Annotated in this window: 35 protein-coding genes (1 of these 35 cut by a window edge); 18 read left to right on the forward strand and 17 right to left on the reverse strand. The window is 43.2% G+C overall.

Going from position 1 to position 46,636, the window contains the following annotated elements:
* Positions 1-1,549, forward strand: the 3' portion of a protein-coding gene (locus B9N89_RS15785; protein ID WP_132320006.1) for a hypothetical protein. 965 nt of this gene lie to the left of the window's left edge; 1,549 of the gene's 2,514 nt are visible here — the last part of the coding sequence; the start codon falls outside the window, past its left edge; it ends in the stop codon at positions 1,547-1,549.
* Positions 1,550-1,552: 3 nt separating this feature from the next.
* On the opposite strand, the gene B9N89_RS15790 is transcribed toward B9N89_RS15785, so the two are convergent.
* From B9N89_RS15790 to B9N89_RS15815, 6 genes are all read right to left on the reverse strand, one after another.
* Positions 1,553-3,031, reverse strand: coding sequence for a PDZ domain-containing protein (locus B9N89_RS15790; protein WP_132320004.1), 1,479 nt, complete (start codon positions 3,029-3,031; stop codon positions 1,553-1,555).
* Entirely contained in the window at positions 3,028-4,536 is a 1,509-nt protein-coding gene (locus tag B9N89_RS15795) for a S1C family serine protease (RefSeq protein ID WP_132320002.1), read from the reverse strand. Before B9N89_RS15795 ends, B9N89_RS15790 begins: the two co-directional genes overlap by 4 nt.
* 38 nt (positions 4,537-4,574) lie before the next feature.
* On the reverse strand, positions 4,575-5,789 hold the full coding sequence (locus B9N89_RS15800) for a hypothetical protein (protein WP_132319999.1): 1,215 nt from the start codon (positions 5,787-5,789) through the stop codon (positions 4,575-4,577).
* Entirely contained in the window at positions 5,752-6,189 is a 438-nt protein-coding gene (locus B9N89_RS15805; protein ID WP_132319997.1) for a response regulator, read from the reverse strand. The genes B9N89_RS15800 and B9N89_RS15805 overlap by 38 nt, the downstream gene beginning before the upstream one ends.
* 70 nt (positions 6,190-6,259) lie before the next feature.
* Positions 6,260-7,000: a 3'(2'),5'-bisphosphate nucleotidase CysQ gene (gene cysQ, locus B9N89_RS15810; protein ID WP_132319995.1), complete on the reverse strand. Its 741-nt coding sequence runs from the start codon at positions 6,998-7,000 to the stop codon at positions 6,260-6,262.
* On the reverse strand, positions 6,997-7,416 hold the full coding sequence (locus tag B9N89_RS15815) for a GatB/YqeY domain-containing protein (protein ID WP_132319993.1): 420 nt from the start codon (positions 7,414-7,416) through the stop codon (positions 6,997-6,999). Before B9N89_RS15815 ends, cysQ begins: the two co-directional genes overlap by 4 nt.
* A gap of 239 nt (positions 7,417-7,655) precedes the next feature.
* Between B9N89_RS15815 and rpmG the strand changes: the two genes are divergently transcribed.
* Positions 7,656-7,823, forward strand: coding sequence for a 50S ribosomal protein L33 (gene rpmG / locus B9N89_RS15820; protein ID WP_132319991.1), 168 nt, complete (start codon positions 7,656-7,658; stop codon positions 7,821-7,823).
* Positions 7,824-7,901: 78 nt separating this feature from the next.
* Complete coding sequence (locus B9N89_RS15825; protein ID WP_132319989.1) at positions 7,902-8,507, forward strand: DUF924 family protein; 606 nt, start codon at positions 7,902-7,904, stop codon at positions 8,505-8,507.
* A 15-nt stretch (positions 8,508-8,522) separates the two neighbouring features.
* Here B9N89_RS15825 and B9N89_RS15830 read toward each other — a convergent pair whose 3' ends face one another.
* The 3 genes from B9N89_RS15830 to B9N89_RS15840 form a co-directional block, all read right to left on the reverse strand.
* Positions 8,523-9,446: a CE1 family esterase gene (locus B9N89_RS15830; RefSeq protein WP_159455411.1), complete on the reverse strand. Its 924-nt coding sequence runs from the start codon at positions 9,444-9,446 to the stop codon at positions 8,523-8,525.
* Between the two features lie 141 nt (positions 9,447-9,587).
* Positions 9,588-12,668 (reverse strand): FG-GAP-like repeat-containing protein, encoded by a 3,081-nt coding sequence (locus B9N89_RS15835; RefSeq protein ID WP_132319985.1) that lies wholly within the window; start codon positions 12,666-12,668, stop codon positions 9,588-9,590.
* A gap of 486 nt (positions 12,669-13,154) precedes the next feature.
* Positions 13,155-14,498, reverse strand: a complete 1,344-nt coding sequence (locus tag B9N89_RS15840; RefSeq protein WP_200820729.1) for a collagen-like protein — start codon at positions 14,496-14,498, stop codon at positions 13,155-13,157.
* A gap of 133 nt (positions 14,499-14,631) precedes the next feature.
* Between B9N89_RS15840 and B9N89_RS31380 the strand changes: the two genes are divergently transcribed.
* Positions 14,632-14,808 carry a hypothetical protein gene (locus B9N89_RS31380; protein WP_159455412.1) on the forward strand — a complete coding sequence of 59 codons (177 nt, stop codon included), beginning with the start codon at positions 14,632-14,634 and terminating at the stop codon, positions 14,806-14,808.
* Positions 14,809-15,369: 561 nt separating this feature from the next.
* Here the strand turns inward: B9N89_RS31380 and B9N89_RS15845 are convergent.
* The gene (locus B9N89_RS15845) at positions 15,370-15,723 is read right to left on the reverse strand and encodes a hypothetical protein (protein WP_132319983.1); all 354 of its coding nucleotides are present in this window, start codon (positions 15,721-15,723) and stop codon (positions 15,370-15,372) included.
* 239 nt (positions 15,724-15,962) lie between these two features.
* On the opposite strand from B9N89_RS15845, the gene B9N89_RS15850 reads away from it, so the two are divergent.
* Both B9N89_RS15850 and B9N89_RS15855 read left to right on the forward strand, forming a co-directional pair.
* A complete protein-coding gene (locus B9N89_RS15850) occupies positions 15,963-17,390 on the forward strand; it encodes a hypothetical protein (protein WP_132319981.1) in 1,428 nt (475 codons plus the stop codon).
* Between the two features lie 12 nt (positions 17,391-17,402).
* Complete coding sequence (locus B9N89_RS15855) at positions 17,403-18,104, forward strand: hypothetical protein (protein WP_132319979.1); 702 nt, start codon at positions 17,403-17,405, stop codon at positions 18,102-18,104.
* 212 nt (positions 18,105-18,316) lie between these two features.
* Here B9N89_RS15855 and B9N89_RS15860 read toward each other — a convergent pair whose 3' ends face one another.
* Positions 18,317-19,114, reverse strand: coding sequence for a hypothetical protein (locus B9N89_RS15860; RefSeq protein ID WP_132319977.1), 798 nt, complete (start codon positions 19,112-19,114; stop codon positions 18,317-18,319).
* A gap of 491 nt (positions 19,115-19,605) precedes the next feature.
* Here B9N89_RS15860 and B9N89_RS15865 point away from each other — a divergent pair, with 491 nt between their 5' ends.
* The 8 genes from B9N89_RS15865 to B9N89_RS15900 all read left to right on the forward strand — a co-directional run bounded on the left by B9N89_RS15865 (position 19,606) and on the right by B9N89_RS15900 (position 36,161).
* Positions 19,606-20,355: a hypothetical protein gene (locus B9N89_RS15865; RefSeq protein WP_132319975.1), complete on the forward strand. Its 750-nt coding sequence runs from the start codon at positions 19,606-19,608 to the stop codon at positions 20,353-20,355.
* 160 nt (positions 20,356-20,515) lie between these two features.
* Entirely contained in the window at positions 20,516-21,340 is an 825-nt protein-coding gene (locus B9N89_RS15870) for a hypothetical protein (protein WP_132319973.1), read from the forward strand.
* 1 nt (position 21,341) lies between these two features.
* Positions 21,342-23,399 carry a hypothetical protein gene (locus B9N89_RS15875; RefSeq protein WP_132319971.1) on the forward strand — a complete coding sequence of 686 codons (2,058 nt, stop codon included), beginning with the start codon at positions 21,342-21,344 and terminating at the stop codon, positions 23,397-23,399.
* 44 nt (positions 23,400-23,443) lie between these two features.
* Complete coding sequence (locus tag B9N89_RS15880) at positions 23,444-27,244, forward strand: hypothetical protein (RefSeq protein ID WP_132319969.1); 3,801 nt, start codon at positions 23,444-23,446, stop codon at positions 27,242-27,244.
* 156 nt (positions 27,245-27,400) lie between these two features.
* Complete coding sequence (locus tag B9N89_RS15885) at positions 27,401-33,211, forward strand: FG-GAP-like repeat-containing protein (RefSeq protein WP_159455413.1); 5,811 nt, start codon at positions 27,401-27,403, stop codon at positions 33,209-33,211.
* Positions 33,211-33,735, forward strand: a complete 525-nt coding sequence (locus B9N89_RS15890) for a hypothetical protein (protein WP_132319965.1) — start codon at positions 33,211-33,213, stop codon at positions 33,733-33,735. Before B9N89_RS15885 ends, B9N89_RS15890 begins: the two co-directional genes overlap by 1 nt.
* 1,021 nt (positions 33,736-34,756) lie before the next feature.
* Positions 34,757-35,503 (forward strand): hypothetical protein, encoded by a 747-nt coding sequence (locus B9N89_RS15895; RefSeq protein WP_159455414.1) that lies wholly within the window; start codon positions 34,757-34,759, stop codon positions 35,501-35,503.
* A gap of 136 nt (positions 35,504-35,639) precedes the next feature.
* Entirely contained in the window at positions 35,640-36,161 is a 522-nt protein-coding gene (locus B9N89_RS15900; protein ID WP_132319961.1) for a hypothetical protein, read from the forward strand.
* Between the two features lie 137 nt (positions 36,162-36,298).
* Here the strand turns inward: B9N89_RS15900 and B9N89_RS15905 are convergent, their stop codons facing one another.
* A complete protein-coding gene (locus tag B9N89_RS15905; RefSeq protein WP_132319959.1) occupies positions 36,299-37,951 on the reverse strand; it encodes a spermine/spermidine synthase domain-containing protein in 1,653 nt (550 codons plus the stop codon).
* Complete coding sequence (locus B9N89_RS15910; RefSeq protein WP_132319957.1) at positions 37,948-38,637, reverse strand: spermidine synthase family protein; 690 nt, start codon at positions 38,635-38,637, stop codon at positions 37,948-37,950. The genes B9N89_RS15905 and B9N89_RS15910 overlap by 4 nt, the downstream gene beginning before the upstream one ends.
* Positions 38,638-38,838: 201 nt before the next feature.
* Between B9N89_RS15910 and B9N89_RS15915 the strand changes: the two genes are divergently transcribed.
* Together B9N89_RS15915 and B9N89_RS15920 are read left to right on the forward strand one after the other, a co-directional pair.
* Positions 38,839-39,912: a hypothetical protein gene (locus B9N89_RS15915; protein ID WP_132319955.1), complete on the forward strand. Its 1,074-nt coding sequence runs from the start codon at positions 38,839-38,841 to the stop codon at positions 39,910-39,912.
* Positions 39,913-39,938: 26 nt separating this feature from the next.
* The gene (locus B9N89_RS15920; protein ID WP_159455415.1) at positions 39,939-40,538 is read left to right on the forward strand and encodes a hypothetical protein; all 600 of its coding nucleotides are present in this window, start codon (positions 39,939-39,941) and stop codon (positions 40,536-40,538) included.
* A gap of 34 nt (positions 40,539-40,572) precedes the next feature.
* Here the strand turns inward: B9N89_RS15920 and B9N89_RS15925 are convergent, their stop codons facing one another.
* Both B9N89_RS15925 and B9N89_RS15930 read right to left on the reverse strand, forming a co-directional pair.
* Positions 40,573-41,268: a hypothetical protein gene (locus B9N89_RS15925; protein ID WP_132319951.1), complete on the reverse strand. Its 696-nt coding sequence runs from the start codon at positions 41,266-41,268 to the stop codon at positions 40,573-40,575.
* Positions 41,269-41,282: 14 nt separating this feature from the next.
* The gene (locus tag B9N89_RS15930; RefSeq protein WP_132319949.1) at positions 41,283-42,149 is read right to left on the reverse strand and encodes a LamG-like jellyroll fold domain-containing protein; all 867 of its coding nucleotides are present in this window, start codon (positions 42,147-42,149) and stop codon (positions 41,283-41,285) included.
* 795 nt (positions 42,150-42,944) lie between these two features.
* On the opposite strand from B9N89_RS15930, the gene B9N89_RS15935 reads away from it, so the two are divergent.
* Positions 42,945-44,579, forward strand: a complete 1,635-nt coding sequence (locus tag B9N89_RS15935; protein ID WP_132319947.1) for a CgeB family protein — start codon at positions 42,945-42,947, stop codon at positions 44,577-44,579.
* An 8-nt stretch (positions 44,580-44,587) separates the two neighbouring features.
* On the forward strand, positions 44,588-45,568 hold the full coding sequence (locus tag B9N89_RS15940) for a glycosyltransferase family 2 protein (protein WP_132319945.1): 981 nt from the start codon (positions 44,588-44,590) through the stop codon (positions 45,566-45,568).
* A 94-nt stretch (positions 45,569-45,662) separates the two neighbouring features.
* On the opposite strand, the gene B9N89_RS15945 is transcribed toward B9N89_RS15940, so the two are convergent.
* Both B9N89_RS15945 and B9N89_RS32440 read right to left on the reverse strand, forming a co-directional pair.
* The gene (locus B9N89_RS15945; RefSeq protein WP_132319943.1) at positions 45,663-46,418 is read right to left on the reverse strand and encodes a hypothetical protein; all 756 of its coding nucleotides are present in this window, start codon (positions 46,416-46,418) and stop codon (positions 45,663-45,665) included.
* A gap of 104 nt (positions 46,419-46,522) precedes the next feature.
* Positions 46,523-46,636 (reverse strand): integrase core domain-containing protein (locus B9N89_RS32440; RefSeq protein WP_132317675.1); only part of this gene is annotated, 114 nt, incomplete at its 5' end.

Here is a 46,636-nt window from a genome sequence, read left to right on the forward strand (position 1 = left end):
TGTCGGTATGAGAACGGCAAACTTTATGGTAGACCATGATCCCAATGAAGATGCTAAGAGTATTCTGCCCTCATACATGGTGCGTATTCGCCAGAATCAGATCCATACAATCGTCCGTGACATTCTCAATGACCGCATGATCGACGATCGCGTAGTATCGAACCAAATCTATGGAGCTATCGATCCAGAGAACTCGATTCGCGCTTGTACCGATGTTCTTCTTATGTTTACCGCTATATATATTGACGGCATCCCCATGATTGAGAGCCGTTTGAAGAATCTTGTTCGCCTGCTACCGATTCTCGATCCAGACCTCGCACAGAAAATTACCGTTGCAACGATTGAGAAGAACTTCGGCAAGATTCAGTGGTTCTTCCATTTGGATTTCGACTGGATCGATCAGCACATGACCACCAGTGCCTACCGCACCGATTATGAAGTTAACGTTGATAATCTCCGACTTCGCGATCGCCAGAAGGTGCTTTCAGTGCTTGAAAAGCACAATCTCATGGGCAACTTTATCTGGGTAGGAGAAAAAGCTCGTGAGCGGATCATTCTCGAAGCTCCCTATCTGGCAAACATCATTGAAGCTTGGCCCATCAATCTTGCAAAAGATGAATACGATAACAGTGGCGAATCCGTCATCTTCCTGATCAAATTCGAGCAGCTGATTCCACGGATGCAAAAGTATTACAATCTAGAAGAGATTCGCAAGAAGCTTAGGTACTATGATCCGTCCTTGGAAAGCCGCCGGATGATCAATATTATCGATCTGGAGATCCAGCAGTCTTTGGGAACCAAAAATCTTCTGGATATCATATCTCTGGTAAACAACTACCCATGGAGTGGTTTTAAAGAGAAGGATCTCGCCCTCGACTTGGTCCTGAAGGCCTTTGAAAAGCACCAAGCAACACTCTCGGAAGAATCGGAAAAAACGAGTCAGAAAGTGATCAAGGAGTTCGTTAAAACCGTTAAGAACATTGGCTATCCTAGCCAGGAAATACATGCTGCCCATCAAGAAAAGATGCGCATCCGAGAGTCTAGCGTGATTTGTGAAACACTTCTCAATACGAATCACGAACGTTTCAACGAAGCATGGCTATTAATTGCAACAACTCCTGCCAAGAACTATAAGCACGAAGAAATCATTAGTCTCCTTGAAGGGATCAACCAGGCGGCTCTTCTAAGAACTCATCGTAAGATACCCATTGTAACCAATAAAATCACAGAATCCTTCTTCAACATCGCCCAAGAACTGACGGATCAAGACATTGAGCCTATTACCACCACCTGCAACAGTATCGCCCGCTTTCTAGTAGAATCCGAAGCCTCGCCAGATGTCTTCTGCTTTTTTATCGATGCCAAGATATTTCTTGAAGGGAACCTCAAAACAGACATCATCTTAGAGAGAGAGGTCTTGGATCAAATGCAAGCCTATTTCAGCCGTATGTATGACAAGCACGGTTCAGAATCTTCAACTGTGTTATCTCTTTCTATGCGTTGGCGGATTCTCATGAATCAGGCTAGCAGCGTCCATACTGCGAGCTAAGCCCTAATTTGCCTCAGGCTCAGCACCTTGATCGGAGCTTCCTTGTTGAGATTTCCAAAATGCTGATACCGGCACAGCATAGACTTTGGCAATACGATCATGTATGGCCGAAATATCTTTATGAACCAATACCAGCTCTTGGGGGCGTGGCCCTAAGTTGATTTTAGTAAACTGCTGGTCGTTTTTAGTAAGAGGTTTATCCAGAGCATCTCGGATAGAGGATAGGTTTGCAACCTTCTTGTCATTGATACTAATAATTTCCTGGTTCTTAAGATCTTCGTACCCCTTATTCCAATCATCAACTAAGACTTTACTCAGGATGATAATCCGCTGATCAAGATTGTTTGGCTCCAGCTGATTGCCATAGAAGTAACGATTCAATAAGGGAAGTGGCGCGCGACGCATCCAGCTCTTGCCCCAAGACTGCAAGTAGTTGCGTGTTAACTCCTGAAAAACCAGGCCGCCATAGATCAAGAACTTGCGTTCATAGTTGCCATAGAAAGGAATGAGATCTTCCGAGCCCTCGTAAGGCTTCATCTCCATACTGACTTTGATTAGTTCACCGTCGCGCAACAACTCCAAGGGGACCTTTTTCCCTACTTGAAAGCGATAAACGATTCCTGAAAGTGGAATCCGCCCCCAGCGAGCTTCTCTGATCGTACCCTTATCACTAATGGCATATCCCCCTAGCTTCAACAAGACATCGGACTCCTTCACTTGCCCAAAAAATGGTGACAATGCCGAGACCTCCGAAACCCAAACCCCTTGCCCTTCCCGATCCAGTTTGATTTTCTTGCGAAGCAAGGTAGACGTCAGTCGGTTGAATCGAATCCCAAGGCGACCGAACGATGTAGACTCACTCTCAGCAGCAAGAAACCGCTTAATCACGCTTATAGGCAGTGCAAAAATCTGATTTTTTTCTTTGCGCACAGATAAGCCCACCAGCTTATTTTTGCGCACGATAGGCTCTGACCATCCCACAGACTGCTGCTTCACTTCAAAGGCCATGTGGGGCAGATTATAGTTTGCTAGGAGTGAGCTACGAATCTTAAGCTCGCGAAAGGTTGAGCGAAGGGGAACGATGCGCTTTTGTTTGACTGTAAGCACCTGCACACGATCATTAAGGCCTAAGTCATCACCAAAAGGGATCGGCGCTAACTTATCGAGAGTCTGGTCAATCTTTAAAATCGCGAGCTGGGCATTGGAATCCACCCTGTAGACTCTAGCCTTTATGGGTTTCGAGGAAAAGAACGTTTCCACTTCTAGATACCGAGCAGCCTGCACGGTATAGGCTGGCACCATGATTTCTTGTGGCTTCACCACCACACCCACATGGGACGATTCTTTGATCGGGAGTTGAGACCAGGGAGATTGTTCATCGATAGGCTGGCTGAAGACTCGAACCTTCACAAGGTGCTTTGTCATACCTTGGGCGGTCCCGGCCAACATCATTGCAACGACGATAAGACTTAAATATTTCATGGTAGGTCCCCTCCTGCAACGGCACCGTCTTGACGCTCATCTCCCAGCCACCTGTCGGGCTCCACACGATAGCGTCGAATGAGTTTCTCGTGAGCATCACGAAGCTTTTTTGGCTCGACTACCAGAGGTAAACCCTCTCTCCAGAACTTGATGGTAAGATCATCACCATCAGCTTTTTGTAATGCCTGATCCAGCTCCTCAAGAGACGAAATAGGACGATTACCGACCCTATCAAGGATTTCCTCCTTGAACCCATTGGCATCAATATTGACTTCATCGGGCAAGATATCCGCTAAGACAATAATCTCCTTTGCTGATTTGAAGCGCTCTTCAAGGTAGAAATAGCGATGGAGATAACGTAGTTTTAAGGGAGCATTGAAGTACCATCGATCGCCCCAGGCCTTCAAGTAATCGCGGCTCAAGGCTGTAAACACCAAGCCACCGTAAACAATGTAACGAGGTCTTAAGGTGTAAGTATTTGATGGATTGTAGTGAGCTGAATTAGCCTGCACCACCACCGCAATAGAAATTTCCTTATCATTCCGAAGTACCTTAAACGTAATGGTATCTCCGAGCTGCGCCAAATCATAAACAACCCGGAAGTCAACTCGCTCGTCAAAAAAATTGATTTTCCCATCAACACCGATCTCATAGCCGTTGATCTCAAGAATGACATCCCCTTGTTGAAGGTCTTTGGAAATTGGTGAATAGGGGGCTAAAAAAGCAAGCTTGATTCCCCTTGGCTCGTCTAGACCATGATAGGCTCTAGTGCCGTGGTTCTCTAGCGCCCCTTCGATTTCTGCCATCACATCCTCGGGATGACCATCATAGCGACCATCTTCAATGTCTTTTAGAAAGCGTTTTACCACTGGAGTAGGAATGATATAGCCGGTATTTTCGGCATTGGTATGAGCCTGAAAAGCGACTCCTACCACACGATCACCTTTGAACACAGGCCCCCCGCTATTGCCTGGATTGATCGCTGAATCAACCTGGATCAAGAGATGGCGATCGTAACCTGGATGCGCATAGCGCCGGTAACTCATTCTGGAAACGACCCCTTCGGTGACAGAGATCTGCTCGCCACCCCGAGGATATCCCACTGTAGCGACCTTATCCTGTAAGCCAGGTAATTCTCCAAACTTTAGGGGCCGACTGCCCTCAAGGGCAGCCCTATCGTTAACTCTTAATATCGCTAGGTCGCTGTCATGGGCGATAAATTCCACCCGAGCTGGGGTTGGCTGCGCATCACCATCCCGCTGCACCGAGATGAACTTGCCGTGAGCAACTACGTGAGCATTGGTCACAATCCGATCGTCACCAATATAGAAGCCGCTACCTGAAGAACGGGAACTCGATTGATAGAGCCAAGGCTGGCTAAAACGGGGTTCTTTCGAAATTACGTGGATCTTAAAAATCGAGCGTCTGAGCGTCTTCATGGGTAGTATTTTTTCAGATGACGTACAGGCTGATAAAAAAAGGTATAGAATGAGAAAGCGCAACATAGGGAGACACCTCGTCGGTTCATTTTCCCTATGTTAGCTTAATTATCACAAATATCAAATGGCTCTGTTGAGATAGAGTCATAGGCTGTACAAAGCTCTGCTTGGCTCTCGCTATCCAATTCACCTGCCTCACTTTTTGCGGTGATCTGCGACTGCAACTCACCAGCCAAACCAGAAGTGAGCTGGTTTTTTAGGGCCGAGGAGCTTTCATTCTCGTCAGTTGCTGGACTGAGACTATCCCTTTGGCTTTGTAAGTCGGACAAAGAGCTGACGATTCCTCCTGAGACAGATTCGGGGAGACCCGCCAAACTTGAGAACCCGAGAGATGCAGCTTCTAGGTCATTAAACATAGCCAGTAGCATCGAGTTGGCGGATTCTTCTTGATCGGTCGGCATGATGATATCAGTCACCGCTGCAAGCTCATTCACGGCTGCGATGTACTCGGTGAGATTGGCCGTGACCCCTGGATCATCGAGCACAGCCCCCCTTGCCTGAAGGTTGGGAGTTTCGCTGGTGGGTGCATAGAGCACCACGCCGTTGAAGAGAATGGCTTCGGCTAGATGGGCGAAAGCCCAGTTGAAATGAGATTTCGATCGAAAGCGTTGCTCTCCCTGAGGCGCACAGGCTTCGTCCGTGTGGCGAATGTCGCCAGATTCACCCAGAATTTTCACATCTTCGCCAACAAAGGGGCATAGAACCTCAATCGCTTGGGCGATATTGTAGATGGTATCGCCTCCAGAAATGCGCGCTTCTACCGCTGATTTAGGCAGCAGCACGGGAAGCTCGGCAAAAACTCCAGAGGTTGGCGCTCCTTGAACACCATCCTTCTCATTGTTCGTTAAGGTCAAGCTCGTATACTCGGTAGTACTTAGCCCCACGAGATCGGAAAGCCCAGCGAGACTCGATGCTGCATTGCTATCCTCCTGAAGGGCAGTCCCCTCATTCTGAGAGATCAAATTCTCCACCAATTGAAAGCTATCGATCCCAGCCAAGCCCATATGAATGGAAGCCAGCAAAACTGCAGACTCCTCACTGGTGGAGTCCAGCTCGAAAGACCTTAAGGCAAACTCTAAGGCTTCCTCGTATTTTCCTTTGTCATAAAGGGAATAGGCTTTGGAGCGCTGATCGACAGCATTATCTTCGAAAGGTAGGGCCAGATAACCCGTGACATTGAACGATGAGCCTGAACAAGAAAGACAAAATATCAGTCCAAGGCTAGGAAGCCTCTTTAACTTGATGTGTAACTTTTTCAAAGACTTTTTCCCAACTCAAGATCGTTTCAAGGACGCTCTGTATGGTTTTTTGAATATCAACCATTTCAAAAGGCTTTGAAATATAGCCATTGGCACCATCGCGAAAACAGGTGATTGCTGTCATATAGCTTTGATTGCCAGTTAGGATGATCGTTTGTACCCCCTTGCCCAACTGCTTGATCTTAAGATTGAGATGGTCACCGTTGATATGGGGCATCCGAACATCTGTGATGACGATCAGCACCGCCTCTTCTTTGATGTACTCAAGTGCGTTTACAGGATCACTAAATATCTTGACCTCGAAGATCCCAGGAAACATATCTTGGATACATTCGGATAAAATGTCGATGATTTCTGGTTCGTCATCGACAAGAACCATCTTGAACGGACGATGCAGCATGAGTCATCCCTTAGCAAATAAAACCTCAGTTCTATTATGACGAAATGTGCCTGCTAGTACAAACTGGTATCTATACCCAAGTAATTCCTGGCTTCGCCGCGATAAAATTGGAGTTTAAAATGGGTAAAGTCCCATACCGCAAGGGCTTCCCCGTTTCCAGATCGATCACCTGGCAACCAGCGGCTTCAGCTACAGCTTGCCCTGCCGCAGTATCCCATTCGGATGTGGGACTGAGCCTAGGATAGATGTCAATCACTCCTTCTGCCAACAAGCAAAACTTAAGAGACGAGCCAATTGCCTCTTTCACTTCAATCTGATTGCGAATAAAAAAGGCATCCACCTCATCACCCTTATGGAAATGACTGATGGCTCCAATCATCTCTGGGTTGACAGGGCTTGTATGAATTTTTGCCCCGTTTTTAAAGGCCCCCCCCTGATAGGCACTATAGACGTCATCACTCACGGGAGCATAGACCACCCCGACCGTAGCCACTCCCTCTTCGATCAAGGCAATATTAACCGTAAAATGGTCAGTACCACGGATAAAGTCTTTGGTTCCATCTAGGGGATCGACCAGCCAAAATCGAGATGCTTGTGGGGGATAGAGACCTGGATCAAAACTCTCTTCGCTAACAATAGGAAAGTCCGAGATTTTTGTTAGTTGCTCAATAATGATTTGGTGGGCTGCAAGATCAGCAGATGTCACCGGTGAACCATCGGCTTTGCCCTGAATTTGCTCTTCAGAGATGGGGTAGAATCTCATAATCTCTTGGCCAGCCCGCAATGCAATCGCTTCAAGGGTCTCCCTCATTCACCGAGCCTCTTCTTAAGGGCTGTGCTGATGAGCTTGCCATCAGCCTTCTGACCAAATTGCTTCATGAGAGACTTCATTAAAACACCGAACTGCCGCTCTTCTGTATCTGCAAAGAGCTTGTCAATCGCCGCTTCAACCTCTCTAGCCCCAACTTTAGCTGGCAGATAGAGGGCGACCAGCGCGACCTCTTTTTGAATATCATTGCGGCGATCTCCCTCTGGATAGTCATCGAGGGACTTCACTAAACGCTTGTGGTAAGAGCTCAGAACTTTGAGGGCCATCTGATCATCGCCCTCGGCGTTTGGTGCTGTATTGGCGTAGTTAAACTCGCTTAGGACCATTCTTAGTACTTGTGTTTTAAACTTGTCCTTAGCTTTCATGGCGTCCTTTAAATCGCCTTTGATTTGTTCCATTAGCGACAATTTCACAATCTCCGAACAAAATTAAATAAAAACGGTGACGTATATGATCAATGTACCACCTCCGGGGTATAAAGGAAAACCAATCTGCTTAAGCTTTAGAGAATTTAAGAAAAAGAGCTTGAAAGCAACCGTTAGGTGCTGATAATGTGCTGCGTTCCAGGGCTCATATGCCTTTCTCGCGTTTATACAATACAGCAGATAAGCTGAACTCATAATGGTTGGGAGCTAGCATGGCAAAAGGTAAGAATAACAGAGAACTCATCCGATTGGTTTCCTCTGCAGGAACAGGATACTTCTACACAACTTCTAAGAAGCGCGCTCGTGAGAAGCTGCAACTCAAGAAGTATGACCCAAAAGTCAAGAAGCACGTCCTATTCAAGGAAGCAAAAATTAAGTAATTTTTGTTCCAGGATGATGTTAGAAATGCGAAGCGGTTTACGCTTCGCTTTTTTTATACTTAAACTTCAGGAGGCCCCATGAGCTTGGAACCACTCGCCCAAAGCATTCTCGATTTTTGGTTTGGCCCCTTGGATCAGGGCCAGGTAGCTGCCGAGAAATCGAAGGCTTGGTTCACCAAGGACGCGAAATTCGATAAGCTCATCCAGCAGAAGTTTGGATCATACCTAGACATCGCCTTCATGGGTGCCCTGGATCGCTGGACGCTGAACCCCGAAGGGCGCACGGCACTGATCGTGCTGTTGGACCAGTTTCCAAGGAATATTCATCGCAACTCGCACATGGCCTGGCATTTTGATAAAAAATCCTTAGCTCTCAGTTTGGAGAGCATCGCATCGGAAGACTATTTAAGAGTCCCTACTGTGTACGGTTATTTCACGCTGATGCCGACGATGCATGCTGAAGATCTTAAGGTGCAAAACCTAGGAATCGAAAGTTTTGAAAAGTTACGAAATCGAAGCACTGAGCCGACCCGCCCCATGATCGAAAGTGCAATTAGCTATGCAATCAAGCACCGGGATATCATCGAGCGCTTTGGTCGCTTTCCGCACCGCAACCAGCTTTTGGAGCGGGAGAGCACAGAAGAGGAGTTGGCATTCTTGCAAGGACCCGGCTCATCTTTTTAGAGTCGGAATCATAGATTATTTCTGGTATCCAACAAACTCCAAGGCCTTGCGGATCACATTGCGCCCGATAAAAACTGGGGCGTGATCTGCTCCATTAATGCTCCATAAACCGACTTTGGTGTCGTCTGCACATTGACTATAGATCACTTCATCAGTTTCCGCCTTAAAGCTTAGCTCGAAAAGATTGCCATCAATACTGATGTTACCGTTTTCGTCGCTTCCTGGCTCTGCCGTTAAAAGGAGTAAGTTCTGTGCTAGCAGATTTTCTTGAACCTGCTGGCACTGGTTGCGATCAGCCCAACGCTGCGCCGTGTCTGGAGCTGCCGGATAATCCTTGCCCTCAGCATCGTATGGAACAATTGAATCATCGACACCGTGAATCTGAAGCACGTTGATCGGAGTCTCCGTTAGACACTGGTCTGCGGAGGCGAAGGTTGACCCAGCAACACTCACGATGCCTTTGATCAAACCATTGGTATCACAGGCCAAACGATAGGACATAAAGCCACCATTGGAGTGCCCCATCACAAAGACTTGGTCTGCGTTAATGCTGTAGCTTGCCTTCACCTCCTCAATCAGGCCTACTAAGTACCTAGAATCATTAATATCTGAATCAGGGTTGTCGGCACAACATTCAGCAGTTGCATTCCAAACCTTCTGGCCATCACTTAGGCGGTCTGTGCCATTTGGCAAGAGTAAAGCATAGCCAAGTTGATCTTGGTTGCGAGATAGTCCGAGGTATAAATCTGTAAGGCTGGCACTGTTTCCTCGCCCATGCAGTAGAACAACCAGTGGATATTGCTTCGATTCCTTGTAAAATCGGGGCAATTTTAGCTCAGCAGGGCGGTCCGCAGGCCCTACAGTTTTCGTCTGCTTGAACACGCCAAAGCAAAGGGTCGACACCATCATTGCCGGCACAAAAGTTAGTAATAACTTCATGAAAGACTCCATCTTTTGGTTAGGAGAGACTATTGACGCGGCATTTTTAGGAGAATTTCATGACAATTTCAATGGAATTATTGGAAGCCGGCCTACTCAGTAGATATTGTTTAAGATTCTAACGTTGCAGCGCTAATGCGGTTATTGGATTGATATCCGGTAGAGCTGATTTGCTGGCAGTTTTTCATTGATTTCAATGGCTTCCCGACCAGGAATGGACAGGACGATCTTCTGAATTTGCTCATCCTCTCCGAGACCGAAATAGGCGATCGGGGCATCAAAGGATTGGTAGCCTCCCCCGGCTTTGATCTCTCGGAGGTAGGTTCTGCCACTTCCAGTAGTGATTTGAATCTTGCTATGCAAGCCATAGTAGTTTCCTGTTTTTTGATTGACCATCACCGCCAAGCGATTGTTGTTATTCAAACGGTTTTCATACAATCTCACCGGGCCTACAGCACTATTGGCAATAATATCGAGGTCGCCATCATGATCAAAATCGATATAGGAAAAAGAAAACATTCCAAAGTCATCCACCATGCCCCAAGAGAACTGCCGTTGCTCAAACCCCTTGCCCTCTTGGTTATGAAGTAAGACATTGAACCCAAACTGTCCTTCCCGAACCGCACCTTCTGCATTGAAAATGTCTAGCCAACCATCGTTATCCAGATCAGCAATCTTCATGCTCCACGTCCAGCCACCAGGGTGAGCCACTGGCATCGCCCGAAAACTGCCGTGACCATCCCCTAGATAGATGTGCGCCTTGTCTTCTTGAGCCATATACTGTTGAAACAAGTCTCGGGCTAAGGGCGCTTTGCGAGCCTTATGCAAATCGCAAACTTCACGGATAGTTTGATCAAAGCCAAACTTTTCCTGGCAGTTGTCCACGGGCTGATTGCTTGTCACAATCATCCACATCACAGCCAGCAAGCAGTCCTCCCGATCGGCCGACTCCTTGATTTTGCTACATTCTGCAACATCAAGCTTTGGCTTCTGCTTCAAGTTTATACGTTTATTAAGCTTACGATCTGCCAAACAACGCTGGCGAAAGCCAGCTTCTTGGATCGACTCGCACCAAGACTCATCGTTCTTGAATATAGAGTAGTCTTTGTATGGAACCCCATCGATCTCTCGTTGATCAGCTAGGAACTTAGCCGTTTCGATGGTGCCGCTAGATACGTAATCCATAGTCCCATCGTTGTTGAGGTCTCCCGAGTCGATACTCATGGAGAAAAACGGAGACTTCATCTTAGCCATCGCATCTCTAGACGCCAGTGCCAGGCCTCCTGATTTTCCAAAGTAGAGATAATCGGGAACCGTGAAATCGTTGTTCACGTAGATATCAAGCCAACCGTCTTGATTAAAATCACTTACTAAGGATGCCATGGATTCTCCATCCACTTGATCAAGGGGAGCTTCCTGGTACCGGTCGCCGTGATTGAATGTGATGCTATTTTGCCTACCAGGGCCGTAGTGATGAAAGCCTGTGACAATGCCAAGAGCCATGTTTGCATTATAGATATCGGGAAAGCCGTTGCGATCAAAGTCACCAAAGCTCGGGCTAACTGTTAAAATACCCTTGTTGTTAGGAACCGGCTCAAGTTCAGAACTAAACACTCCGTTCTTATTGTATATAACAAAGTTTCCCTTGAGATAGGTGGTAAAGAAGAGATCCAGCCAACCGTCGTTATTCCAATCTATGAAAGCGACTGAGTAAACTCGATAGCGACTGGTCTTTACTGTAAGCAGGACCTTTTCAAACAAACCCCCTACATTGCGATACAGCTTGATGCCGGTGTCGCTACCGAAGGCGACATCTTGCCAACCATCGCCGTTGAAGTCCCCAGACCCTGTGCCTCGACCGATCCAAAATGGATCGGGATAATCGCGGATGCCATATGCGAATCCCTCTCGCAGACCGAAAAACTGCCCTTCGGATCGCGCGAAACGCCCCTCTTGATTAGTCTTCACTTGAAAAGGCGCACCTTCGACGATAACATTACCCTTCTGCCAGACACTTTGAAATATTAGGGGCTTTGCTGGCTCTTGCTCCTCAACCAGGATCTCGTCTTCTTCCATCACTACGGCCTCTGGAGCCCCACGCATTGTTTTGTAGGCCTCAATATTGGGCTCTAGGTAGAACACCCGATGGAGCTGATCCCCCGTAAGACCAAGTGCCACTGCCATCAAGAAAATCACAGCGCTAAGACCAGTAGCCCATTGCTTGGAAGCACTTTGCCAGGTAATCATAAAAGAATAGGAACTATAAATGCCGAGGGTACAGAGTAGAATCAACGTTAGATTGGGAGCCATGCCAGCAGTAAAAAGAGCATTCACCAAAATGATATCGAAGGCTACTGGTACCGGTAAAAATAGCCCCACAGCGGCAACCAACAATACGACTCCAATGCCGCCTCCAGCCATGATGGTATCAAGAGATACAAGGTGCGAGACAACAGAGCCGAGAAAACCCGCCACCAACATCAAGGGCACCGTGCGCACGATGATAAATTTGATATTCCGAAAGATGTCTTTTAGAAAACCAAAAATGGCCTCGCCATATGGCTCACGATGCTTCACATCACAGTTTTGACCAAGGTTCACATCTTCTTTTTCAAGCTTGAGCCAGTCTTTTAGCTGGTGATCCGCACCTAGCAGCGTAGAGATTAGGGGCACTCCAGCAAAGATCACGATCAGAACAAACAAGGTTTTCGTAACAGCCATATAAAACGGGAAAAGGCTAAACAGCATAGTGAGCACCACCATATTCATGGTGGGCGAGCTGATCATCATTGCAAAGGCAAGTTCCGCCTGTTTTGATTGAAGGACTCCTTTAAATACCGGCGCTGCGCAATTTACACAAACCCCCAATGGCGATCCCAGCAAAAACCCATAAAAGGTTTTGAGCATCTTGTTCCCCTTCTGCCGAAACTGAAGGTAGTTAAAGAGAGTTAGAAATAGACCGCCAATGATCACTCCAAAGGTCATCCCCTTCTTATTGTCATTGGCCCAATTCACTGTGGTGTAGGCAATTTTTTTCCACATCGGAAACTCATCTTTAACCTCAAGGATGGGAAATGCCGCAATCGTATCAGCTACAGACGCCGACTCAGCCATCATCGCTTTTTGATTCAAGGCAGGATAGCGAGACCCTGTCCAAAAACTTATGGTGATAAAGGAAATCAGAAGGGCCACAAACGCGAAACGCTTGGGATAGAGAATCATGAAGCTCTCCGAATACAAAGGTATACTGTCCTAGGATAACGGAGATTTTTAATGGATGGATGGGCAAGGATTGCCATCAGTCACGAAAAAGACCCACCTCGAAACCGTCAAGATGGGTCCACACGAACCATTCATATCGAAAAGTCAAGAGATTGACTCATGATCTGAGGATCATGTCATCGCTTACTTCAATGGGATACGGGAGGCCTGGCTTTTGGCCTGGCCTCTTTGTTTGGATGGTTCTTGGGGTGATTTATTGCAAAGGAAATTTTTTTGACTAGAAATTTGATTCTATCTGCTTGCGAGGGCCATTTTTAAAAAAATTTGTTCAAGATTCATAAAGCCTACCCATTATCTTTGAAAACTAGATAGAAATTTGTCTGGCTAATTCCTGGCTATCCGGAGGCGCGTCTTTGGTTACTAGACACTTAGGAGGGAGTCGTTCTACCTCCCTTTAGAGAGGCAGAAATAGTTAAAAATGGACAGTTAATTTACGCTCAATGGATGGAATTCATTCATTAGAAAATCAGCCGACATAGAGCTATTCTCAAATTCTATGCGGTTACCATCCCCCAAGCAAATTGCTTTAAGATCTGTGATTTCAGCTATCAGATCTACTGAATTTAAGCGGTCGCCACGTGGTACAAGGCTCAGATTATTTCTTCCTTGCTTAACTGAGGATAGATCTTTTGTGTGATATACGATGTTTTTGGGACCAGCTGCCCTTGCAGTGTAAACTAAGAATTTACAGGTTTCGAGATTTCCTCCATCGACTTCACTATCAAAGCCTAAATCAAAAGACGTAATTTTCCCCGAATCATCTAGAATAGGTACAAGACTTGAAAATCTAAGGTGCTTCCGGGCAGATACGTTAACCCTGCTCTCTTCAACTACCGTTTCGTCGGGACTTTGCCCTGTAGCTGTAGCAACCAAATGAATATGAAAAATTGTAATTTTGCAAGATAGTCGATCTCCTGATTCAATAGTCCCACTTTCGATTGGGAATGATACCTTCCATTGCTCGCCTTTCCGATCCCACTTCAGGACTTGAGCATCAGTGGACTCTCCATTCCTAACTAATCGTACCCCTACCGGCCTATATAATAGTAAACTATCATTTGATAAAATATCTGCTTGACAAGTAAATAGGGAGCTTGCCTCTCCAATTTTATTTCCAGGCATACTGTTGCTTAAAAGTCGGACGTTGGCTATCTCTGTAAAGTAAGATGCATCGCCCTTTTCTCCTTTGTCACCCTTATCTCCTTGGTCGCCCTTTTCTCCTTGGTCACCCTTATCTCCTTGGTCGCCCTTATCTCCTTGGTCGCCCTTATCTCCTTGGTCGCCCTTATCTCCTTGGTCGCCCTTATCTCCTTGGTCGCCCTTATCTCCTTGGTCGCCCTTTTCTCCTTGGTCGCCCTTTTCTCCTTGGTCACCCTTATCTCCTTGGTCGCCCTTTTCTCCTTGGTCGCCCTTTTCTCCTTGTTCGCCCTTAAGAATGGAGAGAGGAATAGTTTCATTACCACATCTAATTACTGATTCTTCGTCAACTTCAACAATCGTACAGCTACTACCGTCTTCACCCTTCAGATCTCTGATAGCCAAGGAATTGTTGCCACATTGAATCACTTGCTTGTCCTCAACAAGCTCACAGGAATCCCCTTTCTCACCTTGAAATGACTTTAACGACAAAGTGTTATTTTGACAGATAATATCCGTTTCAGTCAGGACACAGCTCTCTCCACTAACACCGTCTTTCCCTTCACCTCCCCCTCCACAAGCACTAAAGACTAGAGCCATTGTCAACAAATGAAGTGCAGATATAGATCTCATATTCAAAGGTTCTTTTGATTTGTTATACTCAGGTTTGAAAAACATACCATTTACGATATCGGTATTTAGTATCAGTGCAGCCAGATACAGTTACCCCTAAAGCTGGAAATTCTCTGTCAACGAGAAGAATGCTGTGACACCCATGGAGCTGTCGGAGAATTACTCAGACGTGAAGGTCTATACAGTTCTCAAGTATCCGATTCGAAGCGAGAGTTTGATGCTAGCCATTCTAGGGCTTTCTCAACAAAGCTCGGACCAAAGCTGGACCCTGCGGCAGATGCAAAGAAATAAACATCTGAGCTTGAAATGAAAGTAGCTAGACTAGAAAAACAACTCAGTCAAGCCCAATCAGTTATCGATACCCAACAAACTCTCTATGATACTTAGGGTACCGCTCCCTGAAAAGTGAGGCTTAAAAGTGTGTTGCCAATGCGGAAACCCAACCTCCCGGCAATCTCTTGACATAGCTTAAGCCATATTTGCAAGCTCAATTTGAGAGTTCGCTTCTCCAGATAAATTTTCTCTTCTCCCGGGCTCTTTCTAGCTTCAACTTACGGGAGCTTAGCAGTTTATTATCTAGCGATGGTAGGGTAGCTTATCGTATGGCGTGACATAACGTCGATAGTTGTAGTCTTCAATGAACACAGAGATGAAACGCATAGCTTTAGCTAAATCCCTTGGCTGTTTGGCTCTGTTATACGTCTTTTCCGTTCCTTGTGCTAGCACTCGATTTGCAATTACTCTGCGGGTAGTCAGGGCTTATAAAGGCCTGGTCCATTTCCGATAGCTTAATCGGACTTCTTGGGGTGGTTTATTGCAAAGGAAATTTTTTGACTAAAAATTAGATTCAATCTGCTTGAGAGAGCCCTTTTTAAAAAATTTGTTCAAGGTTCATAAAGCCGTCGTTAGCATAAGGCGAAACCTCATCCTCGCCGTTGGAATCTTGGTAAAACCTTATTCGTTCCTCGATTGGCAGATCAGAAATACCTTCTGTCACAGCTATGTACTTTGCATCATAGGCTCTATCGACGCAATCGAGGTACATTTCATCGGCCTTTGAACTCATGATCTGCGCATGAAGATAGCTATTACTTGACACTGATGCTTCACAGAATACAACGTGCCCATTTGGACCAAGGAAGACCTGAGAGCTTTTGTAGACTGACATACAGCTGCTTAGCATGATTGCTGAGAGAATAAGTATAACTAAATTTTCTGTTTTCATGTGGTAACTTTCTTGACATTCATTACGAAACTACAGCTCTTTAGCAGACTTGAAAGAACCATCAAAGCCTTTACTAGGAGTCAGTGACTTCTTTAGCTTCATGAGCTACAAGTTTCGCTCACGATGACTCTAATTTGCAGTCGCACAAACGAAACTTTGCAATATTCCTTGAGCCACTTTCTCTTTCTATCACCGAGTCTCTTGGGAGACGATATCCGTTTCATAAGTATTGCGATTGAATGAAAAAAGTAACAGACACCGTTTTCCTACTAGGCCTTCTCTCATCATGCCAAAGCGACTTCAGCAACAGCTATAACTCTGACGAGATTCTTTGCGGAAAGCTCAATCAGAGAGCAATTTATGTCGAGTCTGAAGCAGGCGACAGACTAGGAAAAGGTGATTTTGATATTACTCTTGATGACTTGTCAATTTCGAAGGGTGCTACCCTTGCTGTGAACCCTAAAGGCTGCATACAGCTAGAATCAAATACAGTCGTGCAGCTGTTCATAAATGATCGCGGTCGAAGCCAAGGAATCACAATCGAAGCGAACCCAGCGTTAAAATCTCCTGACTTGCAGAAAACAACTCTTTCGCCCTTTGGAGATGGAGGCTACGACTTTTGGCAGACGTGTGGGTTTCTCACCAAGCAGCCAAATACTCAATATATAAAAGTAAATTACTCGAAAGAGTCTCCTATCGACTACGGGAAGCTAACTGTAAGAATTGATGACAAAACTTATAAAGATATTTCCCCAAAAGGTTGTATTGGCTATACCACCGAAGATCGGGAGATAGAAATCATTTCGGATGATGGACTTGTAGCCCGCTTTGAAACTAAGGACCTTGAAAACTACGACCTTGCAAAAGTGCCCCTCTGTGCTCCTACTGCTACCCCCTTGGTCAACAGTCTCAAATGTGAGACAACTTCGGAAGAAATCACCCCCAGCTACGAAAGATTTAGAGTTTTGCTTGGCTCCTGCGCAAGAATATCTGCGGAGACACGCAAGTCAGCATCATGTACCGAATACTTTTCCGCCCCTTCCAAATTCACTGACCCTAGCACTGCACTATGTGGCTCACGAGACTCTGAAATCGTTGTCGAGTGGCGCACGGGCCCGTGTGAAAAGAAGATCGAGTCCCTCGATATCAGCGAAGGTTGCGGTGTTATTGAAGAGATTTCAAGAATTGACTACAGCTATTTTGAGCAGCTACAAAGGCCGCGAATCTGTAGCCTTACCAATTCAAATCATACAGCCTTTACCTCAAAAAGTAGTACTAGAGAAAAAGAGTGTTGGGCTAACGAAAGAGTCTGGGAAAATGATTCTTGTACCGAAGCTCTCGATGCAAAAGTAGCCAGAATCGGATCCTGCTACGAAGTATTTGGGGACTCACAAGTTTTATCATGTACCGAATATGAGATCACTGACACATCTTTAGCAAGACACTTGATGGGGCTTGAGTTCACCTGTACCAGAAACAATCGTGGACTTTGGTCCAATGAAGCTTGCCTAGATATTTTTCCACTCGATCAAAATGCCTTTTTAGATAAGGGTTGTCGCGCAAGTAGAAGCCGAGCACAGGTTAAAACAATTCGTTGGCAATATGCGCGAAGGTTTCAACCTATTAATGATATAGCAGACGAGGATCTGCCTGTCTGCAACTACTAAGGAGCTTATTTTATGAAGTCGTTACTAACAGTCACTGGTATTTCGTTGGTTCTAGGTGCTTGCGGCAAATCGGGAGGTGAATCAAGTGACTTGGCAACTATTACTTTGCCAGCTTTTCCCGCGGATTATGACAAGATTGAATTGCTTATGAATGATAGTACCATTGCCACCCTAAGTAGTGGATCTAGTGAAGCTATTGTCGTTCCTGTTGGAACTCATAAGTTTGATGTCAACCTGTATCTTCAGGATAGCTTGATTGCTAGCTCGAAATATACACCTTGTAATGGGCTTTCAAAAGAAATTCTAGCCGGACCTAATAGCCTTGATCTTAAAGCTTGTGCTGAGAATGGCGGTATAATTGAGCCTAGTGATTTGGATGATGGTAACATCAACAATTTAGATGTAAGCATTATTGATGCAGGAAAGTTTATCTTCAAGGCTGGCGACACATTGACCTGTGAACCCAATTTAAATTGGTACTTTAGGGATGTTTATATTGATAGTGAACTTAGGGTCACCTTCGATATAACAATTGATTCAAGAGAAAGCATTACTCTTTACGGAGATCAACTTGAGGGACAAGTTTTTTATCTCGTAGGTGACATATATGAAAATTTTGAATTTCACTATGATTCCGGCGCACTTAAAGGCTTAGCTTTTGATCATTCTGATGCAGTAACAAAAGAACTTCGCAATTGTTCTATAGCACGCTAAGAGAAAAATCGTTAGTCAGAAGTGTCAAGAGCAGCAAGCTTAGCTGCTCCGGCACTTACTATAAAAAATCAATTGAAGAGTTGAGCTCAGGGCCGACAAATCTCTGATGGGAGTAATTGGAACGATCTACATTCTCTACATACCTCGGGTGGAGTCAAGCGAGAGACCCGATATGCCAGGTCTTAGCTAGGGAATGTGTCGAACAAAGCTGATTACTCCACGGACTGGATCAACTTCGTTTTGACCTCATTCAAGTCCAAACCGCTATTAGCGAAAATACGATAGCGAGTAATTCGCTTCACTCTAGAGTATTTCCCACCGGATTCTTCTACTTTTAGCTGGAAACTTCTCAGTACACCATTATGAGCATGTGGTCCCCAGTGATCGTCTTCCCTCGGAATCTCATCATCAGCACCTAAGTTATATCTCCAACATTTCCCATAGTGTTGAGAGACTCCTTTCCAAATGCTAGCACAATTTCTTTCACTAGAATCCCCATCAAAGTCTGAAGCACTCCATCCACGACTAAATTGATTATCAAATACCCCAGCATCACCAAAAACAGCAATAGGATTCGAAAACTTCATCGTAGTTTTGTCGATCGAATCTGCAGTAGCGATCATCACTATCGCGCTTTTGCCTGTAATATCCTCGATAACATCAACGTATGTGGCGGCTCCATCTACTAGGTACAAAATGGGATTGTAGTAATTAGTGTGAAGGGTATTAATCCCCTTCTCTTTAAATCTATCAGCGTACGGTATTTGCCAGAACTTAAGAGTATTTACATACGGATATACTGTGCTATCAATGTTTCCGTGGGTATTCGCAACACTGTTATAAACAACCATCGCACTAAAGTCAGAATTATTAGCTTTCTCTTGCTCCAGCAGTAGAATCTTACTTTTCTGAGAAATCAGTTCTTTCTTTATGTTCTCAATATCGGAGGCTGAACCAACAGCCCCCATTGATAGCAGAGACGCCACAATAACCTTCGATAACAGTCGCAAAAGAAACTCCTTTCAGATTGGCTTTAGTCTAGATGCCTAACCTTGTCTGTGATGATAGTAGCGTTATAATATTTCTTTCAAGTTTGTCTCATAGACGAAAGAACTTAACTTTAATGAACTCCATACCCAGACGATGCTTGGTGGAGAACCTTTGATACTAGCTTTCGAGAGCATCGACAACAACTAAGAGTACTTGTCAGAGCCTTTCGATCATCTGGTTTTGAAGGTTCAAAAACTAAAGCAAGTCAATCATTTCGACCTACATAGCAAATTGGTGCACCAATCCAACGCTACTAAGCGTGCTTTTAATAAAAAAAAATTCAATACAATCTTAAACTTAGTATTAAAATCCATAATTAGTCTATAGCAAGTGCAATTTAAACTATGCATTGGTGTCTTTGGGCTGCCGGTAATTTGTACCGGGCTTAAACGACTTCGAAAACATTCCCTCTCTAGCTAGTAAACTGGGAATTTTCTATACGAGGAAAGAAATGAAAGCTGTGAAGTTATCTACCTTACTCATCGCATTGCCCCTAGGTACATCCACACATGCAACACCGACGAATACTGAATTAGCCCAACAACTAACCCAAATGAAAGCTAAACTAGCCCTCCTTGAGGATCAGATAAACAATGGAAATAGAAGACTTGAGCTTAAGCCTGAAAGAGACGGTCAGGTATTCTCGAAAGTTGCTGTTGATAACATTGATTTAATTACGGTCCACACAAATCCTCGTGCCGACCATGGGTTGAAAGTCATTATAGAATCCCTAGAAGGAGGTCAACAGAATCAAATTCTAACTATTTTTAAGAATCATCGAGGGGGAAGTCTTAAGATTCCTCACAAAGAGACAGAGAGCACAGGTAACTTCGATAACCGGCATAGTGAAGATATTATACTCCAAGGATCCTATCAGCGGTCTGCTCGCTACATTAAGATTGGAAATAGCTGGCAAGCAATTGATGTGCCAGAAATTTATTCCATGAACTTAGAATCTAACCCCGAAACTGGAATAAGCTACACGAGCCATCATGGGAGAACCTCAACTCTTTCTCTACTTGAAAATCCCGGCAATCTTGTAAAGTCAGCCGACGGTATTCTTGCTTTAAAACAGGGACGTCTATATATCAATCTGGAAGATCTGCCTACCCTTTCTTGTATCCTAGCAAGTGACGAGAGTGATGGAATAAAATTGACCCTCTCTGCAACTGATATGGGTAATTCATATGCTCATATTTGAGGAAACGATTCAACTCCCACAATAGCAATCGAGTCGTTCAGCCAAAACTTAGGGGCTCGTACTGTGACAAACTCAGCTGTTGAGGTCATTACACGAGATGCCAAGCCAATCTTAGACTATAAGCGTTTTAAGGTAACTTGTTTTTCGATTTGAGACTTAAATGTTCACTAATGTAGTAGCTATTTATATTTTCTTTTTGCACCTTGTTCTCGCTGGATCATTCTCTAGTTTGAAGGCTGCAGAACTGGTTCTCATTGAAAAAACGATTGCAGATCAAGAATTTTTCAGCAGTGCAGTAGTGGACAATGGTGAAATCATAACAACTTCACATAGCCTAGACAACTGCCCCGATCACTGCAGGAATTTCTCAATCTATCAGTTTGACTCGATCAACAATCGACTAAATCCTATTGAATACCATTTAACTAGTAGTTTCCGGAAAGTAGATGGCAAAGATCTCACAAAGGCAAGCATAACAGTAGTTGGACTTTCAGAGATGCCTCCACCAATTGAGCCTGTATGCCAAGCATTCACTGTGATCCCAGAGAATACAAGCCTCAGATTGAGACAAAATATCAATCGCTTGATCAAAAAAATGCCAGCTTGGGTAAAACCGAACAGATACCTTGATGGGTTGCTGTCAAAATTCACTAAGGAGGTTCTTCCAGCGGGATTGATTCATTGGAAAGAAGTCGATGATTTCAAGGAAACAAGGCAAGTCTATACCCCTATTAGTAACAAAGATAATATATTCCTGGTCCAAAGCTTCCTTCCGAAGGCCTTCAGTCCGGAATATACAAGAATTGGAGGAATGAAAGTTCCTTGCGCTGGATGGCGAGGAAGTTCCGGAGGTGCTTACTTCGATGAAAGCAAACTTAAAGGACTCATAACAGGTGCAACAACTCCACTCACATCTGCACTCAGAAAACATAGCGATTTTGGATATCTTAATTTAGAGAGCATCAACTTCAAGGAGCCTATTTAATATGAAACTTTATGTCACCCTAACAATCTTATTTTGGATTGGAATCGCACAAGCCAACCATTTTGAAGATGTCATGGATCTCGAAATAGGAGACGAAGCAAGCGTATTTTCAATTATTCACACTGCCCTTGATCAAGCTGATTATGACAAGGCATATGCCTATATTGGCTTTTATAGTCAGTTTCCAAACGAATTTAAGAATAGAGAGATAGAGTTCAACGACTTTATCAACGAATGGAAAAACGATAGTGAGATACCTAATTTTATCGCTAAGGAGATCGCATTTCATTTTGCGATTTCACGGGCAAACATTAATTCAGGCAACAAAGCTAGTCTTGAAGCATACTTTCCCGGTGTCATAGGATGGTATAATTGGCGCATATCTAACCCCACGCAAGGTCTCGATAGTGGACAATTTTCTTACTCAAATGATTTGCCTGACGTTGAAAAGGAGACATTTCAAACGTCTGTGTCAATAAATACTGAAGAAGCAAATCCAGATGACCTTTGGTTTGATGAGCAATTAGGAAGGCTTCAAAGATTAATCGATCACCTAGAATTTAGTGCTCAACAACAAGAAGACTATCTTGAAATTCTGGAGCTTGGCTCAGCATTAACGCAGAGTTTGATCAACAAGCAATACAAGGATAACGTAACCAAGGGGTGGAATCAAACAACATGGAACAGTCAGTCAAGACGTCTAGCAAGTGAAATCTACAATGCGGCCTATACTATCCAAGACCTAAGGTCCAATTCTAATGCATTCTCAGATATAGTCAGCGAATTTAGTGATCTAGTCGATGAAACCTGGGGTACGAATAACTTCCTAACTCCTTATAGGAACCTATTGTTGACAGAAGCTAGCGCATCGCTCTATGCCTACTTGTGGCCTGAAGAGAACTTTGAAACAAAGACATCGAGTACGGCTCTCCAACTAGTAAATAATCACCTGTACTGGTCTAATAGCTTCCAGTCGGTAGTAATATCGTATATGGCTGAAATATCTGATTATCTAGTAGACATTAAAGATCTTCCTCATAGACTTTTAGCACTACAGATGTTGACCAATTCCCCACTCAACTATGAATCATTAAGACCAACCGAACCAGCTAACTATCATCAAGTAGGCGGGATCTCGACAACGCCTGGTTGGATCGAAAAACTAGAAAACCTCTCTGAAGTTTTTGCATTAAACTATCACAATGAGCTAGCATGCCCTGCCATACAAACAAATGGGTTCGATAGAACCTACTCGAGTGAATCCAATACATTTATCAAAAATGAAATTACATCGATGGTTCCTGTGAGATACCTGCCAGACCCAAATACAGGGGATATGAGTGAATCATCATTCTATCACAATAAGTTTTCGAGTTGTGAAACATTAGTATCATTCTATGGTCACCTCATGGAGATTCTCTTATCAGATATAGAGCGGAGTAAAGCCAAACTTAATAGTAACTCAGATGATTGTGTTTCAAGGTGGGTTGATAATCTATCAAGTGGTTCAGTTCGTCAAAATAGTTCTTCTGATGCTTGTGACCTCTACTCTTTGGGAACCCTCGTCTCAAACGAGTCCCAAGCATCAGCAATCTATGATTCATCTGAACTTAAGGAAAAGCTCTACTTTGCTTTGAATAATAATAATCCAAGTGTTCCAGAAACAATCGATCAAGCTTGGCAAAACTCAAACGGCGGCTTTGGCGAGCAGTTCTTATGCCTTCAATGGCGAGACTACACAGTTGGTAAAATTGCACCAGAGGCTACTGAGTATGGTTTTATTCAAGAGCGATTTGACTATCTAGTCAACTATCTATTCTTGGTGGCTATGGTTCACAACGATCAAGTGCTGGAGAGAGGGTTTGATCGCGATATCAATCTTACTATTGATAAGGTTCAGATTTCCCCTAATCAGTGTAAGATTCCACTTGCGATATTCCACCCTATCCCTGGGATGGATCCAATCGTTGATGACAAAGCAATGTATCGTAATGCGCTTACAAAAATTCTTAATATGAGTTCTGGAGTTGCAAGCATTCGTCCTTTGCCTTTGCCATGATCTCGTAGTGCAGTTAATTTCACGTGAATTTCGGAGAATCAAGAATGAAAGTTAGGATAGGCCAATACTTCCTCATGGGAGTGGCTTTGGCATCTTGTAGTAGCCAAGAACAAGAAGGCTCACAGCTTAAGAACTATACAAACCCTATTATTATTACAGAGGATTCATACCCTATTCTTTTTCAAGAAAGGGAGTTTGATTCATGGATAAAGAAGGAAATTGAGACTGCTGAAGTATCGCTTCAAAAAGCCGAATCTTATTTAAAGGACGAAGCAAAGAAACGGAATCGTGATCTCGATGGATACCTGAGTACAATCGACTATACAGAATTTTCGCGATGTTTAACTGGAGATATTAGTAACAGTAACGAATGCGCAGGCAAGTCGACATTACCTCCTGCAGTAGAGTATTTTAGTCTCCAAGCTATTCAAAAGTATACTGAGGTCCTTAACTTACTTGCAGGTGAACGAAGGAGTGAAGTTGAACTCGATCAATTCGTAGATAATGGTTGCGTTGGTAGCTTGACTGAAGGTGAGCGCTACCTATGTGAAGAGATCGTATTAATGACTACTCTTTACGAAGAATCTTACCGTCAACAGTTCATCTACTATTTTGGTAAAAATCCTTCTGACCAAGAGATGGATGAAGAAAATATTACCAGACCTGAAGATTTTCCTGAAATAGTGGAGAATTCAAGTGACGCCTTTCAAAAGTATATTCTTTATGGTCAGATGGCTGAAGAAATTCGTGAGAAACTAGTAAACTATCAAGTTCAAATTGAAAACAAAGTCTTGCAGTTGACTCAGGGTCAACTTCTTGAGGGGCAAGTTCATGAGATTCCGTACCTTTCCGTAGTTGGCACACCCAAAGATTTCTTAAATTGGGTCGAAAAATATGCGAATAAGGTTCAAAATTCAGCAGATAATCTTCTCCTCAAGAAGGAAAAAATAATCGTTCTGAGAAAAAATGGACTTGACACTAGTAACACCAAAGCAAACTACCTCGAAAAAATAAGCACCTTAGAGAGCAATCTTACAGTCAACAATATTGAAGATGAGACCCTTGCCACTGAGGATGATTTCTTCGAAGAAAGTGTTGCAAAAACTCAGGCACAGATAGCAAATACACAGAGAAAATTCAGTACCGAGATGCGCTCGGTTTTAGGGAACACAAATGAAGTGGAGTTCTTAAATCAATTCAAAGTGAAACTGAAACCTAACAGTGCTAGAGCTGACTTCCCAACGGTTACAATCCCTGTTGGTTTCAATGGGCTTATCGACATCAATGGTGGACCAACGAAGTATCGTGCAAACGCAGTTTATCATGGAGAGATTGAAGCTTATAGCTGGTTAAGCAAAGGTTTCAAGAAAGCTAAACGCTGGGTTAAGAAAAAAGTCGTACCCCCGCTCAAACAATGTGCTTTAGGTGGCGCTGTAGGTGGAGCAACAGGATGCTTAGCAAACGTCGCATCGGGAGGGAAAATAGGTAAAGCTGTTAAGAAGCATATCACTCCTCATAAACTCGACAAAATTGAGATAAAGAATCAAAATAAAATCGATAAATTTATGAAGCAAGTCCCCAACCAAATGGTTGCTATGAAAAGCTTCCTAGAGATCAAGCCTCATGAGGGAAACAATTATGCAACAATGAATCAGATGATTCGTGAGCTAGAAGACCTTCCGTTACCAAAGCTTGAGAGCAATGTTGTCAATGCGGTAACCGATCTGAATGGCTATCTAGTTTCGGAAAGTAATGGAGTCAGTTCAGGAAGAAGCACAGGAACTAGCACAGGTAAAAGTAAGAGTATCGGAGTCTCTATGGGTACATCCAAGGGATACTCTAACTCCAATGGAAGCAGTATTAATGGAGGTGTGAGCTTTGTAGTTAGCGCTGGAGTTGGTGCAAACATCGGGAAGTCTGAATCGATAGGTTTTAGTGAATCTGTTAACAAGGGTGAGAGCGCAAGTCAGGGGACAAGCACCGGTCTCAGCGTTGGCAAAACTGCGGGACTCAGTATTCAAGTGGGGTACTATCATCCTAATGCTGAGTACCCTAACCTGAGACTGGGCATGCTTGTCGCCGAAGTCTATTGCGGCCCATCTACGGCCGATTCTTCACTTATGGCCATCTATCCAATAGGAATAAAGAACTTCATTCCTATCGATTCACAAGAATTGACGACAGAAAATGGAAGCCGTTGCTCGGAAGACCTTACACTTCGCCTGATTGTAAATGATGATTTAGATCACACACATGATATTTGCAGGCCTGGATTTGATTGCAACAGCAACGATGAGATTCCCATCGATATTGCACTATACTCCGATACCCAGTCTAACTTTAAAGACATGGTCGATATTTTTGCAGATGATGGCTTTAAGCAAACAGTCCGCGATGCGGCTTATTCAAGCGACCCAGTCAACAACGCACGAAATATCTTTAGGCAAGCTGCCAATGAAAAGAGTATACCATCCGTGCTAATAAACAAGTTTATGCATGTTGTTGATAATGCGGTTTCTATTCAGCTTGATCTGAAAAAGCTGGAGGAAATTGCCTTAAAGCGGAGTAAGCTTAGTAACAGTCATAAAATTCTTGAGCAAAAAAAGGTAAACTTAGCTGCCCAATTGGATTTCGCACGTTACTTGGTCGACAACACTAACCAATCGCTTGACTATCAAAAAAACTTAGAGGGTCTATATTCGAGTGAGTACGAAATTGAACGAGGCAAGCTACTCTTCTATTTAGAAAGACTTAGCTATTGGCTCGGAATCTACGAAAAATCTAAGTTATACCATAATTTTTCTTCTCTACCCATCGATGTAAGTGCATTTATTCGAGGCGAGTTTCTACGCAATCTTCAAGGTGCCTCTACTGAAGAAGACATTGAAGACTATCGCTCAGATCTCAAATCGAAAGATCTCGTCGAGAAAATTCAACAGTTCATCAGTAGTGAACAGGATGATAGTTTCGTACGTGACCTAGTAACACAGAATAAGGTTGGCCATTGCTTCATCGATTTTGATACTGTTATTGCAAAGAAGCTTGGTATTGATGGGTCTAGTTCAGAAGGGGTTTCATCTTCTATTTTTTCAGAAGAAAAATTCGTAGCTTCGCTTGGCTCCGCGTCTAGGGATGACGATCCTGACTTTAATGACAACATCTACCTAGACTTATCAGGCCAGCTGACAGAACAATATGGATATCGAGCAGTTCGCTTCAGAACCGATCCAGCCCTCGCTTCATCCAATTGGCTGGATCCAGAAGAAGATAGTGCCTTGAAGGCTCGTTCAGCCATAACTAACCCAGATGCTCCTCTTCACTGTAGAGAAGCAAGTATGGCCCACTTAGGCAAGCTTCTTGGAGTTAGCTTTACATACGATCATGTTGGTTTTGGATCTCCCGTTTCTTTACAAGCTTACGTGGCAAGACAACCCTTAACATGGTCATACGTTGCAGATAGTAGAACTAAGTATTTTAGTAATGAAGTGGGGTCGAGATTTTACACGTTTATCGACTACACAAGCCTCACCGATACATGGCAATGGGAACTTCGTTTGAAGCAAGCATATCCAGTAAATCTGTTGAATAGTACGAATACTCTTTCTTCATGCAGAAATGATGATGCATCCATGAACTGGCATAGTATGGCTTGTATGAGAACACTACTAGGTGATGAAGTTCTTGATTCCAAACTAAGCACACCGATCAAAACAAGTTTCTATAATCAGTATCTAGGTGGAGATTGGACCCTCTATCTACCAAATACACCGGTATATCAAGAACTCTTTCAATCCTTAAACGGCATGAAAATGCACCTATACTTCACCAATCGCGATCTGAAGTAAGGTTAGTCTGACAACGGGCTAGAGGAAGTAACGGCTTCCTCTAGCAGCAGCGCCCGATGATCTCGCGAAGATCACAACGCTGCTCCAGTTACTTAACTAGTTCCTCTAGGGACTCTTCCTAGGTATAAATGAAAGGCCACTATGAGATCTTGTTCTTTGTTAATACTCTTACTTTTATCAACATCTGTAGTAGAAGCGTCTCCGTATGCTTTTGAACAAGATCCAAGTGGCTTAGATCCAACTAAAGTGAGTTTACCTGAAAAAAACGGAACCCTGCTTAGCTTCGATGGCAAAAGTAAGGTTAACGGTTTTACAGGTAATCTTAGCTATACAATTCCAGTCGACTACCCGAAATGGCGAGATCTCTGGAAGTTACCCTCTATATCCTACTCATCACAAGGAGGTAATGGGATCCTTGGCCAAGGATTCTCAATGGGCTTCCCTAGGCTATTTAGAACAACTCAATATGGAGTTCCAAATGAGAATTCTTCTATTCACTCCTCGCTAGATGGAGAGCTAAGCCTTCAATCCGATGGAAACTTGCTGCCCCGAATTAACAGAAGCTGGCACAGATATGAGAAGCATGGTGACGGCTACCGATTAGACCTTGGAAAGAAGAAGCTATACTTTGGTCAAAGCAGTGCAACTAGATTAGGAAATGGAAAGTTCATAAGTGAGTGGCTTCTTGATTGGGTTGAAGACTCCTATGGGAATAGATTAGTATTTAGTTATGAACATCTAGTTGATGATCGATACTCGATCCTCAAGAATATTTTCTTCGTGAATCAAGATGGCAGCACAATATATGCTAGCAACTTTGAGTACGAAGAACGAGGAGACAAGTGGACAAACAACCGTAAAGGTTACGCGCAGAAAATTAGCATGCGCTTAACATCAATCACTCAATATTGGAATCAAAGCAAAATAGGCTTAACAGCTCTAAAAGAGCAGCTCAAGAATCAAGATTTCAAAAACCTCGTGAGAATTAACCAACTAGCTCTAGGTTACGAAGAACAAGGCATATCTAGTCGTAGCCTTCTGACTAGTTTTCAAAAACTGGGCAATAGTGATAGTGATACCACTCCCATTACAAAACTGTCCTATAGTTCTTCCCCACTTTCAGATGTGGAAGGAATCAACTTAGATTCCAAAAACTTGAACTCTACAGATATCCCAAATCGATCTTCTCTCACGCGAACTAATGCAAGTTTCGTGGACTTCAATGGTGATGGATTGACGGATATCCTTGCATTCAAACCAAAAGATAATAAGTGGTTTGTTTGGATCAATAAAGGTAAGGGTTCATTCAACGAACCAGTTGATCTTGGATTTCATGCCTTCACATTGCAAGCGAAGGTACATACTTTTGGCGATTTTAATGGCGATCGCCGCATTGACTTCTTATATAACAGTCAAACAATACTGAATAAGACCCAAGATGGCCTTTGGGGGCCACCAGCAATAAAGCCAAAAGGCCTACCAGCAAGTATTCCGATGAGCTCTAACGTTGCGGCTTGGGTGGACTTTAATGGAGATAGCAAAATTGACTATATTTTTTATAACTCCACTGGCTTTCTAGTTTATCTTAACGATAGTCAAAACTCCGATATAAAGTTCAAGCCTGGTTACGTAGTAAAGGATCCCCAGGATCTCAAAATATACCATAGCCGCCGTAGCAGCGACCTGCGATGGTTAGACTTCAATGGCGACGGGCTAGCCGATCTCAGTCTCTTCCAATATGCACCGAACAAGCAACAAATAGCCTTTCAAGAGAATCAGGGCGATGGCCATTTTGGTCCTGTGAGAATATTAAGCTATAAAGGCAATGCCATGCTTAACGTGTCGCGCTATGGAGATATAAATGGCGACGGGCTTACTGACCTCATTTTCTACGATGGAATCGTAAACCTAAAAATTCTCATAAATGATGGCCAAGGCGGATTCTCCTCACGTCTGATCCGGCTGGGTAGTGAGTTTAGAAACCATCCCATCACTATGCTCGATCTTGGTGATATCAATGGCAATGGATCCACTGACCTGATTTTTGCAGTAAATAGTAAGGCGGCTGGGATCTATTACTTTGACCCTTACCAAAACCAAAAACACCAAGCGCCATTTCTACTGGAGAAAGTTGAGGATGAATTGGGGCAGCGAAGCGAGTTTACATACGAATCGTCAAGGAATCTCGTATCCGTAGAAAATCAAGCTGACCAAATTCCAGTAACCCATCAGCTCTTAAAGAAACAAGAACGCTATGCACCAACCTACAAGTTTGACAAAGGGTATAAGATCAATATTGTCGAGTCAGTAGATTATCGTTACAAGGATGGCTACTTTGACTATGAGCGCAATGAATTTTATGGTTACCAAACGGTAAGCTCTAACCAAGCACACCAGTTGAACAGCAACGGACTCGCTAGTAAAGGCGTAAAGACAGACTGGCATTTTTACACCAAGGAGAATAAAGGTCTTCTAAAAGGTCTCATAAAAGATTTAAAAAGATATGATATCGAAAGTAATTTACTTTTTGAAGAAGTCAATAATCGATACGAAACCTTGGCCACGGGCAACAATAGCTGGCACTCTTATACATCAGAAAAAGTTACTAAAAGCCAAGAACAAGTTGGGGGCATCAAAACGCGAAAAGTGGCAACGTCCCTAACTCTCAGCTCTGAGCTTATCCCTAGCTCGCAAACAACATCACACTTCGACGTGAATGGAAATCTATACAGAAAAGTTCACACTCAGTTTGTTACATCACACCCCCTACGATTAATAAATATACCGAAATCTTTCGAACTAGTAGATCCGAAAGACAACGGAACTGTCCTACGTAAGCGATTGAGTTGGAATGATGACGGCGATCTCGAGGCGGTTTACCGTGGCCCCGCGAGTGCAGAGATATTCAATAAATCACTTGAATATGATAACTTCGGAAATGTCACTCAGGTGATGAATAGTCTTGGTTATCAGACTACAATCAGCTATGAGCATGGCTATGACTTTCTACCATCAGAAGTAGCGAAACAAGTAAGCCTCGAAGACCCCAGTCGTTTCCTCACTGAAGAATATCGTTATGCTATGGACAAAGGGGCAAAAGTCTCGCTTCACTATGGTCAAAACCACCGTCCAGAGCAGGCTGTTATCAGTGAGTATAAGTGGGATGGCCTAAGCCGACTGCAATCAATCACGATGCCAGGGCAAAACGAACCTAGTACTTGGTTCACCTATACCTGGGGTAGTGAAGGCAAACCGAGCTCCTTTTCTCAATTCACCACTGCTGCTCGCGAGCCAAGCACAACTCTTGCAGACGGGCTGATGCGAACTATTGGTACCGTATCACCATCCAATAACGGCGGATGGCTATTGTCAGGACTCCAAGAATTTGGCCTTCACGGTAAACCCAGTAGGCAGTCGATGCCGATATCTATTTCAAACCTTAACTCACCACTGCTAGCTCAACCCACAGCACGAATGACGACTCGAGAGTATGACTACCTAAAGAGACTGGTACAAGTGACTCACAGCGATGGAGGCTTGGAGTCGTGGCAGTATTTCACAAATGGAACGCAGCATATCAACCAAGAAGAGGAGCTAAGGAGAACGGTCACTGATCACTTCGGCCGCACCTGCCTCGTAGAAGATATATACGATAGATCCTTGATTACACTTTTAAGCCAGGAACTCCAAACAAGCGCCTGTAGCGGTAGCGAGTTTCAGGAAAACTCTGGAGTCAGCCAATTGCTGTTAAGCCACAATCTCCAGGATCAAATTAGTGAGCTTGTGAACGCGGGTCAGCCAGCAAGAACTTACTTTTACGATAGGTTAGGTAGAAATACTGAAATACTAGCTGGTGGACTCGGGACAATTACTATGGCCTATAATGAGGAAGACCAGCTTACGGAAAGAGTCACCAGCTCCGTCAGTGGAAAGGTACTTGAGGCAGTTTACCTTGCCTATGATGGCTTAGGGCGTGAGCTGAGCCGGGATGGTGCCTTAGGAGACTCTAAGGGAGTTTTAGGCCCAAAATCACGCCTCTTCACATTTTCTTATGATGACCCCAATGCTAAGTTTGGACTTGGGAGACTCAGTACTCTAAAGATAAAAGATGATATTTTCGATTATGACTATGATGTCTTCGGTAATGTAGAGCGCGAGACTTTTCTCTCCAGTGCAGGAAACCAGATCAATACATCTTTTGAATATGATGAACACCAACGTTTAACTAAGGTCATATATCCCGATAATTCAGAGGTTCGATATATCTTCGACGAAAGAAATGGTCACACCAAAGAAGCGACGGGATCGCTACTTGCAGAGACTGCGTACGATGACCTAGATCGGTTGGCAAGCCTAAGCTTCAAAAGGCAAGACCTTAGCATGCCTTTCAGCCAGATCTACAGCTACGACGAAAAAGACAGGGTTAGAAGCCATACAGGAAGTTTTGGAACAGCTGAGTTGTTTACCCATCAATTCAATTCCTACGATAAGCTTGATCGCATCCTAGAGGTATCAGGTGCTAACCCTTACTATCAGTCTTTTCAGAAATCCTATCGCTATGACAGCAGGGGACAGATTTCAAATTATCAGCTTGCTGGAAGCAGGTTAGATCAAGGCATGAAAGCTATTGACGCCGATTATTCCTATGACCCAACAGGTGATATCACCAAAATTCTAGGAAAGAACCTCGAAAGAAAGTATGTTGGTGAAGCCCTCGATACAATCTCTCTTGGAAACCAAGTTTGGAGCTTTGGTGATTTTGGCCGACTATCACATAGCCAACAGCATCAGGACATCAACTGGAACTCATTGGGTCAAATTAGCACTATTAAAATGGTGGATGGCAGTAGCTCAAGCTATGGCTACAAACCAGACTTAAAACGCCTTTTCCAAGAAACCGAAAGTGTGGATGGCAGGTCGAAAACCTATTTTGTAAATGACTTTGTAAAATACAAAGAGAGTGAAGGAGCATTCGAGTTTTTCTATAAGTTCGATGATAAGATAGTCGCTCAACAAACCGATAAGTTCAGCTATAATGTTAGTGACAATGTCAGTAGCCAGTGGCTCCTGATTGATGCAGAGAATGGCCAAATCAACCATTTTAACGAGAAGACTCCCTTTGGGGGATTGGTTGCTGAAGTGAACGAGGAACGATCTCCAACTTATCTATTCGCTGGTGGCATCAACGATCGCAACTTTGGCTTGGATCAGATGCGGGCTAGATATTACTCTCCTGAGTTGGGACGGTTTATTTCGCCGGACCCGTTGTACCTTGAGCAACCAGAGAGGTGTATCAGCAGTCCCCTAAGTTGTAACCTCTACACTTACGCAGGTAACAATCCACTGAAGTACATAGACCCAAGTGGTCTGGATATGGTCAAGGCAGCAGAGTATTTTTCCAAAGGGATCGGATCGTTATTCCAGTATAAAACCACTAGGATAGTCACCCAAGTCTCAGGATCGACAGGGTTTGCTTCAGGAGGCATGGGTAAAGCAATATCACCAGACGGTAGTTCTGCGAGATTTTCTACCGAAGCTCAAGCAGGTGGCGGAATACAATACGCTGGTGAAGCCGTGGTTGGATGGGATCCGAACAAAGGCAAGATGAGCCCCTATTTTCGTGGAGGAGGGGGTGTCGGGAGCATCGAGCTGCCGGTCGTAAGCGCGAAAGTGAAAGCACTCGCAGGGCTAGAATTTCAGAAAGATAAGTTCAGCCCATATGCTTCGTTGACTGCCGCAGGCAAATTAGGCCCAATAAAAAGCGATGTTAGGGTGTTTGCGAATACGGGTGGAGCTACGGTGAGGCTCAGGAACCAAACCGGCGCAGGGCCTGTTACAGCAGGGACTGAGACTCATTTTAAGCTCGATCTGAGCAATGAGGCGACAGCAAATTTTTCTGATAACATGAATTCAGCAGCTGGCGAAGTACTCAATTCAGTCGCGGACATCATTTTCGGAGGTGAATAGTGGGCCTAGACGACAAAGCAAAAAGAGACTTGTCATCAATCCAAGGAACCTATGTAATAGGCAAGAATACTTACCCTAATCTGCAGACAAGTTTCCTTGCTAAGACGTTTATCGGTATTTGCGTCTCAATCAGTCTACTCGCGATCGCAGTACATTCGGAAGAGAAACACATAACCACCATTACTTCATTCTTGGGAATAGGTGGTATCTCCTGGATGTCACTCTGGTTTGGTAAATCGATCGCATTCAGACTGCGTTTTGGATACTTGGATCGGCTTGAGATTTTAGCCGATTCTATTCATCTCTTTGGCAGCAATGGTTCGTCGATACAATCTTTCAGGTTATCTGACATTGACAAGATCCATGTGGCACCTATTCTTGGGGGGAAGAAATTCGCAAACATCTCTCTAAAGTCTGGTTACGCTTCTATTCCGTTTGATCTTGAATTCATAGGTGACTTTATCGCGATAGCTGAGACTAATGGGATCCCTGTCGTTTACGGACCAGAGTATCATCCAGGATAAAAATCATAGATACGTTCACCTCAAAATTACCCAAAGACACTCCCAACCTCCACCTGACTAGCCTCAAGCTGCCCGTAGGTGTCACAGGTGATTTTGATACCGCTGTGACCAAGGATAGTGTGGAGTTGGTATATCCTCCCACCCTTGCTGAAGGAAATGGTAAGCGAAGCTGTGTCGGGGCTATTTGTTAGCGTGCGGATATCGTCATATGTGATCTATGGAAAGGAGGCCAGTATCGGGTCTCAACCTTTAATTAAGGCGACATTTTTTTATTATTACTGATACTCGAATAACCTTGTTGATCAAAGCTTCTGATTTCAAAGGGCAGGATTTTGAGGTAGTTGGAAGCTCTATCGCAGAGGGTGATCGGTTAATAGTCTCCGAAGTTGGTAGAGTGCTGCTGGACGAATTTCAGGTGTTGCAAATGGCATGATATACGTGCCGATGGAGGTTGATCACAGTTTGGTTTTTTCTTTAAAGAAGCCATTTCGCATATTTGGGGTGCAGGACACTTGTTCTCGAAGAGGCATCGCAGGGAGCGAGTGATCACCTCATGTGATCATACTTAGTATCAAAGCTATGGAACAAGTTGTAGATCGAGTAACTAATTCGTTTTGAGGTCATGTGAATGATAGCAATAAGCTTGAATCTAGATAAAATCGAGTACTTTGAAAAGAGGGCTATCAGAAGCAGATTGGTTTAAAGACGAGGGATCCTAAAGTAAGTTCGAGAAAGTATGAAACGTGGCGACATCACTATAATTGCGATAGAACCCATAACGCTTTGAAACGAAAACACCGATTGAGGTTGCAATTCAGAAGAAGGGTAGATAGAACAAAGCGACTCAATTGTAAGTTACTTCTAAAAATGGGTCTACTTCGGAGAAAAACCAAGAACTGGAAAGGGTAATATGAAAACAAGCATTATTTCAATCTTATACTTATTCATGACAAGTTATGGGCTTTCGGCTACAAATCAAGCCATTCAGCAAAAAATCTCTTCGCAAGATGCTAAAATTTTTATGCTTAAGAAACGTTTAACCCCATCGACCCGGGTTCTGAAGCTAAAATCCTCAGCAGACGGACAGATATTGAGTGACATAGATGTGAGCAATATTGATACAATTTTTATCGATGGAAATGACAAGGATATTTCAATAAAGTCCTTAAAGGGTGGCGAGCTATTTCAAAGAGTCACGATCTACAAATACACTTATGCCGGCACTGTCACAATCCTTGACAAGAGACAAACACCAGGCGGTAATATTTTCAACCTACGTATTACACCAGTTGTGATGCAAGCCCATCGCAATGAGTCAGTAGAATTGATGAAAACGCCTTCTGGATGGAATACAGTTCATCAACCTCGTTTCTTTGAAATTAGTTTCGGACATTCATCGGAAGACAATGGAGTTTGGGTTCGTGATATCTTCAACGATTACCACTCTACTACTACTCCTTCTGATCTTACGACCAAGTCCATCGATAGCAATAGGAAGGTTGCGTTGTCGAATGGCGTTCTTTATGTCAGGCTTGGACTGCCTAAAACTACTACTGCTTGTCAGCTCCTTCCTGATGACAATGATGTTGTCAGAAACTACGAACTAGAAATGATCACTGATGGCGGAAATTCCGTTTCCTCAATATGGGAGGAAGAAAATATTCCTACTGCTGTGATTTCGAGAAAGTACTCGGCAGATACTCCTACTGTAGTCAATCCGAATCCATTGGATATTTATACGGGATATCGCATACTCTGCTTTTACTAAACTTCACCAGGGCTATCAAGAGAGCAAGTATAACTCTTGTCTTCGCCGTCTACACCAAAGGGACACAATGACCATAAACCAATACACTTACAAGTCGCTATCTTTCGTATGCTTACTGCTTGGCTCAGGAATATGTTTGGCAAATCCAAGCAATTCTCTGAAAGAGAAAGTAGAGAAGCTGGAGAAGATGCTCCTTTTGCATAGCGCAAAGATAAGGCAGTTAACATCAACAGTTGAGCAGCTAAAAAGCGATCAATTTAGCGGTAATGATAAGTGTCCCCAGTTTATTACCATCCCCAATGGTGCTGACGGCAACTGGCACTCCTTAGAGTTTATTACGGGTGATAATCTTTCCGCAAGGCTTTCTGGTCACCGTGGATATCATATCTATGCAGACTATCAAACACCAGGAAAGCACTCTCTTGGTTCTTGGACTGTTCTCAACACCTATGGCGCTGTGCCTGAAATCTTAGGTGGGTCGGCTGCTTACAATTCAGATTCACGAAAATTGGAACTACAGTGGGTCGGTACCACCTACGATTTCCAGTTGCAGATTCGTTCTGCGATCGCTGCAACAAACACTAACTTTCCCAACATAAGAGTTTGCATAGACCCTCTACCGGCGAAACTTAGCATAAATGATAAAGTAGCTAACTAACCCTTCCTACCAATAAATCGCAGAGCGACCTTAGGGAAGCTCTCCGAGACTTATGTAAATTATCGGAGAGTTGTTAGGTCTCTTTAGAAACATCAGAGTTCTCAAAGTACATATAAATCTTGACTCTCAAAACCCGATCAAAAGAAGTCATCGCGAAAACTCAACAGAGTAGGCTTAAAAATTGAGTTAACATATTGGCTATCAATCTCGAAAGAAAACTCAGCATCAAGAGTCTGCGACCATACTTCCATACTGATGTGAGCTAGCTCCGTGCCCATTGTGGGGTCAAGCTGACGAAGTGATCTCTCGCCTTTGTAAGCAAATATGAAACTTTCATCCCCCACCGCATAGGGGATTAGATGCGAAAAGCCAACTTCATGGAGAGTCGACATAATGATTGAGTTATGCTGAAAACCGTTAGCTCCAGAGTGTGGACTACTGCTGTTCACTAGAGGAATGTCTAGAACTGCAAATGACTCTTTGGACATCCTTTTGAAGAGCATGCGGTAGAATTCCACGCTGTATAGCTTTAAGACATCGTATGAGTATGGATATGGAAAATCGATGTATATGCCATCATAGTATTTTGAGCTATTCTTTATGAACGAGAAAGCATCTACAAATGAAGTATGAATTCTATCGCTAGATAAGCTTCCCTCGTTGAGGCCAATCATTTGTTCACTGTTTCTAGAAAACTCGTACATGCCTTCATCTAATTCTACATGTTCAATTATTGTTGATTGATCAAGTTCCTTTATAAGATCTCTAGCTAACAAGCCATCTCCACCACCTAAAATCAAGGGAGCTTTTGGCTTCATCAATGCAATAAGGTGAGGAAGCCTCGACATCGCCTCGTGATAGCTCCTTTCGGATGAGGAATCAAATTGAAAGTGTCCATCAATAAATAGGCCGTTGGTATGTGGCTCATCTTGAAGCGGTAGAGAGGCGAACTCAAGCTTTTGATACAGAGTTTGCCTCTCTTCGATAGGAGGTAAAAAGCTAAGAAACCGAGGGAGCTCACTCATTGATACTTGTTCAGGCAAGTACTTGTAGAAATAATAGTAGAAAACGTGGCGATTGGCCTTATAAGTAGGTTGATACAGAAAAGCACAAACTATCAGACAGAAACTTGGAAAAGCAACCCACTTTCTAGACTTTTCTTCTGCGATAAACACCGCACAAATCAGGTTCAACACCCCTGCAAATAGACATGTGTAAACTGCACTAACTTGTGGCAAGAGCCAAAAGCTAAAAGCTAGCGACGCCAATAATGAGCCAAAGTAGTTGAATCCCAAAACCATCAGCGAATGGTTACCCTTACCCTTCAGTGACTGAATCAAGTAGGGTATCTCGAAACCTGATAACGTACCAATAGCTAAGGTGAGACCCTGCCCCAAAAGAACATACGTAACCCACGGTAACCATCTACTTTCTTTCACTTGCTGGATGGTAAGGAAGTCTGATGTTTCGAGAACATCTATCATCGCATCATTGAAATAGATTCGATATATTATGTGCCCTGCCAGCAAGAAGAGAGGAACTAAAGGTCCTAATATAGATAGCATCAACTCAACTTTCAGAAACCTCACCCGGCTATGCGCAAACCTCTTCGTATCAGACAGAAATGCTCCGAAGCTCAGACCACCTATGTATACAGCGATAGTCACGCTTTGCCATAAGATGAAGTTTCCGAGCAAATCTGAAAATATTTTAGCTATACTTAACTCATAGAGAAAGCTACACACAGAAAGGAGCATAGCCAAACCGTAAACTTTTCGAGAGGAATTCAAAGATAAAACTCCTTGAGAATGTACTCGCTAATTGTATCGGAAAATATTAGCAGTCCCATGATCGTGGTAAGCAACATAGCAGATCGCGTTCTAGAGTAGCTCTGCTGCCAGGCAAAGATAAAAGCTATCAATGCATTAGCAAGTGCCAGGGAAAGCGCTGTAGCAAAAAGCCCCAAACTTGGTAGCAAAAAGAGAGGAAATGTAAAACATCCTGCGACAGTACCCAAGTAGTCGAAAGCAAGAACTTGACTTCCTGAACTGACACTAGCTTTTTCACCAGCTTCCATAAGGAGTGGCAGCTCAATGCCAGATAAGAAACCAATTATGATAACAAATATATGGCATAGGGAAACACTTGCTAGTGCCCCAAAAGCTACTGTACTAAGACTACTTGTTAATACAATCATAGCAAATGGGAAACAGGCTCCTAGGATTGCTAAGGTCATTTCTAGATTGATAAAGCTGCTAACTAGATCAAGCTTCGTCTTGTTAAGCTCAAAAACAACAACTCCGAAACCCATCGATGCGATGTAGAGCCCAACAGTTACCGCATAGCGCAGGACTGTCCCTCCAAATAACGAACTCATAGTCTGCGCTAAGGTTAACTCATAGATAATGCTACAAGAAGCGACAACGAAAGTGCCTATTGCAAGACTTATCTTGCTGATATGTGGAGGTGATAACATGATGACTCTTAGCAACGCTCTATTTTGTTTCTAGGTCCACAACAGGACCCCTTAAGCCCACTTAGACATTGCAACCTGCAAAATATTGCATAAGTCATTTTGGACGTGTGAAATCCCAATATCTCTAAGCCGCAATACTTAGCCTGTATACCTGTCTTAGGTGAGTCCCTCCGAGGACCGGATGAAACAAAGCAGATAGAAATGAATAATAGACTAAAATCATTAGATATATTAAGAGGAGTTATAATTCTCCTCGCATTTGTTCAGCACTATGGCTATTTTCTAAATGTCTGGGGAAGCGCTTATCTTAATCAGTATGACTTGCTACCAAGCAGCTGGGGCGACATACACCTCAATCCTTCTGGTGTTGTAGTTTCATGGATGGTTCAATACCTTACTCCCTACGTTAGCCAGCTCTATCTAATGTTAGCCGCATTCAACCTTGGCCTAAAGTCTTCAAAAATTCATGAGCCTGGCGTCTATAAAAGGCAGATGAAGCGCTACGCGATTATCTTTGGGTTATTCTCCATAGAAAATATATTTGTTGCTTCCGAGTTTGGAGCTATATTCACCTTCCATCCTCTATTGGCTTGGTCAGTGATATTAGGAACTATCACTACAATTCGATACTTATTCCCTAGATGGTACCATTCTGTTTTGGTGATTATGATCCCTATCTTGTACTATGTTCTAGCGCCAATGTCTGGAACTCTAGAACTAAGAGTTTGTGGGTTCATAGGTCCTGGATGTGAGTATGATGCCCAATTAGAGTACTTTTTTCCATCAGCTCTGATTGGTCTTTTTCTAGGGGAGTTTTTTTCCACTGCAAATAAGGCTCAATGGAGTACTTTACTTGTCTGCTCGATAATTTTTACGATGGTCAGCCTCTTTTGGATGCCTAACCATCAGGTTAACCCAAACAATATTCTAGAGTTCGAACATCTATTCTTTCAAAGCCTTGAGGGATTATCTCATACATTGCTTGTTAACCTAACGATTGTCATGCTGGCAGCGAGGCTGAATATAGGATACAGATGTCTGGGCTTTGCAACTAAGGTACTCGAATGGACCGGCAAAAAATCATTGCAGGTATTCTTATGGCATAAGGTTCTATTTATATACGTTATCGGCCCCATCTTTGAGATTCTTGCGTTCAATCTAGGTGTTGCCGCTATACCGAATAACATAATGACTGTATTAGCTGCCATTACAATTTCTACAGGAGTTTCGTTTTGCTTAGAGAAGCCTACAAACATGCTCTACTACTCTCGTTAGCTTTAATACCCGCCTGCTCAGGGTCCTTGTCACAGCCAACATCCAAAGACTATTTGAGCGAAGAGGATCATATAGTTGCTGCGATTGAGCATTATCGCTCGGCCTTCGAACTGGAGTGGCAAGCAAGGAGTGACGAAGATGATTCTGCTAATAAGCAGCTTCGCTGCAATCAGAGTTTAGATAGATCTGCCACTGCTTCGTCTTCAATAGATCTATTTAATAGCAGTACATTCTGTGGTGCTCTAGCCCAAACCAAACCCTATGGAACTATTGCTCCCTATCAGCTTGAGTTCGGAACGATTACATATGATTTTATCATGAAACCTGATACTAGCGCCTTTCGAAAAGGCGTGCGAAACGTTGATCAGAATCTTGCTCATCTATCTGAGACTTTTCCTCAATATTTCAAAAAAAACGACCTTCGTATATTGATAACTAGCAACCGAAACTCCATTGGAATGCACAAAGAAGCTCTACTTCTACCATGGGATATGCCGAAGATTCTTCAATTTAAGGTAATACTAGTAGCTTTAAAGACAAGAAGTCAGTGGGAAGGCTTCGACCCGAATAAGTTTCAAGACATTAATCATTACTGGTTGAGCTTGGAAAAAGAGATTGGTAAATAGGGTAGATAACTACCCTCAAGAAATGTTGTAAAACTCATTGACTAGCAGGAAAGCCATCTACGCGTCCCGAATTGTAAAGAGTAAAATGATTGTCATCTCCAAACATGAATCGTAAGTTCCGATTTTCAGGGACTTGAAGGGTTTCGTAGCCAAACGTACAGCTAGAGTAAGGACAGTGACCGATTGCGACTTCCCCAAAAGTGGCGCCTTCTTCAGAGTGAATGACACCTTTAGCTTCTACTCCTCCGTTGTTCCGAACCAAGAATTTACGATCTTCGCCGAACAAAAATCGCAGATTGTGAATACTCTTGAGTTGTATTGTTTCATAGGAGTACTCACAACTTGCATGAGGACAGTGTCCTACTCCAATATTTGCAAGTTTTGCTCCTTTTTTGGCGTCTAGTGTATCCTCAAGCTCAGTCTTTCCTTTAACCTTAAGCTGACCTTTCACCGCAATTTGATTCACTTCAATCGAGTCTGCTTTTAAGATATCCGCTTCTACAAACTTGGCGTTGAGTTTATCAATCTCAATCTTTCCGCTTGTGATATCTTGAACAAGCTTTTTAAGCGCTTCAACTTCTTTCTGAAGTAAGATTATTTTCGTTGATTGACTGATAAGCTCTCTCTGAATTTTGCTAGAGTCTTCACTACTTGGCCTTGCAAGTAATGCAGGCGAGCAAAAGCTAAGAATGAGACCAATACTCAGCATCGGATGTCTAAATTTTTTCATGGTTTTTCCCTATTTTATGGAGTTAGTGGAATGACTATATCAGACTCTTCCTTTGTCAGAGTCCCATTAATATCGCCGACGATATCGTGGACAACAAGATTTCCATTAATATCATTTCGATGGTCTCCCATTCGCCACCAAGCCTTAAGAGAAGAGCTTGATCGGTAATGTAGAAACTCTCCTAACAAGTTCTTTGGTCTACCACCTAAAGCTAGGGATTCAATTTCCATGTCTAATAGAGACTTTTGCCAAAAGCTCACCTCGTCGATACTTCCTGTAAAGAACCACCCTGGAACTGCTACATTTGAAGAGTTTTCTTTCCAATAACGAGCGCCGATAAACGTGGGCACAGTGGCAATATAAGCGCCACTTTCTTTAGTATCCAGAAGCTTACCATCCAAGAAAACTGAAAATTGAAAGACCCCGCCTACTTTTTGATTCCGAATCACAATGAAGTGCCAATTTCTATCTTTTATTGGCACAGACCGACTGGGAGTACCACCAACAATCCCATACAAACGACCATTGAAAAAGTTGATTTGATACTCCTTCTCCCCAATATCTCCTAGCCCCTTTCCCATGATTGAACCCTTAGTATCGTCACTAACAACACGAAACCAAGCACCTATGGTATATTCATCTGCTTGAGGAGATGTCTTTAAATTATCCACCGTTCCCAAGGATAATGCGTAATCCCCAGCAAACTTCGTGCTATATAAGTTGCTTATATAACCTTGGTTTTGATTTTTTAAATTTTCTATCTCCTTTTCGAGAATCAAGATCTTTGCTTTCTGGAGGGTTGAGTTCAGTTTTGAGGAGTTTGCTTTTACCGGACCGAAACTGAAAAGAATTCCGGCTAACACAATGGCCAAGATTTTCATAGCAATACCTGTTAGTTTACCTTAGTGCGACATAGTGAATGTGTAGACACAACCACGGGCTTAGCGAAGACACACTTTCAGCAAGGTTATTGCGAAAAAAAGAATCTATCGATTATGATTGAATCGCACTGCGGGCTCGGTGTAGTTACTACCCATTCTGTCACGCTAGGTTAGACTGATTACCCGCGCCTGGCCCAACTTATTACACCCCACTTCTCACATCCATCTATCGACACAGAGATAAACTATTGAGAGGCTATCGAGGTGCGTACTGAGAGATCCCGGGCTACCGGACCTTGAAAAGCGCACCCCTCCACTACTTCCAACTAGCCTAGCTCCTTCAAACGATTAGTAAACACACGCAATGATAAATACTATATGCAGCAAATACACGTAGTACAAACCGATATTAGATGCATTGCGACACCCTGCTAGACCCATCAGATTAGCTAGGTCTTTATAACAAACTTCACCGGATCAAGATTTCCAAATGGTAGCATCTGCAAAAAAGATTGAAACATCTCCGAGCCTGTTTCCATTCAACTAATCCCGACATACTCTGCGTGGGAAGTGAGCCAATCAGCTCAGACTGAAATCAATTAACTGGATGTTTAGCGCGTTGAGAAAATACATTGCTTCAAATTAGGCGATATCATTCTTGGTGTATCCATGCTATCGTCTTCAGTTTATGGTTTATTCCATATATTCGTGGTAGTTACTTTATGTACACCATTCTTCCAAAAACACTATCGTCAGTATTATAGGTGAGTGCTGGCCTCCCAGCTAGAGGATTAGATGCAACTTCTAAAAAAGTGGCTCAATGAGCTTTTGAAGAATCGCTCGAGCGATAAAGTGAGAGAAACTCCAAAAAAGCTATGCGAAATACGAATGGCTGCTGTTGTCGATCCTATTACATTCCACTCCTTTGAACCAGACATCAATATCGAAGTAATTCACCCCCTATCTTGGAAATCACAGCTAACCAAAATGGAACCACACCTTTTGTTCGTGGAGTCTGCCTGGTTTGGAATAAACGGAGAGTGGAAAGGAAAGATTAGAGATAGACCACATGCAATCCTGAAGAGAATTGTTGCCTTCTGTCGATCTCGATCTATCCCAACAGTTTTTTGGAACAAAGAAGACCCCGTGCATTTTGATCGATTTATCGAAGCAGCGACATTGTTCGAGTATGTATTCACAACAGATGTAAATTCTATTCCTCGCTATCAATCTACTGGCATCTACGACTGTCAACTTCTTGAGTTTGGTTTTCAGCCGCTACTCTCAAACCCTATTGAAACTCACAAGAGAAAGATGGCGGCTTGTTTTGCTGGCTCATACTATCGGGAGCTACCAGAAAGGAATATTGCTTTCAAAAACCTAATTGACGCAATAAAGCCAAATCTTGATATTGAAATCTACGATCGAAATTTCGGCACCACTAATCCAGAAAAACAGTTTCCCGAAGAATATCGAGAACTCATAGCTGGAGGCCTTTCTTTCCGAGACATCGAAACTGCGTATAAAGGATATGAATGTGGAATAAACGTCAATACAGTCACAGATTCACCCAGCATGCTCTCTAGAAGAGTATATGAGCTTATTGCGAGCAATACACTCGTAATCACAAATAAAGCTGAAAGCATAGAAACTAAGTTTCCAACAGGAATAATCACTGCTGATAACCACGACGATATGCGGGACTCCCTGAAAGTGTTAAGAGATCGTGAGAGTCTAAACCGCCAAAAAATCAAATTGCTTAGACAGGTTTTAAAAAACGACCGTTTTTCGATAAGACTGCACCAAGTCCTTAGGAGAATTGGTTATTGTCTTGATAAAAGCGAGCCAATCGTAGTTGTCATTGCAAAGCCAGACACGCAAGAAGAACTAAACTTGGTCCTACATAATTATAATAGACAAAGCTATAGAAACAAGAAACTAATAATTTTAAGCGACAAAAAACACAATCTCATAGGTAAAGACGTTCAAGTTATCCAAAACTTGGACCTCCCAAGAATCAGAGAACAATTGACCTCCGTGAAATGGCTTGCTCTTTGGCGACCTAGAGACCTTTATCTGGCACACTATATTGAAGATCTAGCGATTGCTACGCACTATTGTAGCGCGGGAGTCATTGGGAAGAACAGCTACTACCAGATGATTGATGGCGACCTAGTACTACGGGAGGGGGACACTTATAAATGGGTTGACAAACTATCGCATTGGCGCTCTATTTTATCGACATCGAACTTCAATCTGGAGCAATTACCGAAACTTCTGATGTCTGAAGTCGACCTAAAGTCGGTCGTAAGTTTCCAAAAGTTTCTGAGCATCGATGAATTAAACTATGTCGCACACGACCCTAAGGCCCACTTAAGTAAGAGTCTTAAAGATATAGAGCATCTTTTGGCACCTCGAATCGAACACTAAACATTGGTATGAAGAAAAAAATTTACAAACTAAGACGAAATCCCGCAGCCTTTATTTCGGACTCCAGTAATCGGTTGATAAAAGGTTTAGATTCGATTCCTTGCATCAATCACCTTTTGGAAAGCCCAACACTAATTAAAACTCTAGCAGATCCAGAGATGATTCTACCTTCTCGAAAGTTCTCTCCATTTCAACAAGTTCAATCTTATTATAACCGACGCTTGATTGATAAACACAATAGTCCACTAGTCTCAGTCATTATTCCAGTGTATTGTTGCGAAACTACCCTGGTGAAGTCAATTGAGAGCTTACTAGAACAAAGCTACCGTAACCTTGAAATAATTATTGTCGATGACGCCAGTATCGATATGAGTTGGCAGGAAATGAAAAAGCTTGCCCAAATAGATGCCAGGATCAAGCTTGTTAAACGCACTACGAATGGTGGTGCAGCGGCAGCACGCAACTCTGGTCTCGCCCGATCTAGCGGTGACTACATAACCTTTCATGACGCGGACGACTACTCTGACCCATATAGAATCGAACTCCAAATAATTCCATTTTTGAAAAATCCTGAGTTGATCTGCACCTACTGCAATTTTCTTAGAGTAGACCAAGCCAGCCAAGAAAGCATATTCATTAATGGCCATCTTGTAAAGCCAAGGATGATTTCTATGATGGTCAGGAGAGATCCTGTGTTTACAGAGCTTGGATACTTTGCACCTCTTGTTGTTTCTGAGGATACTGAGTACTTTCTACGGCTTAAATTATATTTTGGAGAAGAAAGAATTAAATATATCTTCAAAACATTAGTAGTGTCGAGCTTTTCAATCAACTCTTTACTTTTTTCCAACTCTCTAGTAACTCGTGAATCCGAGAACAGAATTCGTTTTGAACTCGATAACAAGGCTAAAAATACGCTGAAACAGATAGAAGCTAGCCTGCATGACATGAGTTGCGGACAAAAATCCTTCTATCAATGGCCTCAGTAACATATTTGAAGTGGTAGCCAACTAGTTAGTGTCCATCCGAGATCCTCCTTCTTGGATGGACACTAATTAGAGTCTTTGTTTAGAGCATATTTCTTCAAATGAAACTGATTCTTTCGATAATAACTGTGCCTGCTTTGCCCCAGGACCAGGGTTCACAGTCTTTCAGGCTGACAATTAGAACTTGGATTTCAATGTCTCTGCTCTTGTCTACGAGACTGAGGACGATCTGTTGACTTTCGTTCCATTCAGCGATATCAGCTGAGTGGTGGACAGCACCATTTACCAAAACCTTTGCTGCAAGCCGGCCTGGATATGAGGCATTTCCTAGCGGAGTCCTAACATTCAAAACTATGTACTTTCGGTTTTTTAGCCTTTGACTGATTACTGTAAACGATAATGAAACATAGTCACCTTTTCTAGGGCCGCTGTCAGTCAGATGAAACATGGCAGAGTGTTTTTTTAATACAGAGTGAAAATCGGGTTTCCGACTTCCTTTTTCGGATCCTGACTCCAAAGTTGCCTTATCTAGTTCAAAGGAATCTTTGGAGACATAAATCTCCTGATCAGCAATATCTGGTAGGGTGGTTTCGTCATTAATGAACCAATAGTTCAGAATTGGCCAGTTGTCGGCACATAACCGAAGGAAAAACTGATTGTTTTTACGACAGTAATCGGGGTACGAAAGAATCTGCTTTAGGAAATATCTATTGTTAAAAAGGATAAAGGTTTCGAAAGCTGGGTCTGATTCCAAGAGAATTAAGGAATGCCAGATTCCCATACGATATTCCCAATAAAACAAGTCAAATGGATCATAGCCCATGGGGATACTGTCATAGTCTAGAACATTCAAGAAGGACTCGAAGATGTTTCGTATCGACCCATCTTCTATTGATTTGGGGGAGTAGCAGGTTATAGCGTCGTCTAGGCTGTAAGGTTCCCCATTCCACAAACCATTTAAGCAACTATTTTCTCTAGCCACTGGCTGGGTGACAACATATCCAAAGACCGATGCGGCCGATGGTCATTGTACTCATCTACAAACCGGTCTATCGCCTCACGCGCCTCGGC

Origin of the sequence: Pseudobacteriovorax antillogorgiicola, assembly GCF_900177345.1 — a bacterium.
GTDB lineage: Bacteria > Bdellovibrionota_B > Oligoflexia > Oligoflexales > Oligoflexaceae > Pseudobacteriovorax > Pseudobacteriovorax antillogorgiicola.

What these genes read in the sequence shown, in the direction of transcription:
- B9N89_RS15790 (WP_132320004.1), bottom strand. Translation starts at nt 3,031, where the DNA reads ATGAAATATTTAAGTCTTATCGTCGTTGCAATGATGTTGGCCGGGACC.
- B9N89_RS15795 (WP_132320002.1), bottom strand. Translation starts at nt 4,536, where the DNA reads ATGTTGCGCTTTCTCATTCTATACCTTTTTTTATCAGCCTGTACGTCA.
- B9N89_RS15805 (WP_132319997.1), bottom strand. Translation starts at nt 6,189, where the DNA reads ATGCTGCATCGTCCGTTCAAGATGGTTCTTGTCGATGACGAACCAGAA.
- cysQ (WP_132319995.1), bottom strand. Translation starts at nt 7,000, where the DNA reads ATGAGGGAGACCCTTGAAGCGATTGCATTGCGGGCTGGCCAAGAGATT.
- B9N89_RS15815 (WP_132319993.1), bottom strand. Translation starts at nt 7,416, where the DNA reads ATGGAACAAATCAAAGGCGATTTAAAGGACGCCATGAAAGCTAAGGAC.
- rpmG (WP_132319991.1), top strand. Translation starts at nt 7,656, where the DNA reads ATGGCAAAAGGTAAGAATAACAGAGAACTCATCCGATTGGTTTCCTCT.
- B9N89_RS15825 (WP_132319989.1), top strand. Translation starts at nt 7,902, where the DNA reads ATGAGCTTGGAACCACTCGCCCAAAGCATTCTCGATTTTTGGTTTGGC.
- B9N89_RS15830 (WP_159455411.1), bottom strand. Translation starts at nt 9,446, where the DNA reads ATGAAGTTATTACTAACTTTTGTGCCGGCAATGATGGTGTCGACCCTT.
- B9N89_RS15835 (WP_132319985.1), bottom strand. Translation starts at nt 12,668, where the DNA reads ATGATTCTCTATCCCAAGCGTTTCGCGTTTGTGGCCCTTCTGATTTCC.
- B9N89_RS15840 (WP_200820729.1), bottom strand. Translation starts at nt 14,498, where the DNA reads ATGAGATCTATATCTGCACTTCATTTGTTGACAATGGCTCTAGTCTTT.
- B9N89_RS15845 (WP_132319983.1), bottom strand. Translation starts at nt 15,723, where the DNA reads ATGAAAACAGAAAATTTAGTTATACTTATTCTCTCAGCAATCATGCTA.
- B9N89_RS15850 (WP_132319981.1), top strand. Translation starts at nt 15,963, where the DNA reads ATGAAAAAAGTAACAGACACCGTTTTCCTACTAGGCCTTCTCTCATCA.
- B9N89_RS15855 (WP_132319979.1), top strand. Translation starts at nt 17,403, where the DNA reads ATGAAGTCGTTACTAACAGTCACTGGTATTTCGTTGGTTCTAGGTGCT.
- B9N89_RS15865 (WP_132319975.1), top strand. Translation starts at nt 19,606, where the DNA reads ATGAAAGCTGTGAAGTTATCTACCTTACTCATCGCATTGCCCCTAGGT.
- B9N89_RS15870 (WP_132319973.1), top strand. Translation starts at nt 20,516, where the DNA reads ATGTTCACTAATGTAGTAGCTATTTATATTTTCTTTTTGCACCTTGTT.
- B9N89_RS15875 (WP_132319971.1), top strand. Translation starts at nt 21,342, where the DNA reads ATGAAACTTTATGTCACCCTAACAATCTTATTTTGGATTGGAATCGCA.
- B9N89_RS15880 (WP_132319969.1), top strand. Translation starts at nt 23,444, where the DNA reads ATGAAAGTTAGGATAGGCCAATACTTCCTCATGGGAGTGGCTTTGGCA.
- B9N89_RS15895 (WP_159455414.1), top strand. Translation starts at nt 34,757, where the DNA reads ATGCTTAAGAAACGTTTAACCCCATCGACCCGGGTTCTGAAGCTAAAA.
- B9N89_RS15910 (WP_132319957.1), bottom strand. Translation starts at nt 38,637, where the DNA reads ATGTTATCACCTCCACATATCAGCAAGATAAGTCTTGCAATAGGCACT.
- B9N89_RS15915 (WP_132319955.1), top strand. Translation starts at nt 38,839, where the DNA reads ATGAATAATAGACTAAAATCATTAGATATATTAAGAGGAGTTATAATT.
- B9N89_RS15925 (WP_132319951.1), bottom strand. Translation starts at nt 41,268, where the DNA reads ATGAAAAAATTTAGACATCCGATGCTGAGTATTGGTCTCATTCTTAGC.
- B9N89_RS15930 (WP_132319949.1), bottom strand. Translation starts at nt 42,149, where the DNA reads ATGAAAATCTTGGCCATTGTGTTAGCCGGAATTCTTTTCAGTTTCGGT.
- B9N89_RS15935 (WP_132319947.1), top strand. Translation starts at nt 42,945, where the DNA reads ATGCAACTTCTAAAAAAGTGGCTCAATGAGCTTTTGAAGAATCGCTCG.
- B9N89_RS15940 (WP_132319945.1), top strand. Translation starts at nt 44,588, where the DNA reads ATGAAGAAAAAAATTTACAAACTAAGACGAAATCCCGCAGCCTTTATT.